The organism is Leifsonia aquatica, assembly GCF_014190775.1.
Lineage (GTDB): Bacteria > Actinomycetota > Actinomycetes > Actinomycetales > Microbacteriaceae > Leifsonia > Leifsonia aquatica.
In genome coordinates this window covers 224883-282201 of record NZ_JACHVP010000005.1, presented here as the reverse complement: position 1 = coordinate 282201, position 57319 = coordinate 224883, and the positions used below count along the sequence as shown (strand labels likewise).

Annotated in this window: 53 protein-coding genes (2 of these 53 only partly in view); 12 read left to right on the top strand and 41 right to left on the bottom strand. The window is 69.8% G+C overall.

Translation table 11 applies throughout. The features are described 5' to 3' along the window. Window positions 1-205: the beginning of a cysteine hydrolase family protein gene (locus FHX33_RS19585; RefSeq protein ID WP_021763981.1), read on the bottom strand. 344 nt of this gene lie to the left of the window's left edge; the window shows 205 of its 549 coding nt (coding positions 1-205); the start codon lies at window positions 203-205; the stop codon falls past the left edge of the window. Continuing rightward, window positions 202-1686, bottom strand: coding sequence for a purine-cytosine permease family protein (locus tag FHX33_RS19580; RefSeq protein WP_021763982.1), 1485 nt, complete (start codon window positions 1684-1686; stop codon window positions 202-204). Before FHX33_RS19580 ends, FHX33_RS19585 begins: the two co-directional genes overlap by 4 nt. Before the next feature lie 84 nt (window positions 1687-1770). Here FHX33_RS19580 and purU point away from each other — a divergent pair, with 84 nt between their 5' ends. From purU to nagA, 3 genes are read left to right on the top strand one after another with little or no spacing between them, the layout of a single operon-like run. Next, window positions 1771-2646, top strand: a complete 876-nt coding sequence (gene purU / locus FHX33_RS19575; protein ID WP_021763983.1) for a formyltetrahydrofolate deformylase — start codon at window positions 1771-1773, stop codon at window positions 2644-2646. 22 nt (window positions 2647-2668) lie between these two features. After that, the gene (locus tag FHX33_RS19570; RefSeq protein WP_248616277.1) at window positions 2669-3028 is read left to right on the top strand and encodes a YrdB family protein; all 360 of its coding nucleotides are present in this window, start codon (window positions 2669-2671) and stop codon (window positions 3026-3028) included. Next, window positions 3028-4182 carry an N-acetylglucosamine-6-phosphate deacetylase gene (gene nagA / locus FHX33_RS19565; RefSeq protein ID WP_183428879.1) on the top strand — a complete coding sequence of 385 codons (1155 nt, stop codon included), beginning with the start codon at window positions 3028-3030 and terminating at the stop codon, window positions 4180-4182. The genes FHX33_RS19570 and nagA overlap by 1 nt, the downstream gene beginning before the upstream one ends. Before the next feature lie 148 nt (window positions 4183-4330). On the opposite strand, the gene nagB is transcribed toward nagA, so the two are convergent. From nagB to FHX33_RS19505, 12 genes are all read right to left on the bottom strand, one after another. Further along, window positions 4331-5116 carry a glucosamine-6-phosphate deaminase gene (gene nagB / locus FHX33_RS19560; protein WP_021763988.1) on the bottom strand — a complete coding sequence of 262 codons (786 nt, stop codon included), beginning with the start codon at window positions 5114-5116 and terminating at the stop codon, window positions 4331-4333. Beyond that, window positions 5109-6011, bottom strand: coding sequence for an ROK family protein (locus FHX33_RS19555; protein WP_021763989.1), 903 nt, complete (start codon window positions 6009-6011; stop codon window positions 5109-5111). Before FHX33_RS19555 ends, nagB begins: the two co-directional genes overlap by 8 nt. Next, window positions 6008-7546 (bottom strand): glycoside hydrolase family 3 N-terminal domain-containing protein, encoded by a 1539-nt coding sequence (locus FHX33_RS19550; protein WP_183428878.1) that lies wholly within the window; start codon window positions 7544-7546, stop codon window positions 6008-6010. Before FHX33_RS19550 ends, FHX33_RS19555 begins: the two co-directional genes overlap by 4 nt. Next, window positions 7543-8442 carry a carbohydrate ABC transporter permease gene (locus tag FHX33_RS19545; protein ID WP_021762937.1) on the bottom strand — a complete coding sequence of 300 codons (900 nt, stop codon included), beginning with the start codon at window positions 8440-8442 and terminating at the stop codon, window positions 7543-7545. The genes FHX33_RS19550 and FHX33_RS19545 overlap by 4 nt, the downstream gene beginning before the upstream one ends. Next, the gene (locus FHX33_RS19540) at window positions 8439-9407 is read right to left on the bottom strand and encodes a carbohydrate ABC transporter permease (RefSeq protein WP_039922186.1); all 969 of its coding nucleotides are present in this window, start codon (window positions 9405-9407) and stop codon (window positions 8439-8441) included. The genes FHX33_RS19545 and FHX33_RS19540 overlap by 4 nt, the downstream gene beginning before the upstream one ends. Before the next feature lie 96 nt (window positions 9408-9503). Then, window positions 9504-10850 carry an extracellular solute-binding protein gene (locus FHX33_RS19535; protein ID WP_021762939.1) on the bottom strand — a complete coding sequence of 449 codons (1347 nt, stop codon included), beginning with the start codon at window positions 10848-10850 and terminating at the stop codon, window positions 9504-9506. Window positions 10851-10949: 99 nt separating this feature from the next. After that, complete coding sequence (locus FHX33_RS19530; RefSeq protein ID WP_246397578.1) at window positions 10950-12233, bottom strand: ROK family transcriptional regulator; 1284 nt, start codon at window positions 12231-12233, stop codon at window positions 10950-10952. 106 nt (window positions 12234-12339) lie between these two features. After that, window positions 12340-13314, bottom strand: coding sequence for a class 1b ribonucleoside-diphosphate reductase subunit beta (gene nrdF / locus FHX33_RS19525; protein WP_021765656.1), 975 nt, complete (start codon window positions 13312-13314; stop codon window positions 12340-12342). A gap of 62 nt (window positions 13315-13376) precedes the next feature. Further along, window positions 13377-15458, bottom strand: a complete 2082-nt coding sequence (nrdE, locus tag FHX33_RS19520; RefSeq protein WP_221209747.1) for a class 1b ribonucleoside-diphosphate reductase subunit alpha — start codon at window positions 15456-15458, stop codon at window positions 13377-13379. Window positions 15459-15529: 71 nt separating this feature from the next. Then, window positions 15530-15928: a class Ib ribonucleoside-diphosphate reductase assembly flavoprotein NrdI gene (gene nrdI / locus FHX33_RS19515; RefSeq protein WP_039924377.1), complete on the bottom strand. Its 399-nt coding sequence runs from the start codon at window positions 15926-15928 to the stop codon at window positions 15530-15532. A gap of 8 nt (window positions 15929-15936) precedes the next feature. Beyond that, window positions 15937-16173 (bottom strand): glutaredoxin-like protein NrdH, encoded by a 237-nt coding sequence (nrdH, locus tag FHX33_RS19510; RefSeq protein ID WP_021765659.1) that lies wholly within the window; start codon window positions 16171-16173, stop codon window positions 15937-15939. Between the two features lie 204 nt (window positions 16174-16377). Further along, on the bottom strand, window positions 16378-17595 hold the full coding sequence (locus FHX33_RS19505) for an NADP-dependent isocitrate dehydrogenase (RefSeq protein ID WP_021765660.1): 1218 nt from the start codon (window positions 17593-17595) through the stop codon (window positions 16378-16380). Window positions 17596-17741: 146 nt separating this feature from the next. Here FHX33_RS19505 and FHX33_RS19500 point away from each other — a divergent pair, with 146 nt between their 5' ends. The 3 genes from FHX33_RS19500 (at window position 17742) to FHX33_RS19490 (ending at window position 19029) form a co-directional block, all read left to right on the top strand. Next, entirely contained in the window at window positions 17742-18194 is a 453-nt protein-coding gene (locus FHX33_RS19500) for a GNAT family N-acetyltransferase (RefSeq protein WP_021765661.1), read from the top strand. After that, window positions 18178-18519 carry an MGMT family protein gene (locus FHX33_RS19495; protein WP_021765662.1) on the top strand — a complete coding sequence of 114 codons (342 nt, stop codon included), beginning with the start codon at window positions 18178-18180 and terminating at the stop codon, window positions 18517-18519. The genes FHX33_RS19500 and FHX33_RS19495 overlap by 17 nt, the downstream gene beginning before the upstream one ends. 84 nt (window positions 18520-18603) lie before the next feature. Continuing rightward, the gene (locus FHX33_RS19490) at window positions 18604-19029 is read left to right on the top strand and encodes a hypothetical protein (protein ID WP_039924378.1); all 426 of its coding nucleotides are present in this window, start codon (window positions 18604-18606) and stop codon (window positions 19027-19029) included. 9 nt (window positions 19030-19038) lie between these two features. Here FHX33_RS19490 and FHX33_RS22230 read toward each other — a convergent pair whose 3' ends face one another. Genes FHX33_RS22230 through FHX33_RS19475 form a run of 3 tightly spaced genes read right to left on the bottom strand, consistent with a single transcriptional unit; the run spans window position 19039 to window position 21871 of the window. Further along, complete coding sequence (locus tag FHX33_RS22230) at window positions 19039-20829, bottom strand: sensor histidine kinase (protein ID WP_021765664.1); 1791 nt, start codon at window positions 20827-20829, stop codon at window positions 19039-19041. A gap of 5 nt (window positions 20830-20834) precedes the next feature. After that, window positions 20835-21518, bottom strand: a complete 684-nt coding sequence (locus tag FHX33_RS19480; RefSeq protein WP_248616302.1) for a response regulator transcription factor — start codon at window positions 21516-21518, stop codon at window positions 20835-20837. Window positions 21519-21523: 5 nt separating this feature from the next. Beyond that, entirely contained in the window at window positions 21524-21871 is a 348-nt protein-coding gene (locus tag FHX33_RS19475; protein WP_021765666.1) for a response regulator, read from the bottom strand. A gap of 136 nt (window positions 21872-22007) precedes the next feature. On the opposite strand from FHX33_RS19475, the gene FHX33_RS19470 reads away from it, so the two are divergent. Beyond that, on the top strand, window positions 22008-23024 hold the full coding sequence (locus FHX33_RS19470) for a type III PLP-dependent enzyme domain-containing protein (protein ID WP_021765667.1): 1017 nt from the start codon (window positions 22008-22010) through the stop codon (window positions 23022-23024). 69 nt (window positions 23025-23093) lie between these two features. On the opposite strand, the gene FHX33_RS19465 is transcribed toward FHX33_RS19470, so the two are convergent. Together FHX33_RS19465 and FHX33_RS19460 are read right to left on the bottom strand one after the other, a co-directional pair. Beyond that, complete coding sequence (locus tag FHX33_RS19465; protein WP_021765668.1) at window positions 23094-24908, bottom strand: ABC transporter ATP-binding protein; 1815 nt, start codon at window positions 24906-24908, stop codon at window positions 23094-23096. Then, complete coding sequence (locus FHX33_RS19460) at window positions 24905-26746, bottom strand: ABC transporter ATP-binding protein (protein WP_039924379.1); 1842 nt, start codon at window positions 26744-26746, stop codon at window positions 24905-24907. The genes FHX33_RS19465 and FHX33_RS19460 overlap by 4 nt, the downstream gene beginning before the upstream one ends. 413 nt (window positions 26747-27159) lie before the next feature. On the opposite strand from FHX33_RS19460, the gene FHX33_RS19455 reads away from it, so the two are divergent. Beyond that, a complete protein-coding gene (locus FHX33_RS19455; protein ID WP_183428877.1) occupies window positions 27160-28509 on the top strand; it encodes an MFS transporter in 1350 nt (449 codons plus the stop codon). Window positions 28510-28616: 107 nt separating this feature from the next. On the opposite strand, the gene ddaH is transcribed toward FHX33_RS19455, so the two are convergent. From ddaH to FHX33_RS19400, 11 genes are all read right to left on the bottom strand, one after another. Beyond that, window positions 28617-29840, bottom strand: coding sequence for a dimethylargininase (gene ddaH / locus FHX33_RS19450; RefSeq protein ID WP_021759033.1), 1224 nt, complete (start codon window positions 29838-29840; stop codon window positions 28617-28619). A gap of 25 nt (window positions 29841-29865) precedes the next feature. Continuing rightward, window positions 29866-30945, bottom strand: coding sequence for a Glu/Leu/Phe/Val dehydrogenase family protein (locus tag FHX33_RS19445; protein WP_021759035.1), 1080 nt, complete (start codon window positions 30943-30945; stop codon window positions 29866-29868). 87 nt (window positions 30946-31032) lie between these two features. Then, entirely contained in the window at window positions 31033-32613 is a 1581-nt protein-coding gene (gene purH / locus FHX33_RS19440; RefSeq protein ID WP_021759037.1) for a bifunctional phosphoribosylaminoimidazolecarboxamide formyltransferase/IMP cyclohydrolase, read from the bottom strand. Beyond that, window positions 32610-33203 carry a phosphoribosylglycinamide formyltransferase gene (gene purN, locus FHX33_RS19435; protein WP_021759039.1) on the bottom strand — a complete coding sequence of 198 codons (594 nt, stop codon included), beginning with the start codon at window positions 33201-33203 and terminating at the stop codon, window positions 32610-32612. The genes purH and purN overlap by 4 nt, the downstream gene beginning before the upstream one ends. 49 nt (window positions 33204-33252) lie before the next feature. After that, on the bottom strand, window positions 33253-34575 hold the full coding sequence (locus tag FHX33_RS19430; RefSeq protein WP_021759041.1) for a threonine/serine exporter family protein: 1323 nt from the start codon (window positions 34573-34575) through the stop codon (window positions 33253-33255). After that, window positions 34572-35813, bottom strand: coding sequence for a cell division protein PerM (locus FHX33_RS19425; protein WP_021759043.1), 1242 nt, complete (start codon window positions 35811-35813; stop codon window positions 34572-34574). Before FHX33_RS19425 ends, FHX33_RS19430 begins: the two co-directional genes overlap by 4 nt. A 55-nt stretch (window positions 35814-35868) precedes the next feature. Then, the gene (locus FHX33_RS19420; RefSeq protein WP_021759045.1) at window positions 35869-37254 is read right to left on the bottom strand and encodes a hypothetical protein; all 1386 of its coding nucleotides are present in this window, start codon (window positions 37252-37254) and stop codon (window positions 35869-35871) included. 176 nt (window positions 37255-37430) lie between these two features. Next, window positions 37431-38318, bottom strand: a complete 888-nt coding sequence (gene sucD, locus FHX33_RS19415; protein ID WP_021759047.1) for a succinate--CoA ligase subunit alpha — start codon at window positions 38316-38318, stop codon at window positions 37431-37433. Window positions 38319-38332: 14 nt separating this feature from the next. Then, on the bottom strand, window positions 38333-39496 hold the full coding sequence (gene sucC / locus FHX33_RS19410; RefSeq protein WP_183428876.1) for an ADP-forming succinate--CoA ligase subunit beta: 1164 nt from the start codon (window positions 39494-39496) through the stop codon (window positions 38333-38335). Between the two features lie 644 nt (window positions 39497-40140). Beyond that, window positions 40141-40419 carry a hypothetical protein gene (locus tag FHX33_RS19405; protein ID WP_183428875.1) on the bottom strand — a complete coding sequence of 93 codons (279 nt, stop codon included), beginning with the start codon at window positions 40417-40419 and terminating at the stop codon, window positions 40141-40143. A 114-nt stretch (window positions 40420-40533) separates the two neighbouring features. After that, window positions 40534-40854 (bottom strand): hypothetical protein, encoded by a 321-nt coding sequence (locus tag FHX33_RS19400; protein ID WP_183428874.1) that lies wholly within the window; start codon window positions 40852-40854, stop codon window positions 40534-40536. 425 nt (window positions 40855-41279) lie between these two features. Here FHX33_RS19400 and FHX33_RS19395 point away from each other — a divergent pair, with 425 nt between their 5' ends. Next, a complete protein-coding gene (locus tag FHX33_RS19395; protein ID WP_183428873.1) occupies window positions 41280-42116 on the top strand; it encodes an oxygenase MpaB family protein in 837 nt (278 codons plus the stop codon). On the opposite strand, the gene FHX33_RS19390 is transcribed toward FHX33_RS19395, so the two are convergent. The 3 genes from FHX33_RS19390 to FHX33_RS19380 all read right to left on the bottom strand — a co-directional run bounded on the left by FHX33_RS19390 (window position 42113) and on the right by FHX33_RS19380 (window position 46792). After that, complete coding sequence (locus FHX33_RS19390) at window positions 42113-43144, bottom strand: FUSC family protein (protein WP_021762899.1); 1032 nt, start codon at window positions 43142-43144, stop codon at window positions 42113-42115. The two genes, FHX33_RS19395 and FHX33_RS19390, sit on opposite strands and share 4 nt — an antisense overlap. After that, entirely contained in the window at window positions 43141-45657 is a 2517-nt protein-coding gene (locus tag FHX33_RS19385; protein ID WP_021762898.1) for an ATP-dependent helicase, read from the bottom strand. The genes FHX33_RS19390 and FHX33_RS19385 overlap by 4 nt, the downstream gene beginning before the upstream one ends. A 64-nt stretch (window positions 45658-45721) precedes the next feature. Next, window positions 45722-46792: a glycerophosphodiester phosphodiesterase family protein gene (locus FHX33_RS19380; protein ID WP_039922129.1), complete on the bottom strand. Its 1071-nt coding sequence runs from the start codon at window positions 46790-46792 to the stop codon at window positions 45722-45724. Window positions 46793-46856: 64 nt separating this feature from the next. Here FHX33_RS19380 and FHX33_RS19375 point away from each other — a divergent pair, with 64 nt between their 5' ends. Together FHX33_RS19375 and FHX33_RS19370 are read left to right on the top strand one after the other, a co-directional pair. Next, window positions 46857-47402: a hypothetical protein gene (locus FHX33_RS19375; protein WP_051336960.1), complete on the top strand. Its 546-nt coding sequence runs from the start codon at window positions 46857-46859 to the stop codon at window positions 47400-47402. 50 nt (window positions 47403-47452) lie between these two features. Next, on the top strand, window positions 47453-48250 hold the full coding sequence (locus FHX33_RS19370) for a Bax inhibitor-1/YccA family protein (RefSeq protein WP_021762895.1): 798 nt from the start codon (window positions 47453-47455) through the stop codon (window positions 48248-48250). A gap of 67 nt (window positions 48251-48317) precedes the next feature. Here the strand turns inward: FHX33_RS19370 and guaA are convergent, their stop codons facing one another. The 6 genes from guaA to FHX33_RS19340 form a co-directional block, all read right to left on the bottom strand. After that, the gene (gene guaA, locus FHX33_RS19365; protein WP_039922131.1) at window positions 48318-49916 is read right to left on the bottom strand and encodes a glutamine-hydrolyzing GMP synthase; all 1599 of its coding nucleotides are present in this window, start codon (window positions 49914-49916) and stop codon (window positions 48318-48320) included. 25 nt (window positions 49917-49941) lie between these two features. Beyond that, window positions 49942-50391 (bottom strand): DUF3817 domain-containing protein, encoded by a 450-nt coding sequence (locus FHX33_RS19360; protein WP_021762893.1) that lies wholly within the window; start codon window positions 50389-50391, stop codon window positions 49942-49944. A gap of 4 nt (window positions 50392-50395) precedes the next feature. After that, window positions 50396-51208 (bottom strand): SURF1 family cytochrome oxidase biogenesis protein, encoded by an 813-nt coding sequence (locus FHX33_RS19355; RefSeq protein WP_021762892.1) that lies wholly within the window; start codon window positions 51206-51208, stop codon window positions 50396-50398. Window positions 51209-51265: 57 nt separating this feature from the next. After that, on the bottom strand, window positions 51266-52660 hold the full coding sequence (locus tag FHX33_RS19350) for a cation:proton antiporter (RefSeq protein WP_021762891.1): 1395 nt from the start codon (window positions 52658-52660) through the stop codon (window positions 51266-51268). A 4-nt stretch (window positions 52661-52664) separates the two neighbouring features. After that, the gene (locus FHX33_RS19345; protein WP_021762890.1) at window positions 52665-53195 is read right to left on the bottom strand and encodes a cation:proton antiporter regulatory subunit; all 531 of its coding nucleotides are present in this window, start codon (window positions 53193-53195) and stop codon (window positions 52665-52667) included. 89 nt (window positions 53196-53284) lie between these two features. Continuing rightward, a complete protein-coding gene (locus FHX33_RS19340) occupies window positions 53285-53746 on the bottom strand; it encodes an SRPBCC family protein (protein WP_021762889.1) in 462 nt (153 codons plus the stop codon). A 96-nt stretch (window positions 53747-53842) separates the two neighbouring features. On the opposite strand from FHX33_RS19340, the gene FHX33_RS19335 reads away from it, so the two are divergent. Next, on the top strand, window positions 53843-54652 hold the full coding sequence (locus FHX33_RS19335; protein ID WP_021762888.1) for a metalloregulator ArsR/SmtB family transcription factor: 810 nt from the start codon (window positions 53843-53845) through the stop codon (window positions 54650-54652). Here the strand turns inward: FHX33_RS19335 and FHX33_RS19330 are convergent. Both FHX33_RS19330 and FHX33_RS19325 read right to left on the bottom strand, forming a co-directional pair. Beyond that, window positions 54639-56471, bottom strand: a complete 1833-nt coding sequence (locus tag FHX33_RS19330; protein ID WP_183428872.1) for a glycerol-3-phosphate dehydrogenase/oxidase — start codon at window positions 56469-56471, stop codon at window positions 54639-54641. The two genes, FHX33_RS19335 and FHX33_RS19330, sit on opposite strands and share 14 nt — an antisense overlap. Before the next feature lie 38 nt (window positions 56472-56509). Further along, window positions 56510-57319, bottom strand: the 3' portion of a protein-coding gene (locus FHX33_RS19325) for a GuaB3 family IMP dehydrogenase-related protein (RefSeq protein WP_179702665.1). The gene runs 309 nt beyond the window's last position; only the last 810 of its 1119 coding nucleotides appear in the window; its start codon lies beyond the right edge, outside the window; its stop codon occupies window positions 56510-56512.

The window sequence follows — 57319 nt, the reverse complement described above, 5'->3', positions numbered from 1 at the left end:
ACGGCCAGTCCTCGTAGTAGCGCACCCAGGCGCCCTGCGGCTGCTCGGGAGCCGTGAAGCGGGTGAAGACCACGCGGTCGCCGAAGGCGGGCAGCAGCCGCGCGACTCCGAGCTCCGCGTCGGGGAAGCCGGGGGTCGACCAGCCGCTCGCGGGGCTCGCGAACACCTCCTGCATGTCGATGACCACCAGCACGGGAGCGGTCACCGCTCCTCCTGCCGCCGGATCGCGCCGCGCGAGAAGAGAGCGGTCCCGGCGAAGCCGATCACCAGGGCGACGAGCACGCCGAGGTTGGCGTACGCCCAGTCGCCCTGGGTTCCGCCCAGGCCGAGCGGACCGAGGAGATAGCCCTGCCAGCCCAGCCACGCCGCAGCGCTGTTCGTCACCAGCCCCCAGCCGATCGCCGTGCCCAGGACGATGAGCGTGATCGGCAGCCAGCGCACGGAACCGTACCGGCCGCGCGGGTCGTAGAGGTCGGCCTCCGCATAGTCGCGGCGGCGCAGCGCGATATCGGCCACGAAGATACCGCACCACGCCGCGATCGGCACGCCGAGCGTGATGAGGAAGCCCTGGAACGGGCCGAGGAAGTCGCCGGCGAAGAACACGACGTAGATCGCGCCGGCCGTCATGATCACGCCGTCGATCCCCGCGGCGACGTACCGGGGGACCCGCACGCCCACGCTGAGCAGCGCCAGCCCGGACGAGTAGATGTCGAGCACCGCGCCGCCGACGAGCCCGAGCACGGCGACGATCACGAACGGCACGAGGAACCAGGTGGGCAGGAGCGACGCGAGCGCACCGATCGGGTCGGCCGCGATGGCCTCGGAGAGGGAGGTCGACGAGCCGGCGAGCAGGATGCCGAAGACCAGGAGCAGGACCGGTGCCAGCGACGAGCCGAAGGTCGTCCATCCCACCACTCCCCCGCTGCGGGTCGAGCGCGGGAGGTACCGCGAGTAGTCGGCAGCGGCGTTCACCCAGCCGAGGCCGAACCCGGTGAGCATGAACACGAAGCCGCCGATCACGTGCGGCACATCGCCCGCGGGCAGCGCGCCGACCGCGGTGAGATCGATGTGGCCGAGCACCAGCGCGATGTAGAACAGCGTGAGCACCCCGGTGACGATGGTGATGACCATCTGCATGCGCATGATCAGGTGGAAGCCGATCACGCCGCCGACCACGACAAGGGCGACCACCACGATGAGCGCGACGAGTTTCGTGACGACGCCGCCCTCCCAGCCGAGCCGTTCGAAGACGGTCGCCGTCGCGAGCACCGCCAGCGCCGTGAGCACGGTCTCCCAGCCCACTGTGAGCAGCCAGGAGAGCAGGGACGGGACGCGGTTGCCCTGCACCCCGAAGACGGCTCGGCTGAGCACCATCGTGGGCGCCGAGCCGCGCTTGCCCGCGAGTGCGATCACGCCGCACAGTAGGAAGGAGGCGATGATCCCGACCACACCGACGATCGTCGCCTGCCAGAACGAGATCCCGAACCCGAGCAGGAACGAGCCGTAGCTCAGGCCGAAGACCGAGACGTTCGCGCCGAACCACGGCCAGAAGAGACCGCTCGCGCGCCCCTTCCGCTCGCTCTCGTCGATCGTGTTGAGCCCGTTGAGCTCGACGCCGAACGCCGATCCGGGCGCGGGGAGGGAGGCGGGCGCTCGGTCGGGCGCGTCCTCGCCGGTGCTGGTCATGCACCGATCCAAGTGCACGCGCCGCGGCGCGTCAACAGCCGGGGGCGGCGCGGGGCGGACCCCGCGGGACGATATCCTGAGCCGATGACCGCGACCTCCGACACCCCCGGCCAGGCCAACCACTGGGTGCTGACCTTCAGCTGCGCCGACCAGCCGGGGATCGTGCACGCCGTCAGCGGGGCGATCGTCTCCGCGCGCGGCAACATCACCGAGAGCCAGCAGTTCGCCAGCCTCGACACCGGCCGCTTCTTCATGCGGCTCCAGGTGGAGTCGGGCGCGAGCCGCGAGGAGTTCGAGAGCGCGCTCGCGCCGGTCGTGGAGCGGTTCGGGATGTCGCACAACGTCGACTACGTCGGTCGCCCACTGCGCACCCTGGTGCTGGCGTCGACCGCTGCGCACTGCCTCAACGACCTCCTCTTCCGCCAGCGCGCCGGGCAGCTCCCGATCGAGATCCCCCTGGTGCTCTCCAACCACGGCACCCTGCGCGACCTCGCCGGGTTCTACGGCGTGCCCTTCGAGTCCCAGGCGGTGACCGACGCGGAGTCGAAGGCCGCGTTCGAGGCGCGCGTGCTCGCCGCTGTGGAGGAGCACGACATCGAGCTCGTCGTGCTGGCGCGCTACATGCAGATCCTCTCCCCCGAGCTCTGCGAGAAGCTCGCCGGCCGTGCCATCAACATCCACCACTCGTTCCTCCCCGGCTTCAAGGGCGCCAATCCGTACCGCCAGGCGCACGCCCGCGGCGTGAAGCTGATCGGCGCGACGGCGCACTTCGTGACGAGCGACCTCGACGAGGGCCCGATCATCGAGCAGAACGTCGTGCGCGTCGACCATTCCCAGACGGTGCAGCAGCTCGTCGCGATCGGGCAGGACGAGGAGAGCCGCACGCTCACCCAGGCGGTCAAGTGGTTCGCGGAGGACCGTGTGCTGCTCGACGGTGCCCGGACCATCATCTTCCGCTGACCTCCGCCGGTAGAATGACGTGGTGACTTCCGCGCAAGACCAGCAGGCCCGCCTCCGGATCGGACCGAACGACATCCTCCGGTTCGTGCTCGAGCTGTTCGCCGTGGTCACGCTCGGCATCTGGGGCTTCGTGGCGTGGCCACTGCCCTGGAACATCGTCTTCGGCATCGCGACCCCGGTCGTCGCCATCCTGCTGTGGGCCCTCTTCCGCTCCCCGAAGGCCGTCCTGCACGTCGACGCGTTCGTGAAGGCGCTGGTCGAGGTGCTCGTGATGGGCGCCGCGGCGTTCGCCTGGTGGGATCTCGGTCAGCCGGTCGTCGCCGTCGTCTTCGCCGTCATCGCGACCGTGAGCGGCGTGATCAACGGCCGGCGCGAGTTCTGATGACCGCGCTCGTCGTCCACGACGCCCGCAAAGTGGATGCGGACGGGCTGGTCGACGAGTTCTGGCTGGTCACGGAAGGCGGCACGATCGTCGCCTCCGGTTCCGGCACGGGCTGGCACGAGGCCGCCCGTGCGCCCGGCGCGACCGTGATCGATGCCGGCGGCCACTGGCTCACCCCCGGTTTCATCGACCTGCACTGCCACGGCGGCGGCGGGCACCCGTACGACGACGGGCCGGAGGAGATGCTCGCCGCGCTCGCGACGCACCGCGCGCACGGCACGACCCGCTCCCTCGTCTCGCACGTCGCCAACCCCCTCGCCTCCCTGCGCGAGAGCCTCGCCATCGTCGCCGACCTGGCGGCTGCTGACCCCCTGGTGCTCGGCTCGCACCTCGAAGGCCCGTTCCTGGCCGTCGAGCGCCGCGGCGCGCACGACGCGGAGTTCCTCCGCGAGCCGGGTCCCGCAACCGTCGAGGAGCTGATCGGCGCGGCGCGCGGCACCCTCCGCACGGCCACGATCGCTCCCGAGCTGCCCAACGCCCTGGAGGCGATCGGCGTGCTGATCGAGGCGGGCGTCGTCGTCGGCGTCGGCCACACGGCCGCCGACTACGACCAGGCGGCGCGTGCGTTCGAGGTGGGCGCCCGCCTGCTCACGCACGCGTTCAACGCGATGAACGGCATCCACCACCGCGCCCCGGGCCCGGTCATGGCCGCGATCGACAACCCCGAGGTCACGCTCGAGCTCATCCTCGACGGCCTCCACGTGCACCCCTCGGTGGCGCGGCTGCTCTTCACCGCCGCCCCCGGCCGCGTCGCGCTGGTGACCGACGCGATGGCGGCGGCGGGCGCCACCGACGGCGACTACCGGCTCGGCGGGCTGAACGTCACCGTCAAGGAGGGCCTCGCCGTCCTCTCGGGGACCTCGACGATCGCGGGCTCGACGCTGACGCAGGACGCCGCCCTGCGCGTCGCCGTCGGTCAGGTCGGCCTCGACCCCGTCCACGCGGTCACCGCCCTGACGCACACGCCGGCGAAGGCCCTCGGCGAGGACCACCGCTTCGGCCGCCTGCAGCGCGGCTTCGCCGCCGATGCGGTCGTGCTCGACCACGAGTGGCACGTGCGCACCGTGGTCGCCGACGGCCGCATCCTGGGCTGACGCCGGCCCGCACCGGTTCTGCAACCCCGGCTCGAAACGCCGAAACTCCGGAGGTCGGCCACGACACGCCGGGCGATCCTCCGTCCGAACGGTGGATCGTCGCGTGCCGGGGCAGACCGCCGGAGTTCCGGTGGGAGCGCCCGCAGTCCTACAGCTTCTGCCAGGCCGGCTTGTTCGCGTAGGCGTAGCGGTAGTAGTCGAGGTTGCGGAGGCCGGAGGCCGCGGCCTCGTCGACCAGCACGGTCACGCGCGGGTGCAGCTGGATGGCCGAGCCCGGGTTGGAGGCCGAGATCGGCCCCTCGACGGCGCCGGCCAGCGCCTCCGCCTTGCCCTCGCCGAACGCGAGCAGCAGCAGGTGGCGGGCCTTGAGGATGGTGGAGAGGCCCTGCGTGATGCAGTGCATCGGCACGTCGTCCTCGGAGTCGAAGAAGCGGGCGTTGTCCTTGCGGGTCTGCTCGGTCAGCGTCTTCACGCGGGTGATCGAGGCGAAGGAGGAGCCGGGCTCGTTGAAGCCGATGTGGCCGTCGGTGCCGATGCCGAGGATCTGCACGTCGACTCCGCCCGACTCGGCGATGGCCTTCTCGTAGTCCGCGCCGGCGTGCTCGATGGTCTCCCGCGCCCCGTTGGGCACGTGGATGAGCGACGGCGTCAGGCCGAGCGGCTCGACGACCTCGCGGTGGATGACCGACCGGTACGACTCGGGGTGTCCGGCCGGCAGGCCCACGTACTCGTCGAGCGCGTAGCCGCGCACGTGCGAGACGTCGACGCCGCGCTCCGAGATCAGCGACGCCAGCGCCCGGTACACGGGCAGCGGGGTCGACCCGGTCGCGAGTCCGAGCACTGCGTCCGGCTTGCCGGAGATCAGGTCGACGATGCTCTCTGCGGCCAGGGCGCCCGCGGCGGCCTGATCCTTGACGACGACGACTTCAGCCATGCGTTCCTCCTACGATCGCGGCCCCGAGGGCGGCGACTGGTGATCCTGGTGGGACGAGGCGCACGCGCTGCGGCAGCGCGAGCGAGGCGAGAAACGGCGATGCGCGCTCCCAGTCCTCGAGCACCTCGTGGACGTCGCCGAGCAGCGGGTCGCCCAGATGGCTGAGGCCGCCACCGATCACCACGGTGTCGACGTCGACGGCCAGCACCAGGACGCGCACTGCGGCAGCGATGCCCTCGGCAAGCCTATCCTTGATCGCCTGCGCCTCGCCGTCCCCGGCTGCCGCCGCCGCGAAGAGCGAACGCGCCGGCAGCGGGTCGTCGGTGCGCCACTGACGGGCGATGCCCGAGCCGCTCGCGACGGTCTCGAGGCAGCCGCGCTGACCGCACGCGCACTCCGCCCCCAGGGGGTCGATCGGGATGTGCCCGATCTCGCCGGCGATGCCGGACGTTCCTCGCCACAGCCGCCCGTCCACCACGATCCCGGCGGCCATCCCGGTGCCGAGATTGAGGTACGCCATCGTGCCGGCCAGGCCGAGCACGTCGTAGGCGCCGAGCGCCGCGGCCTTCACGTCGTTCTCCACCCACACGCGGACGCCGAGCCGTTCGGCCAGTTCGCCGCCCAGCGGGAGGCGGTCCACACCGAGGTTGACGGCGTGCGCGACCTCGCCGGACGCGGTGTCGACCAGTCCGGGGATGCCGATGCCGATCGAGGAGAAGCCGGGCGCATCGATGCCGGTCAGTTCGCCGATGCGGGAGACGGCCGTGAGGGCGGTCTCCACCACGGCGGGGCTCCCGAATCCGGTGGCGAGGCGGATCCGGTGCGCGAGCGCGCCGCTCTCGTCGACGGCGACCGCGTCGGTCTTGGTGCCGCCGATGTCGATCCCGAGCCTCATGAGCCGGGGCCGAGGAGGTCGAGCAGGGCGCGGCCGAGCAGTCGGGAGGCGCCGAACGTCGCGATGTCGGCGTAGCGGCGGTCGTCGGCGGGCCAGCCCATGTCGACGACGAGCACGTCGTCACGCTCCGCGCGCAGCCGGTCGATCGTCTCGCGGGCGAACGTGTGCCGGTGGTTGTCCTTGCCGATCACGAGCACCGGGCCGTCGGGCAGCCCGAGCGGCGCAGCGGCGTCCTCGGTGACCACGGCGATGGGGAGCGCGGCGAACGCGGTGGCTGCGTCGTCGTCCGTGCCGGTCGCGGTCTCGGCGAACGGCCCCCACGGCGCCGTGCCCACCGCGATGTTGGCGACGGTCTCGAGCCGGACGACGGAGGAGGCCGTGCGGCCCTCCCCCAGCCAGGATCGGGCGGTGTCGGCCAGTTCGAAGGCGGGAACGACGGCGCGCGCCTCCTCGGCATCCACGGCGCTCGCGCCGGCGGTCGGCGCAGAGTCGGCCTGCGTGGGCGCCGGCTCGGCCCGGAGTTCTCCGGCGAGCCCGATCACCCGGGCGGCGGCCTCCTCCACCCGCCCGGTGGACAGCCGGCCGGTGGCGATCGCATCTGCGACCGCCGCGACGATCGCCGTCAGCTGCTCGTCGGTGTTCTCCGTGCCGAGGCACAGCAGGTCGCAGCCCGCGGCGAGCGCCAGCACGGCGGCCTCCGGGATGCCCCGCTCGCCACTGGCGCCGAGCATGTCGAGCGCGTCGGTGACGACGAGGCCGTCGAATCCGAGCTCGCCGCGCAGCAGCCCCTCGACGATCGGGTGGCTGAAGGTGGCGGGCAGCGCGGCGTCCAGCTGCGGCAGGAGGATGTGGGAGGTCATGACGGTACGGGTGCCGGCCTCCACCGCTGCACGGAACGGGACCAGCTCGCGTTCGCGCAGCTCGGCAGCCGACAGATCGACGACAGGGAGCGCGAGGTGCGAGTCCTGGGCGGTGTCCCCGTGACCCGGGAAGTGCTTCGCGCAGGCGGCGACGCCGGCCGATTGGAGGCCGCGCACCCATGCGGCGCCCTGCTCGGCCACCACCTCCGGGGAGACGCCGAAGCTGCGCACACCGATCACCGGGTTGTCCGGGTTGGAGTTGATGTCGACGTCCGGTGCGAAGTCGAGGTTCACGCCGACGGCGCGCAGTTCGGCCCCGACGCGTGCGGCCACGCGCTCGGTGCGCTCGGCGTCGCCGAGGCGTCCGAGCACCGCGTTGCCCGGGTAGGGCGAGCCGGTGGCGTAGTGGAGGCGGGTGACGTCGCCGCCCTCCTCGTCGATCGCCACGATCGCCTCGGGGTTCGCCGCGTAGATCGCGTCGGTCAGCGCGCGCAGCTGCTCGGCAGACACGATGTTCGGACCGAAGACGCACACGCCGCCGAGTCCGTCCCGCAGCCGCTGTTCCAGCCAGCCCGGCAGGGTCGTGCCGACGAATCCGGGGAGGAGGGTCGCGGCGATGCGGCGGGCGAGGCGGGGGTCGAGGAGGCGGGGTTCGGCGGCGGCCGTGCCGGTCACCCCTTCACCGCCCCGCTGACGAGCCCGCTGGTCATCCGGCCCTGCACGATGAGGAAGAAGATGATCACCGGCACGGCGACGAGGGTCGACGCGGCCATGACCTGGCCCCAGTCGGTCGCGCGGGAGGCGGACTGCTGGATGAAGCCGCGCAGCCAGAGCGGCAGCGTCTGGCTGCTGTTCTCCTGCAGGATGACGAGGGCGACCGTGAACTCGTTCCACGCCTGGAGGAACGCGTACACGCCGGAGGCGACGAGCCCCGGGGCGAGGAGCGGGAAGGTGATCCGCAGGAACGCCTGGGTGCGGCTGAGGCCGTCCACCATGGCGGCCTCCTCGAGGTCGGCCGGGATGCCGGCGACGAAGCCCCGCAGCATCCAGATCGTGAACGGCACGACGGCGGCGATGTAGAGGATGCTGACGCCGATGACGCTGTTCAGGAGTCCGAGGCTCCCCATCAGCTTGTACTGCGCGATGAACAAGCCCTCGGCCGGCAGCATCTGGATGAGCAGCACGGCGAGCACGAACGACGTGCGGCCGCGGAAGCGGAAGCGGCTGATGGCGAGCGCGGCGAGGAAGGCGAACGCGAGGCAGACGACGACCGTGATGAGCGCGATGGTGAGGCTCATCCCGAGCGCCGGGAAGAACGTGCCCCCGTCGATGACGGCGGTGAAGTTGTCGAACGAGCCGCCGAACGGCAGCCACGTGGGCGTGGAGTTCTGCAGCACGACGTTCGGCAGGAGAGACGAGTTGACCATCCAGTAGACCGGGAAGACCCAGATCAGGGCGAGGACGATCGCGACGACGCCGAGCACGATGCGGGAGGGGCGGACCTTCTGGCGCAGCTTGCGGGCGGGGGCCGCGGTGGCGGCGGTGGCGGATGCGGTGGATGCGGTGGTCACGACTCGTCCTCCTTGATCAGCGAGCGGACGTAGAACCAGCTCAGGGCGACGGTCAGGATGAGGACGAACACCGAGACGGCGCTGGCCATCGCGAAGTCGCTCGACCCGACGCCGAGCTGGTAGATGTAGGTGCCGAGCAGGTTGGTCTCGCTGGCGATGGAGCCCTTGTCCTGCAGCAGCTTGATCTGCGTGAAGACGCGCAGGTCCCAGATGATCTGCAGCAGCAGCACGATCCCGAGGACGGGTCGGATCATCGGCAGGATGATGTAGCGCAGCCGCTGGAAGCCCTTGGCGCCGTCCATCTGCGCGGCTTCGAGCACTTCACCGGAGACCTGGGTCAGGCCGGCGTAGACAGAGAAGGCCACGAACGGAACGCTCATCCACACCACGATGATCATGGCGACGAAGAAGAACGAGAGCGGGTTCTGCAGCCAGTTGTGGCCCTGGAAGTCGAGGCCCCAGGAGCTCAGGACGTTGTTGATGAGGCCGCGGCGCCAGTCGAACAGCCAGTTCCAGACGGTCATCGCGGCGACGACCGGCATGGCCCAGGCGAGCAGGAGGGCGATCTGGAGGATGACGCGCACGACGGCGTGCACGCCGGTCATCAGCAGGGCGAGGCCGACGCCGATGATCACGGTCACGGCGGCGGTGACGAGGCAGAAGGCGATCGACCGGCCGACGACGATCCACATGTAGGGATCGGAGAACAGGGTGATGTAGTTCTGGAACCACACGAACGGGGCGGGCTGGCCGAACTGCTGCGCGAGCCCGAAGTGCTGCATCGAGGTGATGACCTGCCACACGATCGGGTAACCGAGGGCGAGCAGCAGGATGGCGATGGCCGGCAGCAGCAGCATGTAGGGGGCGAGCTGGCGCTTGCGGGGGCGGGGGGCTCCCTGCTTCGGGGTGCGCGCCGGGCGGGCCGGGCGGCCGGTCGCCGCGGGGGTCTCCTGGGTGGTGGTCACGTCGGTCCTCCTTCCGAGAATCATGGGGGCAGGAGCGAGGGCGCGGAAGGGGTGCCTTCCGCGCCCTCACCTGCTAGGTGGTGCGAGAGTGAACGACTAGTTCTTCTCGTTGAGGAGAGCGTCGATCTTCGTGTCGTACTCCTGGGCGAGAGCCTTCAGGTCCGACGCGTCGCGGATCTTGGAGAAGAACTCCTCCATGACGTTCGCGGCCTCGACCTTGGCCCAGCCCGGCGCGGCCGGGGTGAGCTTGGAGTTGGACGCGGATTCGATGAGCGCCTTCGCGAACTGGTCGTCGCCGAGCGAGGACATGTAGTCCGAGTTCGCCGGGCCGAGGCCGTTCTTGCCGAGCATCTCCTGGTACTCCTTCGAGAAGATGATCTTCAGGAGGGTCTTGGACAGGCCCGGGTTCTTGGACTTGGCCGAGATGCCGATGTTCGAGCCGCCGGCGAAGACCGGGGCGGGCTTGCCGTCGTTGCCCGGCAGGACGAACGTGCCGAACGTCTGGTCGTTCCAGGTGCGGACCGGCTTGCCGTCCTTCTCGGACAGGTCGCCGATCGACCAGTGCGCCCATCCCGGCGCCATGATCGTCGCGGCGGCGAGCGACGTGTCACCGGTCTTGTTGCCGGTGGCGTCGACCGTCTGGTCGCTGTCGTTCAGGTAGATGTACTGGTTCGAGTCCTTGGCGTCGTTCGGGGCCTTGGACGCGTTCTTGTAGATGTCCTGCAGCTGCTGCAGACCCTTCAGCGAACCCTCGGAGTCGAGCGTGGCCTCCCACTTGTCGCCCTGCTTCTTGGCGATGTCCCCGCCGTTGGCGAAGATCCAGGAGATGCCGTCGCGCCAGTCCTGACCGCCGAGGAAGAAGCCGGAGAAGTTCGGGATTGCCTTCGGGTTCTTCGCGGTGATGTCGGCGACCGTGGTGTTGAACTGGTCGAGCGTGGTCGGCACCGTGGCGCCGGCCGCCGCGTAGACGTCCTTGCGGTAGAACATGTAGCGCGAGCCGAAGTAGTACGGCAGCGTGTAGTTCTTGCCGTCGACCTTTCCGGCGTCCACGAAGGACTGGAGCAGCTTGTCGCCGCCGAGGTCCTTGTATTCGTCGGAGATGTCGAGGAACGCGCCGACGTTGGTGAACGTCGGGGACTGGGTGTTGCCCATCTCGGTCACGTCCGGCGTGTTGTTCGCGTCGGGGAGGGCCGTGGTGAGCTTGGTGACGATGTCGCCCCAGTCCTGCTGCTCGATCTTGAGCGTCGCGCCGGTCTCCTTGTTGAACTCGGTCTTGAGGTAGTTGCGCAGCTCATCCGGGGTGTCGGAGCCGACCAGCCACAGGGTGACCGTCTTGCCCTTCCCGTCGGTGCTGGGCGCCGATGATCCGCCGGAGGCGCATCCCGCGAGCACGAGAGCGGAAGCTGTAGCCACAGCGGCGAGGCCGACGAGCTTTCTCTTCATTGCACTGTCCTTTCAAAAATGATCGGGCTTTGTTCAGGTGGTCAGTGTGTGCGGTTGCCACACCGTGGTGCAGGGGTCGGGTGGATCCGGATTGCTGTGTTACGAGACCCCGAGCCGTCCGGAGAGGACGAGTACGGCCGCGCCGCGCAAGACGATGTCCTGCCCCTGCGTGGTCATCCGGAGCGCGAGGTCGGCGTGGTTCTCGGCCATCGTCCGGCTCCGGAGCGTGTGGATGGTCGCCTCGGCGAGGGGACCATCGAGAAGGTCGGTCGGGCCGCTGAGCACGATCTCCGACAGGTTGAGGGCGCCCACGACGGGGGCGAGGGCGATGCCGAGGCGCTGGCCGGCCTCGCGGAGGGCGGGCGTGACGTCCGCACCGGAGGCCTGCGCCTGGGCCATCCCGCGCCGCAGCTGCGGGACGCTGAGCCAGTGCTCGAGCACCTGGTCGCGGCTGTAGGTGGCCTCGAGCCCGAGGTCCGTCCCGACCATGACCTGGCCGATCTCGCCCGCGGCGAAGTGGCTGCCGTACACGAGGGCACCGGCGACGATCAGTCCGGCGCCGATGCCGTGGCCGACCCGGATGAGCATGAGGTCGCCGGTCGCGCCCCCGTAGCTGTGCTCGGCGAGAACCGCAGCGTTGGCGTCATTGGCGACGATGACGGGCAGGCCGGTGGCGGCCTGGAGTTCCGCCTGGAGCGCGAGCCCGTGCCAGCCGAGGTTGGGGGCGGTGAGGATGGTGCCCGCGAGGTCGACGACGCCGGGCGAGCCGACGCCGATCCCCAGTACGGGCGCGGTCGCCAGCCGGACCAGGTCTTCGACGAGCGCGCGGACCTTCGCGGTGGCCGCATCGCCGGTCGCGTTCTCGAGCGGCACCTCGGCCGAGGCGAGGATGGCCCCGTCGAGGTCCATCACCGCGCCGCGGAAGCGGTCGTGGTCGCTGAGGTCGACGCCGATGATCTGGTGGGCGGTCCGGTTGATGTCGAGGAGCACGGCGGGCTTGCCGGGCCGGGCGGACTCGCGCTGCCCCAGCTCGACGACCAGCCCCTCGGCGATGAGCTCGGCGACCAGGTCGGAGACGGTGACCCGAGTGAGGCCCGTCTCGCGGGCGATGTCGGCGCGGCTGAGCTCCCCCGAGCGGAACAGCGTCTGCAGGACGAGCGAGCGGTTGTGGCTGCGGGCGTGCTCCGGGAGCACCTTGGCCCGCGGTCGCAGCGCGCGGCCCGGGACGAGCGCCGCGCCGGTGACGCCGGCACCGGTCGCGCCGGTCGCGGTGCCGGCGACGGTCGTGCCGTGCACGGCCACGACGCTCGGGACCACGGTCGCGTCTGCGGCGATGGGAGCGGCTGTCGCGGCTCCCATTCCCTGCGTCTTCGTCGTGGTCATGTTTGTTAGTAAAGCTTACGAACAAAAGAATTGCAAGCAGAATTTCGGACGGAATTCACGTGGCGTTCGCCGGGGCGGGCTGAGTGCACTCAGCCCGCCCCGCGGATCAGAACGCCCAGTCCTCGTCCTCTGTCTCCACCGCGGTCCCGATGACGTACGACGACCCCGATCCGGAGAAGAAGTCGTGGTTCTCATCGGCGTTGGGCGAGAGGGCGGACAAGATGGCGGGGTTCACGGCGGTCGCCGCGGCCGGGAAGAGCGCCTCGTAGCCGAGGTTCATCAAGGCCTTGTTCGCGTTGTAAGCGAGGAACGTGGTCACGTCGTCCGTGAGCCCGACGCCGTCGTAGAGGTCGGCCGTGTACTCCAGCTCGTTCTCGTAGAGGTCCTGGAGCAGCGCGTACGTGTAGTCCTTCAGCTCCTGCCGCTTGCGCTCCCCCACCCGCTCCAGCCCGCGCTGGTACTTGTAGCCGATGTAGTAGCCGTGCACGGCCTCGTCGCGGATGATCAGCCGGATGAGGTCGGCCGTGTTCGTGAGCGTCGCCCGGCTCGACCAGTACATCGGCAGGTAGAAGCCGGAGTAGAACAGGAACGATTCCAGCAGGGTCGACGCGACCTTGCGCTTCAGCGGGTCGTCGCCGGTGTAGTAGTCGAGCACGATCCGCGCCTTCTTCTGCAGCGCCCCGTTCTCGGTCGACCAGTCGAATGCCGCGTCGATCTCGGGAGTGGAGGCGAGCGTCGAGAAGATCGACGAGTAGCTCTTGGCGTGCACCGACTCCATGAACGCGATGTTCGTGTAGACGGCCTCCTCGTGCGGCGTGAGGGAATCCGGGATGAGCGAGACGGCGCCGACCGTCCCCTGGATCGTGTCGAGGAGGGTCAGCCCGGTGAACACCCGCATCGTCAGCGTCTGCTGCTCCGGGGTGAGCGTCGCCCAGGACTGCACGTCGCCCGAGAGCGGCACCTTCTCGGGAAGCCAGAAATTGGCGGTGAGGCGGTTCCACACCTCGACGTCCTTCTCGTCCTCCACCCTGTTCCAATTGATGGCGTCGACGCGCCGGATGAGCGCGACCTTCTCGGTCATGGTTCTCCTCGTTCGTTGGTGTGGTTCGTGTGATTCGTGCGGGTCGCGCACGGCGCGAGCGCTCAGAGCATGCAGCTGACGCAGCCCTCGACCTCCGTGCCCTCCAGGGCGAGCTGCCGGATGCGCACGTAGTAGATCGACTTCAGACCCGACCGCCAGGAATGGATCTGCGCCCGGTTGATGTCCCGGGTCGTGGCGGTATCGGGGAAGAACAGCGTGAGCGACAGTCCCTGGTCGACGTGCTGGGTCGCCGCGGCGTAGGTGTCGATGATCTTCTCCGGCCCGATCTCGTACGCGTCGCGGTAGTACTCGAGGTTGTCGTTCGTGAGGAACGGCGCCGGGTAGTAGACCCGGCCGAGCTTGCCCTCCTTGCGGATCTCGATCTTCGACGCGACCGGGTGGATGGAGGACGTCGCGTTGTTGATGTAGGAGATCGAGCCGGTGGGCGGCACGGCTTGCAGGTTCTGGTTATACAGCCCGTGTTCGCGAACGCTGTCGCGTAGCGCCTCCCACTCGGCGATCGTCGGGATGCTCACGCCCGCCTCCGCGAAGAGCGCGCGCACACGATCCGTCGCCGGCTCCCAGGCCCGGTCGGTGTACTTCTCGAAGAACGCGCCGGAGGCATAGGCCGACTCGGCGAAGCCGCCGAACGTCTCCCCCCGCTCGATGGCGATCCGGTTGGAGGCGCGGAGGGCATGGAACAGCACCGTGCAGAAGTAGATGTTCGTGAAGTCGATCCCCTCCGCGCTGCCGTAGTGGATGCGCTCCCGCGCCAGGTAGCCGTGCAGGTTCATCTGCCCGAGCCCGATGGCGTGGGCGCTGTCGTTGCCGCGTTCGACCGATGGCACGGCCGACAGGCGGCTCTGGTCCGAGACGGCCGAGAGCGCGCGGACCGCGGTCTCCACCGTCGACGCGAAGTCGGGCGAGTCCATCGCCATCGCGATGTTCAGCGAGCCGAGGTTGCACGAGATGTCCGTGCCGACGTGCTGGTAGGAGAGGTCGTCCGAGTAGGTGCTGGGGCTGTTCACCTGCAGGATCTCGGAGCACAGGTTCGACATGTTGATGCGCCCGGCGATCGGGTTCGCGCGATTCACCGTGTCCTCGAACACGATGTACGGATAGCCGGACTCGAACTGGATCTCGGCCAGCGTCTGGAAGAACGCGCGCGCGGCGATGGTGGTCTTCCGGATGCGCGGATCGGCGACCAGCTCGTCGTACTTCTCGCTCACCGCGATGTCGCCGAACGGCACCCCGTAGACGCGCTCGACGTCGTACGGGCTGAACAGGTGCATCGGCCGGTTGTCGCGCGCGAGCTCGAACGTGATGTCGGGCACCACGACGCCGAGCGACAGCGTCTTGATGCGGATCTTCTCGTCCGCGTTCTCGCGTTTGGTGTCGAGGAAGCGCAGGATGTCGGGATGGTGCGCGCTGAGGTACACGGCACCGGCGCCCTGCCGCGCACCGAGCTGGTTCGCGTAGCTGAACGAGTCCTCCAGCAGCTTCATCACGGGGATGACGCCCGAGGACTGGTTGCGCACCTGCTTGATCGGGGCGCCCGCCTCCCGGATGTTGGAGAGGAGCAGGGCGACGCCGCCACCGCGTTTGGAGAGCTGCAGGGCCGAGGTGATCCCGCGCCCGATGGACTCCATGTTGTCCTCCATACGCAGCAGGAAGCACGAGACCAGCTCGCCGCGCTGCGCCTTGCCCGCGTTGAGGAACGTCGGCGTTGCCGGCTGGAACCGGCCCGCCATCATCTCGTCCACGAGGCGGCCGGCGAACTCCTCGTCGCCGGCCGCGAGGGTGAGCGCGACCATCACGACACGGTCCTCGAAGCGCTCGAGGTAGGTGCCGCCGTCGAAGCTCTTGAGGGCGTAGGAGGTGTGGAACTTGAACGCGCCGAGGAACGTCGCGAACCGGAAGCGGTGCGACTCGGCGCGGGAGGTGAGGCGCTCGACAGCGGCCACGGGATACCGGCCAAGGACCTCGGGGTCGTAGTAGTCGTTGTCGACCAGGTAGGCGAGGCGCTGCGCGACGGAGTCGAAGCGGAGGCTGTTCGGCAGGATGTGCTGGCGGAAGTACTCCCGCGCCGCCTCGTGATCGCGCTCGAACTGGATGCGCCCCTCCTCGTCGTACAGGTTCAGCATCGCGTTGAGCGCGTGGTAGTCGGCTGCGGGAGCATCCGCGGTCAGGGTGTCGGCGTTCAGGGTGTCGGCGGTCAGTGTCGCCACAGTGTCTCCAATCCGTTCTGGACCGCGGCGACGTCCTCGGCGGTGCCGAAGAGCTCGAAGCGGTAGTGGTGGGGCACGCCGCACTTCGCCGCGACGATGTCGCCGGCGATGCCGTAGGCGGTCCCGAAGTTGGTGTTGCCGGCGCCGATCACGCCGCGCAGGAGGCGGCGGTTGCCGTCGTCGTTGAGGAAGCGGATGACCTGTTTGGGCACGGCCGCGCGATCCTCTCCCCCGCCGTAGGTGGGGAGCACGAGCACGAAGGGCTCGGTCACGTGCAGCCGCGGCTCGTGCGCCCGCAGCGGGATGCGCTGCGCCGGAACGCCGAGCTTCGTCACGAAACGGTGCGTGTTCTCCGATACGGACGAGAAGTAGACGAGGCGACTCACTGCCCGGGTCACTTCCCGAGCTTCGTCGCGACCCGTCCGATCAAGTCGGGCCGGAACCCCGACCAGTGCTCGTCGTCGGCCACGACGACGGGCGCCTGCGCGTAGCCCAGCGCGCGTACCGCGGCGAGTGCCGCGTCGTCCGTGGTGACGTCGACCACCTGGTAGTCGAGCCCCTTCCGATCGAGGGCCGTATACGTGGCCGTGCACTGCACGCACGCGGGCTTGCTGTAGACGACGATGCTCATGTCTGCGCCTTTCAGGTCACGGGGATGCCGGAGCGTTAACACTACATATAGTGGCGATGCGACACGCCGAGCACTAGATGATGTGTTTATTTCCGGCACTGACGTGTGCAGATCGGAGCACCATGAGGCACGATGCCTCCACCGGAGACAGGAAAAGGCCCGGCGGACCGAAGTCCGCCGGGCCTGTCCCGGTACGCGTGGAGGCTAGGCGCCCATGCGCGTCTTGAGGTTGTCGCTGATGGACTCGAGGAACTCCTCGGTGGTCTGGAACGCCTGCTCGGGACCGACCAGGAGGGCGAGGTCCTTGGTCATCTTGCCCTCCTCGACCGTCTTCACGACCACGTCCTCGAGGGTGTGGGTGAAGTCGATGAGCTCCTGGTTGCCGTCGAGCTTGCCGCGGTGCGCGAGGCCGCGCGTCCAGGCGAAGATCGAGGCGATCGGGTTGGTCGAGGTCGCCTTGCCCTGCTGGTACTGGCGGTAGTGGCGCGTGACGGTGCCGTGCGCGGCCTCCGCCTCGACGACCTTGCCGTCCGGCGTGGTCAGGACCGACGTCATGAGACCGAGCGAGCCGAAGCCCTGCGCCACGGTGTCGGACTGCACGTCGCCGTCGTAGTTCTTGCAGGCCCAGACGTAGCCGCCCTCCCACTTGAGGCTGGAGGCGACCATGTCGTCGATCAGACGGTGCTCGTAGGTGAGGCCGGCCGCGTCGAACTTCTCCTTGTACTCGGTGTCGAACACCTCCTGGAACAGGTCCTTGAAGCGGCCGTCGTAGGCCTTGAGGATGGTGTTCTTGGTGGAGAGGTACACCGGGTAGTTGCGGTCGAGACCGTAGTTGAACGACGCGCGGGCGAAGTCGCGGATCGACTCGTCCTGGTTGTACATCGCGAGCGCGACACCGGCACCCGGGGCCTGGTAGACCTCGAAGCTCTTGGCCTCGCCGCCGTCGGTCGGCTGGAAGCTGAGGGTCAGCGTGCCGGGGCCGTCGAACGTGAAGTCGGTGGCGCGGTACTGGTCACCGAAGGCGTGGCGGCCGATGATGATCGGCTTGTTCCAGCCCGGGACCAGGCGGGGGATGTTCGAGATGATGATCGGCTCGCGGAAGACCACGCCGCCGAGGATGTTGCGGATGGTGCCGTTCGGGCTCCGCCACATCTTCTTGAGGCCGAACTCCTCGACGCGGGCCTCGTCGGGGGTGATCGTGGCGCACTTGACGCCGACGCCGTGCTTCTGGATGGCGTGCGCCGCGTCGATCGTGATCTGGTCGTCGGTCTCGTCGCGCTTCTGGATGCCGAGGTCGTAGTACTCGAGGTCCACGTCGAGGTACGGGTGGATGAGCGAGTCCTTGATCGCCTTCCAGATGATGCGGGTCATCTCGTCGCCGTCGAGTTCGACGACCGTTCCTTCAACCTTGATCTTGTCCACTGGTTCTCCTGCTTCTCTGCCGTTTTCAGCCGGATACAGCTTACCTGAGCCGGATAACTATCTTGACATCGAGACACTTTGCCGTCGCAGACGCGTCCAGCGGAGGCGACTATGCCAGTGTCCCCCGCGCACGTTACCCTTTCGTCATGGCTGAGTTGAGACTGGAAGAGTTGAGCGCGCGTACCGTCGTCGCGGCGAACGCGCTCACGTTGAAGCCGGGGCAGGAGCAGTTCATCGCTCCGGTCTCCTACTCGGCCGCGGCCGCCGTCGCCGACCCCACCACCTCCTGGCAGCGCGTCGTGCTCGACGGCGACGAGGTCGTCGGCTTCATCATGGGCGACTTCAATCCCGAGGCCGAGCACGACGAGTTCAAGGCGATCCTCTGGCGCATCAACGTCGACGCCGACGATCAGGGCCGCGGAATCGGCACTTTCGCCGTGCGCAGCCTGGCTGACGAAGCACGCCGGCGCGGCCACGAGCAGCTCTTCGTGATCTGGGAGTCGGGCGAGCTCGGCCCGGAGCAGTTCTTCCTGCGAAGCGGCTTCCAGCCGGTCGGAGAGACTCAGTACGGCGAGACGATCGGTGCCCTCGCCCTCTGAGCCCGGCGCCGACTCCTTCGTCGAGCGCGTGCTCGACGTCGTCGACGCGATCCCTCCCGGCCGGGTGATGACCTACGGCGACGTGGCCGCGGTCCTCGGATCACGCGCGGCCCGGATGGTCGGGCAGATCATGGCGTACTACGGCTCGACGGTGCCATGGTGGCGGGTCGTGCGAGCCAGCGGCCACCCGCCGGCGGACCATGCGCAGATCGCACTGGAGCACTACCGCGAGGAGGGCACGCCCCTGCTCGGCGGCCCTCGCGCGGACGGCACGGCGACGACCTACCGCGTCGACCTCCGCGCCGCACGCCATGAGCCGCGCTAACATCATCCTTCCGGCCGATGAAGCGCCCAGCTTGATGGTGTTGACTGACCGGGATCGCATTCGCCACATCCACAGGAGCTACCCGTGCCTCGTCCCCGAACCGTCGGTCTGATCGCTGCGGCGTCCGCCGCGGCCCTCGTGCTGTCCGGATGCTCGGTCGTCGAGGCGTTCAGCCCGCACGTCGACGCCCAGATCTTCGACACCGCGAAGGAGTTCAAGGCCGCCAAGGTGTCCACGTTCGGCTCACCCACGTTCGTTCCGGACGACGCCACCATCATCCGCGTCGACTACGACACGCAGACCGGCGCCGCGATCCTGACCTACACGTCGCCCACGATCCTCGCCAAAGACGTCTGCTCGGGCGGGGGTCCGACGCCCAAGCCGGGGATCCAGGACAGCTGGTGGCCGGTCGACGGCATCCCCGAGAAGTCCACGACCTGTCCCGGCGGCTGGTCGGTCTTCTCTCTGGGCCAGCAGGTGTGGGCCTCGCTGCCCGCGAAGGGCAACTAGCCCCTCTGCTCACGCGGGCTCGGCGGTCACCATTTCGGAGTCCGACACCGGGATGGAGAGCTCGAGGATCGTCCCCAGCCCCTCCACCGAGCGCAGTTCGGCGCGCCCGTTGACGGCCTCGACGCGGTCACGGATGCCCTCCAGACCGCCGCCCGGCTCGAAGCGTGCGCCGCCCTTGCCGTCGTCCTTGACCACGACCGTCACCGTGTCATCTGTGCGGGTCACGAGCACCGCGCAATTACGGGCGCCGGCGTGCTTGCCCGCGTTCGCCAGGCATTCCGAGACCGAGTAGTAGATCGTCTCCTCGATCACGTTCGCGAACCGGTCCGTCGTCTCCACGCGCACCTCCACCGGTAGATGGCTGCGCTGGCCCAGCTCCTCCAGCGCCGACGTCAGATCACCGTCGGTGAGGACGGTGGGATGGATGCCGCGCGCCAGCTCGCGCAGTTCGCGCAACGCGTCCGCGAGCTGGGCGGACGCCCGCTGAAGATCTCCCGCGACCTCTGTGTTCCCCGCCGACTCCGCCTTGGCCGTCGCGATGCGCAGGCTGATCGCGAGAGACACGAGCTGCTGCTGCGATCCGTCGTGCAGGTCGCGCTCCAGTCTCCGCCGGGCGAGGTATCCCTCTTCCACGATGCGCAGGCGCGACTGGCGGAGCTCCTGGATCGTGCGCTCCAACCTGCGTCGCAGGCGGTCGTTGTCGACCGAGAGCAGTAGTGCCGACGAGACCGCGTCGAGCAGCCGGTCGTCCTGGCTGAGGGCGATGTCGTGCTCGATGAGCGCGATCGGCCCCTGGTCGGAATCGATGGCCAGCGTCGAGCGACCGGGGCGAGCGCTCTCCCCCTCGTCCGGGATGCGGTCGCCGTCGCTGGTGAGGAACGCCTTGCCCTGCTCGTCCCACCAGTACACGCGGAGAGAGCTGTCGTGCAGCGTCCGGGCCAGGCTCGACTCCCACAGCGCGCGGTCGACCTTGTCGCGAGCCACGATGACCAGGTCGGCGACACGGGAGCGCAGACCCCGCGCATAGAAGACCCCGCCGACGAAGGCGGGTGGGATGAGCGCGATCGCGAACGGCGGGATGAACTGCAGCCACCCGCCGTCCCAGCCGAGCGCGAAGCTCAGTGAATCCTGCACGGTGCCGTAGCACCACAGCACGATCGCCAGCGGCATGACGAACGAGACGCGGCGAGCAGGGAGGGAGCTGGTGAACCAGCGCACCGCCAGCCGGACGGCGATCGTGAGCATCAGAGCGAGCCCAATCCCGCGCCAGGCGACGCCGAACCAGAAGTCGGCGTCGTCGCTCGGGAGCACGGCGTAGGCGTTCTGCACACAGCCGCACTCGGTGGACGCGGGCGAGGTGAAGAGCAGCGTGCCGATGAAGCGGGCCGCGATGGCGGCGCTCCCCACGAGGAGGACGACCCGGTCGAACCGCGAGAAACGTCCGGTCGGATAGCACAGCACCAGCGCGCCGACGAAGATCGCCCACAGGTCGGTGACGCCCATCAGCAGGGGCCACAGCCAGCCGATGCCGCGCGCGAGGGGATACCACGCACCGGCCGACCAGAAGAGCGCGGCGCCGATCATCAGCCAGCCGGGCACGGGGCTCCGGACGGCCCGCCACGCGATGATCGCGCAGACCACGTACACCAACGCCACCGTGACGAACACGATGGCCCAGCCGAGCCCCTCCGGACGCGGTCCGTAGTCGCCGGTCAGGCCGCTGATGACCTGGGCCAGCACGTTCGACGCGATCGTGACGGTCACCGCGAGCGCGCGGAGCCACCTGCGCGCGACGTTCACCGCGCTCAGCCGTCCTTGCCGAGGAAGCGCAGCACCGCGAGGACCCGACGGTGGCCCTCTGCGGAGTCCTCGACGCCGAGCTTGGCCATGATGTGCCCGATGTGCGACTCGACGGTACGGAGGCTGAGGTGCAGCTCGGCGGCGATGCCGACGTTCGACTTGCCCTCGGCCATGCGGCTGAGCACGTCGAGTTCGCGGGCCGAGAGCGTCTCGACGGTGCGCTCGGACGAACGTGAGGAGACGAGCAGCTGCACGACCTCCGGGTCGACGACGGAGCCGCCTGCGGCAACGGTGCGCACCGCGTTGACGAGCGTCTCACCGTCGGCGACACGCTCCTTGAGCAGATAACCGGTGCCGCTTCCGGCGGTCATCGCGCGGATCGCGTACGCCGCTGTCGTGTACATCGAGAGCAGCAGGATTCCGACCGTCGACCCGTCGGCACGCAGCGATTCAAGGGCGCGCAACCCCTCGTCTGTGTGGGTCGGCGGCATCTTGATGTCGAGCACGACGGCGTCGATCCCATCGTCGGCCGCCACCAGGTCGAGCACTTCCTCGGCCGTGTCGACCGAGGCGACCACATCCACACCGCCCGCGCGCAGGATCTGTCCGATGCCTTCGCGGAGGAGAACCGCGTCGTCGGCGACCGCGACCCGAAGCGGGCGGGAATCAGAACTCTCTCCCGCTGCCACGGGCATTACCGTAGCAGACTGCGGATCGCCGGGCCGGTCAGGTCCCCTTTCGTGATGAACCCTTCTGCACCGCTGTCGGCCACCCGGCGACCGTAATCCCGGAAGGAGCGGCTGGAGGTGAGGACGACGGCCGCTCCGGTGGCGTGCATGTCGGCGACGAGGTCGAAGCCGCTGGCGTCGGGGAGGCCGACGTCGAGCAGCACGATGTCGGGAGCGAGCCGACGGCTCAGCTCCACCCCGCGGGCCCCGGTGTCGGCGTCGCCGACGACGGCGAACCGCTCCAATTGCAGCAGTTCGGCCGCCTGTGCACGGAAGCGCGCGTGGTCGTCGACGATCACAACGCGGAGGTACATGCATCCATCCTCCCCGGGTGTTGATCGATCCTCATCCGTGTCAGCACGCAATCGGTTCGGGTGGCCCCCCGGATGCGGGTCAATCCCGCTCACGAGGATGATCTGAGACAAGCTCACCAATCCCGAGGAGAACCCGATGCCCGCCGTCACCCGAACCGCCGACCCGACCGGCGCCCCCGCGGCGCCGGCGGCGGGGACGGCGGGCGACCCCGGCGACCTCCCCCTCGTCGTGATCGACGTGGAACGAGCGGTCGCGCGTTACCTCGACCTGCGGGCGGCATTTCCCTGGGTGGATGTCCACTACGACGTGAGCGCCCTCTCGCATCCCGCACTCCTGGACGCGATCGCCGCCGCCCAGGGCGCTTTCGAGGTGGCGCAGCCGGCCTCTCTGCAGACGGTCGTCACCTGCGAATCACGTCCGCGGCTGCTCCACACGGCTCCGATCACCGGTCTCCACGACGTCGAGACGGCGTATCGGGCCGGGGTGCGCCGATTCGTCGTCGACGGCGGCGCCGAGATGTTCGCCTTCGCGGGTGTGCCGGACGATGTGCGACTGCTGCTCCGGCTCCGGTCGCTCGCGGATTCCCGCTGCGCGCACCGCGCCCGACGCGGTCTCGAGCCCGACGAGATCGTCCGCGCAGTGCGCGCGGCGGCCGAGCAGGGGGTGTGCGTCGGCGGCCTCTCCCTCCAGCTTCCGGCGCACTCCTCCCCCGCGGACTACGTCGCCGAGATCGTCCACGCCGCTGCCGTCACGGCCGATGTGCACTCCGCCACAGGCACACGATTCGACGTGCTGGACCTCGGCGACGGCTTCCCGGGCCGCGCGGTGTTCCGCCCGGCCGAGCAGGTCGAGCTCGCGCGAGCGATCCGCGCCATCGTCGCACCGGCGACGTCTCATGTCTCGATCATCGCGTCGGCCTCCCTCGCGGTCACAGCGGGCTGTCTCAGCGCCGTCGCAGGCACCGCCGAGCGCGACATCGATCCGTCGTATGCGAGCGAGTGCATCGACGCCGGCGCCGACGTACTCGTACTCACACACGACCTGCGCTCCGGGGTTCTCGGGCGCTTCTCCTTCTTCCGCGGCGGCGCGGAGTGGGGACATCGTGTCCTCCGCCCGCGCCGGTCGCGCACGACCTGGTCGCCCGCGGGCTGACAACCCCTACCGCGGGGGATCATGGCGGAGGGGCGGTGCGTACCGATACGCACCGCCCCTCCGGAACCTCTAGACCAGCGAATCGCGCCAGGCTGCGTGCAGCTGGGCGAACCGGCCCGTTCCGGCGATCAGATCGTCGGGGGTGCCGTCCTCGACCACACGGCCGTGTTCCATCACGAGCACGCGGTCCGCGATCGCCACCGTCGACAGCCGGTGGGCGATGATCACCGCCGTGCGGTCGGCGAGCAGCGTCTGCAGCGCCTCCTGCACCAGGCGCTCGCTCGGGATGTCGAGCGAGCTGGTGGCCTCGTCCAGGATGAGCACGGCCGGGTCGGCCAGGAACGCCCGGGCGAACGAGATCAGCTGACGCTGACCCGCGGACACCCGGCCGCCGCGCTTGTTCACGTCCGTGTCGTACCCGCCGGGCAGACCCTCGATGAACTCGTGCGCGCCGACCGCGTTCGCCGCCCGCACGATCTCGTCGCGCGTCGCATCCGGTTTTCCGAGGGCGATGTTGTCCGCCACGGATCCGCTGAAGAGGTAGGCCTCCTGCGTCACCATGACGATGGCGCGGCGCAGATCCTTCGGGTGCAGATCGCGCAGGTCGACGCCGTCGATCGAGACCTCGCCGTCGCTCGGGTCGTAGAACCGCGAGATCAGCTTGGCGAGGGTCGACTTGCCTGCACCGGTCGAACCCACGAGGGCGATCGTCTGCCCTGCCGGGATGTCCAGACTGAACTCCGGCAGGATGACGCGGTCCTCCTTGTAGGCGAAGGTGACGTCGTCGAACCGGACGTGCCCTTCGGCCGTCCACAGGTCGACCGGCTTCACCGGGTCGGGGACGCTCGGCTCCTCCTCCAAGACGCCCGAGATCTTCTCGAGCGCGGCGGCGGCCGACTGGTAGGAGTTGTAGAACATCGCCATCTCCTCCATCGGGTCGAAGAAGCGCCGCGTGTAGAGCAGGGCTGCCAGCAGCACGCCGATCGCGAGCTGGCCCTCCGCGACGCGGAACCCGCCGACCAGGAGGACGACGCCGACCGTCAGGTTGCCGATCATCACGAGGCCGGGGTCGAAGATCCCGAACAGCTGGATGACGCGCGCGTTCACGTCGCGGTAGTCCTCGACGAGGCCGCCGAACTCCTTCTCGTTGCGCTTCTCCTTGCGGAACGCCTTGCCCGCGCGGATGCCCGTCATGGTCTCCACGAACTGCACGATGAGCTTCGCCGACGCCACCCGCGAGATGCGGAACAGCACCTGCGACCGCTTCTGGAACCAGCGCGTGAGCAGGTAGAGCGGCACGAGCGAGACCAGCAGGACGACGCCGCTCACCCAGTCCAGCGCGAACAGGGCGATCGCGATGAACAGCATGTACAGGAAGCCCTGCACGAGCTGATTGATGCCGGAGTCGAGCAGCTCGCGGATCGAGTCGAGGTCGCTCGTCTGGCGCGAGATGATGCGGCCCGACGTGTACGACTCGTGGAACTCGAGGGAGAGTCGCTGCGTGTGCAGGAACACCCGCTTGCGCAGGTCGATCAGGATCGCCTGGCTGATCCGCGCGCTCAGGATGGTGTACCAGGCGATCAGGACCGCGCCGATGACACCTGTCACGAGGTACGCGATCCCCGCGGCGGCGACGGGCATCCAGTTCTGCGACTGCAGGGCCGTGATGCCGTTGTCGATGCCGAAGGCGATGATCGCGGGGCCGGCCACCTGCCCGGCCGTGCTGACCACGACGACGATCGCCGTCAGGATCAGCCGGACGCGCAGGGGCTGCATGAGCGAGCCCAGCAGACGCAGCGAGCGTCTGCGGACCTGCCTGCTCTCCTCCTTGGTGAGGTCGTTGCGCTCTTCGCCTTCGACGCCCAGGACGGTTGCGGTGCTCACAGGTTCACCTCCTGCAGGATCTCTTCGTTTTCGTCGTCCTCCAGGCTGGAGATGACGAATCGGTAGTGCTCACTCGTGGCGAGCAGGTCGTGGTGCGTTCCGACGGCCGTGATGCGGCCCTCCTCCAGCAGCGCCACCCGGTCGGCGAGCGTCACCGTTGAGGGGCGATGCGCGACGATGAGGGCGGTGGTGGAGGCGAGGACGCGCCGCAGGGCGGCCTCGACGAGCGCCTCGGTGTCGACGTCGAGCGCCGACAGCGGGTCGTCCAGCACCAGCACGCTCGGCGCCGCAGCGACCGCACGCGCGAGCGCGAGGCGCTGACGCTGACCGCCGGAGAGGCTCAGCCCCTCCTCGCCGACCTTCGTGTCGAGCCCCTCGGGGAGGTCGTACACGAAGCCCGCCTGCGCGATCTCGAGCGCCTCGGTGAGCACGCGATCGGCCTCCGGGGAGGCCGGGTCGAGCTCGTCGCGGCCGAGCAGCACGTTGTCTCGCACGGAGGCCGAGAACAGGGTCGCGTCCTCGAACGCCATGGCGATGGCCTTGCGCAGGTCGTAGCGGGTCAGGTCGCGCACGTCCACGCCGTCGATGCGCACGGCGCCGCCGGTCACGTCGTACAGGCGCGTTGTGAGTGCGGTCAGGGTGGACTTGCCGCAACCGGTGAGGCCGACCAGCGCCATCGTCTCCCCCGGCTCCACCGTCAGGCGGATGCCGTCCAGGAGGTCCGGGAACCGCTCCGGCGAGTCCTGGTACCGGAAGTGCACGTCGTCGAAGACGAGCTCGCCCTTCGGGTCCACGATCCGCTTCGGTTCGGCGGGGTCGGTGATCGTGTTGACCTCGTCCATGACCTCGAAGAAGCGGTCGGCCGCGGTGCGCGTGTCGAACGTCATCGAGAGCAGGAAGCCGATCGATTCGATCGGGAAGCGCAGCACCGTCGCGGTCGCGAAGAACGCGACCAGCTCGCCCACCGACAGCTGCCCCTGCGAGGCGAGCCACACGCCAACGACGAGGCTGATGCCGAACGCCACGTCGGGGATGAGCAGCAGCCAGAGCCAGATGCCTGCGATGGCCTTCGCCTTCTCGATCTCCGTGCCGCGCAGCTGCTCGGCCTGCGACGCGAAGTTCTTGAGGGCGTGCTTGCCCCGGCCGAACGCCTTGAGGACGCGGATGCCGTGCACCGACTCCTCCACCGCGGTGGCGAGGTCGCCGGCCTGGTCCTGGCTGCGGCGGGCGATGATCGAGTACTTCGCCTCGAACACGAACCCGTAGATCCACAGGGGGATGGAGCAGACCAGGAAGATCAGCCCGAGGATCCAGTTCCAGCTGATCAGGATGCCGAACCCGACGACGATCGTGACGACGTTGACGACGAGCAGCACGATGCCGAACGACAGCCACCGGCGGATCAGGCCGAGGTCGCTCACCGCTCGCGAAAGCAGCTGACCACTCGGCCACCGGTCGTGGAACGCGACCGGGAGGTCCTGGAGCTTGGCGTACAGCCCGTTGCGCATGCGCGCCTCGACGTGCGTGCCCGGCGTGAGCACGAACCAGCGGCGCAGGGAGATGAACACGGCCTCCGCCGCGCCCAGTCCGACGACGAGCAGCGCCGCCGGCCAGACCGCCGAGGCGTCGCCGGTCGACAGCGGGCCATCGACCAGCCAGCGCAGCACCTGCGGGATGCTGAGCGCGACGAGGCTCGCCAGCAGCGCGGCGACCATGCCGAGCACGATGCGCGGCGCGGCCGACTTCGCGAACGGCAGGATGCGCAGCAGCGTGCGGACGGTGCCCGCGCGCTTCTTATTCTCTTCTCTTTGAGGTGGGTGCTGATGTGTTTCAGCCATGAGACTTCCGTTTTCTAGTGATTTTCCGACTTCTGCGGCGGGTCACCGAGGACCCGCGGGAACAGTGCTGAGAGGTCGCCGCCGGGGTCGACGAAGGCACGCCGAAGTGTGCTCGACCCTCGAGAACAGTGCTGTCAGTGGAGCGGCGGCGACAGTCAGCCGGAGACGCAGACCTTCCTGGGACCTACCAGGTGCGGGCCGGCTCCGAGGACGCGCGCGCGACAAGTCCGAACACCGTCACGATTCGTGCGTATCCAGTCTTTTTCATTGCGTCCTCCCGGCCTCGATGCGTTCACGTAATGCCGCGACAAGGCAGCCCTACAGCTTATTGCCAGGTTCCGCTCGATCGCAAGAACTTTTTCGGAGCCGATCACTCGGAGTGCGCAGACGGCCTCCGGCGTACCCTGGCCGCCATGCGTCGCGGATCCGTACCCCTCCTGTGCCTCGTGCAGTTCGTCGATGTCCTCGGGGTGACCAGCGCGACCACCGCGATCCCGTCGATCCTGCGGGGCGTGGACGCGGACGCTGCGCTCGCCGGGCCCCTCGCCACCGTCTACGCGATGTTCTTCGGCGGCCTGCTGATCCTGGGCGCCCGGCTCGGGGACCGCTTCGGTCACCGGCGCATCCTGCTGACGGGGATCGCGTTGTTCGGCGTCGTCTCCGTGCTCGGTGCCGCAGCCGGGGCGCTCGGTGGCGTCGCGATCGGAGCCGTGCTGCTGTCGCGCGCCCTGCAGGGAGCCGCCGCCGCGATCTCGGTCCCGTCCGCGCTGCGGCTGCTGCTCGAGGCCGCGCCGGCCGGCGATGCTCGTCGGCGCGCTGTCGCCGCGTGGAGCGCGACCGGCGCCGCAGCGGGGGCGTCCGGCTTCCTCGTCGGCGGCCTGCTGGTGCAGGCGCTCGGCTGGCCGGCCGTCTTCTGGATCAACCTCCCGCTCGCGGCAGCGCTGTTCGCCGGCGTCCTCCTCGTGGTGGCTCGCTCGTCGCACCCCCGCGATGAATCGCCCCTGGACGTCGCCGGCGCCGTCCTGCTGATCGCCGCCGTGATGGCGGTCATCGCCGGCGCCGCGCTGATGGAGTCCCCGTCGACGGTGCTCGCCGGCGTTCTGCTCGTCGTCGTCGGAGCGGGGATCGCCGCCCTGCTGGTGGTGCGGCTGCGGACAGCGCGTTACCCGCTCATTCCCCGCGCGGCCTTCGCGTCACGGCCGCTGCGGCAGGGCACGGCGATCTCGTTCGTGAACACCGCAACGACCAGCTCGTCCGCCGTGCTCGCCACACTCTTCCTGCAGCAGACGTTGAACATCGGTCCCGTCGCCACCGGTCTGACCCTCATGGCGTTCAGCATCGCGGTCATCCTCACGTCGTCGAGCACCGGCACGGTCTTCGGCAGGTGGGGAGCGCACGCCCTCGCGGCGACCGGCCTGGCGACGATCGCGATCGGACAGCTGGTGCTCGCGACGACGACGGGAACCTGGTGGGGCGTGCTGATCGGCGTCACCCTCGCGGGCGCGGGCCTCGGGCTCTCCTCGGTCGCCGGGACCTCGATCGGCACGTCCGTCCCGGAGCAGCTCGAAGGCAGCGCCAGCGGCATCCTCAACACCGGCGCCCAGCTCGGAACGGCGCTGGGGACCTCCGTGATCGTGCTGATCGCAGCATTCGGCGGCGTGACGGCGGGCTGGCTGACGGCTGCCGCAGCGGCCGCCGTCACCGCAGCGTGGTGCGCGCTCCCCCGGACACGCGCACGTGGATGCGGATCCACCGTCGACTGAGGCGGGCGCGAGACGGAACAGCCGAGGGGCACGTCGTGGCGCTCATTCCGGGCGGAATGGCGACCACGACGTGCCCCTCGGCAACGGTCAGGTCGGACGGACAGAGCTCAGCGGATCCGGATGGACAGGCAGGTGACGCAGCCCTCGAGCTTCTCGAACTCGGAGATGTCGACGGCGATCGTCTTGTAGCCGAGGTCCGCGAGCAGCTCAGCGGTCTGGGGTGCGGCGGACGAGATGAGGAGCGTCTCGTCGTCGAGCACGACGACGGCGGTGCCGTGCGCCTCGGGCACCGGCAGGAAGCGCTCGAAGATGCGCGGCTCGTCGACGAGGGGCTCGTAGCCGATGACGGTGCCGTCGGGCAGGGCGGTGACGGCGGTCTTGAGGTGCAGCGCCTTCGTGACCGGGACGCCCACGACCGTGTAGCCGAGCGGCGCCACGATCGCGCGCAGCTGGCGGATGCCCTCGCCGTTGGTGCGGCCACCGCGCCCGACGTAGACGGTCGAGCCGACCTTGAGGACGTCGCCGCCCTCCAGCGTTCCCGGCTCCTCGATACGCTCGAGGCGGAGGCCCTGGGCGCGCAGAGCGGCCTCGGTGCCGGTGACCTCCGGCTTGCGCGAGTCCGCTCCCGGACGGGTGATGACGGCGGTGTCGCCGAAGACGACCGCGGTGTCCTCGACGAAGACCGAGTCGGCCAGGTTGTCGGCCGAGGCGACCTCGACCGTCTGCCATCCCGCCTGCGAGAGGGCGCTGACGTAGCCGTCCCACTGGGTGTCGGCGAGCTCGGCATCCACGGCCGTGCGGTCGATGTGGGTGACGAGGCCGTCCTGGAGATTCTTGGCCGGGATTCGGACGAGCGCGACCTTGCGCTCCGTCTCGAAGCGGCTGCGCACGCCCTCGATGATGCGGAACAGCCAGCGACCGAAGGTCGGGGTCAGCACGGCGATGCTGACGCCGTAGAGCAGATTGATGCCCAGGAGGGTGCCGAGCACGGCGAGGATGAGCTCACCGCTAAACGGCGACCCGCCCGAGGTGGCCGTCACGAGCGTGCCGACGGCGGGCGACAGGAAGCCGACCAGGAGGCCGGCGATGAGCGCCGTCCACCAGCGGTCGAACGCCCCGACCACGCCCGCGACGAAGAGCAGCACGAACGCGAGCACGCTCGTCAGCGAGAAGTAGTTGCTGACGGCGACGATCAGCGCCCCCGAGGGGGCCGACGACCCGGCGAGACTCCCCACGTAGAACGCGGCGATCATCGCCGCGTGCACGACGAAGGCCACCACGAAGGCAACGACAAGGGATGCGATGAGCCGGCGGCCCCACGAAGACGTCATGGGAACCAACCCTAGCGGAGCGTTTCTATGCGTTGGCTGGTTCGCGCAGGCGGCCGAGCGCGAGCTCGTCGGCGGCCTCGAGCGTGGTGATCCCGCGCTCCTCCGCGACGTCGAACACCTCGGCGACGATGTCGCCGATCCGGTCCACGCGCTCGGCCGTGGCCTCGGCGGACGGCTGCTCCTCGTTCATCATGGCGAGGAAGATCACGCCGCCCGCGTTGACGACGAAATCGGGCGCCCACAGGATGCCGCGCTCCGCGAGCCTCCCCGCGCCCGACCGGCTGGCGAGCTGGTTGTTCGCCGGGCCGACGACCGCCTTCACGCGCAGCTCGTCGATGACCGTGTCGGTGAGCACGCCGCCCACACCTGCGGGGACGAACAGATCGCCCTCGACCCGGTGGGCCTCCCCCGGCTCCACCCAGGTCGCGCCGATCGCATCCGCGAGCGCGTGCTTGGCCGGGTTGACGTCGGTGACGGTGAGCACGGCGCCCTCGCTCGCGAGCCGCATCGCCAGCAGCGAGCCGACGTGGCCGAGACCGAGGACCGTGATGCGGCGACCGGCGACCGAGCGGGTGCCGACCGCGCGCTCCAGCGTCGCGAGCAGACCGGCGTAGACGCCCGCCGCGGTCGCATCGCTGGGTTCTCCGACACCGCCGTCGGCCGAGGGGAGGCCGCAGACGTGCGCCGTGCGGGTGGCGACGACGGCCATGTCCTCGGCGCTCGTGCCGACATCCTCCGCGGTCATGTAGCTGCCGCCGAGGCTCTCGATCGCGTCGCCGAGATCGAGCATCGCCTGGTAGCGCAGCGTGGGCGTCAGCTCGACGTCACGCGGCACGTAGACGACGGTCTTGCCCCCGCCGCGGTTGAGGCCCGCGGCGGCGTTCTTCAGCGTCATCCCCTCGGCGAGGCGCAGCGAGTCGGCGACCGCCTCGAGCCAGGAGTCGTACGTCCACACCCGGCAGCCGCCGAGGGCGGGGCCGAGCACGGTCGAGTGGACCGCGATGCTGATCGTGAGACCGCTCCGCCTCCCCTTGACCACGTGCAGTGTTTCGTGCGGCAGGTCGGTTCCGGTGGACTCGACCAGGGTTGCGGGCAGGACGGACATCGGTGTCTCCTCGTGGGATCGCGGTGGAATTAGTGCGGTCTTGTGGACCGCCCTCCATTCTCCCGTGACCCCACGAGGGACGCAATGTCAGTGGAAGAAGTGGCGCTCGCCCGTGAAGTACATCGTGACGTCGGCCGCCTTCGCCGCCGCGATCACGTCCTCGTCGCGGATGGAGCCGCCCGGCTGCACGATCGCGCGCACACCGGCGGCGATCAGGATCTCGGGGCCGTCCGCGAACGGGAAGAACGCGTCGGACGCGGCGACCGAGCCCGACGCCCGCTCCCCCGCCCGGCTGACGGCGAGGTGGCAGGAGTCGACGCGGTTGACCTGACCCATCCCGACGCCAACGGAGGCGCCGTCGTGCGCGAGCAGGATGGCGTTGGACTTCACCGCGCGGCAGGCCTTCCAGGCGAACTCGAGGTCGGCGCGGGTCGCCGCGTCGGCCTCGTCGCCCGAGACGAGCGTCCAGGACGACGAGTCGAACTCGTCGAACCGGTCGGCGTCCTGCACGAGCACGCCGCCGGAGATCTGGCGGAACTCGGTCGTCGCGCGCGCGTAGCCCTCCGGCAGCTGGAGGATGCGGAGGTTCTTCTTGGTCTGCAGCAGCTCGAGCGCCTCGGGCTCGAACCCGGGCGCGATCAGGACCTCGGTGAAGATGCCCTTGACCGTCTCGGCCATCGCGAGGGTCACGGTGCGGTTGGCGGCGATCACGCCGCCGTAGGCCGACACGGGGTCGCACTCGTGCGCCTTGCGGTGCGCGTCGGCGATGTCGTCGGCGACCGCGATGCCGCAGGGGTTGGCGTGCTTGATGATCGCGACGGCGGGCTCGGCGAAGTCGTACGCGCTGCGCAGGGCCGCGTCGGCGTCCACGTAGTTGTTGTAGGACATCTCCTTGCCGCCGAGCTGGGTCGCCTGCGCGATGCCGCGGCCGGTGGGGTCGGTGTAGATCGCGGCGGCCTGGTGCGAGTTCTCGCCGTAGCGCAGGGTGTGCGCGAGCTCGGCGCGCACCTCCAGGCGCTCCGGGAAGTCGTCCGTGCTCGGCGCCTCACCGGCGAACCACGCGGCCACGGCGCCGTCGTACGAGGCCGTGTGCGCGAAGGCGCGGGCCGCGAGCTCCCGGCGCTGGTCGAAGGTGGTGCCGCCCGCGGCGACCGCGTCGGCGATGGCCGCGTAGTCGGAGGGCGAGACGACGATCGCGACGTTGGCGTGGTTCTTCGCGGAGGCGCGGACCATCGCCGGGCCGCCGATGTCGATCTGCTCGACGACGTCGTTGCCGACGGCTCCCGACGCCACGGTCTCCACGAACGGGTAGAGGTTGACGACGACCAGCTCGAAGGGCTCGATGCCGAGGTCCTTCAGCTGCTCCTCGTGCGAGGCGAGGCGGAGGTCGGCGAGCAGACCCGAGTGGATGGCGGGGTGCAGCGTCTTCACCCGGCCATCGAGCGACTCGGGGAATCCGGTGACCGCGGCGACGTCGGTGACGGCGTGGCCGGCGTCACGGATGGTCTGGGCGGTGGAGCCCGTCGAGACGATCTCCACGCCCGCCTCGGCGAGCGTCTGCGCGAGGTCGAGGAGGCCGGTCTTGTCGCTGACCGAGATCAGCGCGCGGCGGATCGGGACGACATCCCGTTCGCGGTAGAGGCTGGAGTCGTGACGGGGTCCGCTCATGCTCGGGAAAGCTCCTTGAGGTCGATGTGTCCGTTGGCGATGTCGAGGACGGCGTCGATGAGAAGCCGTCGCTCCACGGGTTTGATGCGCTCGTGCAGGGCGGCCTCGGTGTCGCCCGGCAGGATCGGCACGCGCTCCTGGCTGATGATGGGGCCGGCGTCCACGCCGTCGTCGACCACGATGAGGCTCGCGCCGGTCTGCGTGGCGCCCGCGGCGAGCGCGTCGCGCACCCCGTGCGCCCCCGGGAACTCGGGGAGGTACGCGGGGTGGGTGTTGATGAGGTTGGGCGAGAAGGCCTCGACGACGCGCGGCGGCACGAGGCGCATGAAGCCGGAGAGGATCACCAGGTCGGGCTCCCACTGGCGGATCTGGGCGAGCAGCTCGTCGCCCCACTGCTCGCGGTCGTCGAACGACGAGAACGGCACGGTGAAGGACGGGATGCCGAACTCCTCCGCGTGAGCGAGGCCGTCGGCGTCGCGGTCGGCCCCGACGGCGACGACCCGGGCGGGGAACTCCGCGTCCTGGGACGCCTCGAGCAGTGCGCGGAGGTTCGAGCCTCCACCGGAGATCAGCACGACAATCGAGAGCACGCGACCAGCCTACCGGCGCTCGGATGAGCAGGCGGACCAGCCCGGGCGCTCAGACCAGCCGGAGCTTCCAGCGGGCGGGCGCGATCGTGTAGATCTGGCGGAACAGGGCCGTCCCGACCAGGACCCCCAGCGCGATCGAGACGATCGAGCCGAGGAGGTTCGGCACGCTGCTGGCATCGAAATCGACCCCCGTGGCGCTCTGGGTGAGACGGATGAGTCCGGTGGCCCCGGGAACGAGCAGCCAGAACGCGGGCAGGAAGCAGACGACGGCCGGCGGCGCCCCGGGCACGGACTGCACCAGGTAGGCGACGACGGTCAGCGCGAACGCGCCGAAGAAGCCGCTGAACACGTTGCCCATGAGCAGGGCGCCCACCACCTGCCCGCCGTAGGCGACGAGCAGCACGAACGTGAGGAAGTACAGCGATCGGCGCGGGCCGCAGTAGTAGAAGAAGATGCCCACCGAGAAGAGCAGGACGCCGACCCACGGCTGGAAGGCACCGAGCGGGGGCTGCGTGCTCAGCAGCGCGGCCGAGGCCGGTACACCGGTGATCGTCAGCGCCGCGAGGATGCCGATGGCCAGGAAGCCGAGCTGCGCGATCCCCGAGACGAGCCGGCTCGCCCCGGCGACCATGTCGCCGGCGGCGAGCTCCTGGATGCCCGTCGTCAGCAGGGCTCCCGGGAGCAGCGTCACCAGGGGCGGGATGAGCACCTGCAGCGGCTCCCCGATGACGACGGTCTTGCCCAGCGCGAAGACGAGGAGGGCCAGGAGGAAGGCGGTGGCCACGGGCAGGAGGATGGCCGCGTACGTGCCAGGCCGCACCAGCAGCTTGGCCGCGCCGACGAGCATCCCGAGCACCAGCGCGTACAGCATGCTGGTGGTCTCGGCCCCGAGCAGCACCAGCGCGACACCCGCCGCCGCGACGCCATGGCCGAGGACGCGCACGACGCGGTTGAAGCGCGGCTTCGTCGCGATGACGGCGCGCACGGCCGTCGATCCGTCGGCGGCCGAGATCTTTCCGGCGAGTGCGAGGTCGACGATGCTGTAGATCTGCGCGGCCCGATCGAACCGCACCTCCCCACCGGTGGGCATCGCGACTTCGAACCGCGTCTGCGACTCCCCCGGCATCCCGACGAAGATCAGGGTCGGGAAGACGATCAGACTGGCCTTGCGCGAGCCGAGGGCGATCGCGACGCGGGTGAGGGTCTGCTGGATGTCCGTCGCTGCGGTGCCGATGGCGAGCAACGCGCTGCCGAGCAGCACCAGGAACTCCTGCAACTGGGCGGACGGCGTCTCGACGATCTGCTCCGCCTCGATCGACCGCCGGCGGAGTGTGACCTTCGGGAGGTGGAACCGCGGCAGCCAGGAGCTCATCTGCGCGCCCGCCCTCCCGCCAGCAGCCCGATGACCGCCGCGACGGCGACCTCCACCGTCGCGATCGCACCGACCAGCCACGGGTTCGGCCCCACGTCGTGCAACCGGCCGGGGCCGAGCGCACCGGAGGACCACCAGGCCAGCAGTCCGAGCTCGATGCCCGCAACGATACCGATCCCGACCGCGGTCAGGAAGAGCGGGAGCGTCCCGTCGGGCAGTCGCAGCCAGGGGCGGGAGCGCAGCAGGACGGCGGCGAGGAACCCGGCGAGAAGCGGCACCACGACGCCGACGAGTCCGAAGGCGAAGCTGCCCGGAGGGATGACGCCGAAGAGCGGGAGGGCCGGCAGCGGGCCCAGCTCCGTGCCGAGGGGGCTCACCGACGAGCCCGTCCCGATCGCGAACCCGGGGCCGACGAGCCAGGACGCCATCCAGATCACCAGGTTGGGGAGGAACGCCAGCTGACCGAGTGTGAGGGCGAGCCCGCCGAGCGCCCCCGCCTGGAGCTGCTCGTACATGGTGATGATCGTGCCGTAGTTGCCGAAGATCAGGAGCGCGACGATCAGCGCCGCTCCGCCGATGACGATCGCCGTGGCCGCCGAACCGGCGCGCAGGGCGGCGAAGGCCCCCGACCGGATGCTCTCGGGGATGGTCGCCAGCCGGTCCCGCACGGCGACGAGCGCCCGAGGAGGGGCGACGGCCTCCGCCTCGCCGGCCACTGCGACCCGGGAGGAGCGCAGCGCTGCGAAACCGAAGCCCGCCGCGATCCCGACCGCGTAGACGAAGGGCGGAAGCACGATCCCCTGCCACACCGACGGGCGCGCCACGTCGCTTCCCGCCGTCAACGTCACCAGCGTTGCGATCGCGGCGAAGGCGGCCAGCGCGCTGAGCGCTCCGACGAGACGGAAAGGCGTCTCCGTGGCCCGCGACCCGGTGCGCACGCCGAGACCCGCGGTCAGCACGGCGAATCCGAGCAGCGCGATGGTCACCTGGAAGGGTGTGCCGGCGCCGGGCAGCCCGAGCGTCGCCACGGTCTGCGCATCGAGCGTCACCGTCAGGTTGGTGCCGTGACCGACGAGCCAGATGTCCGCGGCCGCCCGCCAGACCACGATCCAGTCGGCGCCGAGCTGGTACTGGACGGCCCAGAGGATCGTCAGCGGGACGAGGGCGATCGCGAGACCGATCGCGGCCACGATGACCGCCTCCAGCGCGGCGAGCAGGGAGACGGTTGTGCGAGTCATGACCGGATGGAGCCTACCGGCCGCAGGCCGCGCCCTGCCCGCGACACTTCGGCCGTCAGGAGACGGTCATGACCGGGGTGTCATCGCCCGCGTTCTCCGGCACCGTGATGACCGGGCGCTGCACGAGTTCGAGGATCGCGATCACGAGGGCGGCCAGCACGAGCGTCCAGATGATCAGCGGAGTGGTGAGCGGGCGCACGAACAGCACCAGGGCCGCAGCGATGAGGGCGACGACCGCACGCAGGAGCGCGCGCTGGGCGTAGATCCACTCACCGGTCCTCCCCGTGCTGATGCCGTGCCGCTCGGCCGCATCCCGCACCCAGGTCACGCCCGAGCCGAAGAATCCCCGCAACTTGCGCGGCACGGCGAACGGGCCGGAGTACCAGCCCACCACCGCGACCACGATGGCGAGGACGAGCACGGCGACCCCGGTGTCCTGCATCGCCGTCGTCACCGTGCGGAACACCGTGTCGGCCACCTTCGACGGAAGCAGGGAGGGCGACACCGAGCCGATGAAGACCAGGCGGCCGATGCCGATCCCGGCCACGACCACCACCATCGACAGTGCGAGGCCGACAGCGGCCCAGACGAGTGCGAGAGCCCGGCGACGCGCCACGACCACGCCGAGGACGAGGAAGGCCAGGGCGATCCACTGCAGCCAAGCACCGGCCGCGACCGCGACGCCGTAGAACAGCTGGATGGTCGGGATCGACGAGTTCTGCGCGACGGTGATCGTGCGGTCGATCGTCGGGATCTGCGACGCGAACGTGAGGCCCTGATCCACCAGCAGCTGCTTCACCCGGTCGATGATCGGGGCGAGCTGGATGCCCACCGAGCCATCGGCGCCGACCGCGACCGCCGCCTTCGGGTCGTTCTGCATCGTGGCGACCAGCTGCGTGTGCGTGGTGCGCAGGGCCTCCTGCCAGACCTGGGCGAACGCGTCGGAGGACACGAAGTTGCCCACCGTCGTCTGGATGAGCGAGACGATGCCCTGCGCGAGCGGACCCTTCAGCGCGTCGAGCGCCTTGGTCGCGACAGGGCCGGTGCCGAGATCGGTGATGCCGTCGACGACCTGGGAGGTGATCTGCGGGATGTCGACGTTCTCCTGGATGACCTTCACGGCCTCGTCGGTCACGTACGCCTGCACCGCGGGGTCATCGGCCAGCGGGGCGAACGTGTCCACGAAGCTCTGCGTGTCGGTCAGCTGGACCTTGGCCCAGGAGGCGACGACCGCCACCGGCGCGAGCAGCGACCCGATCACGATCAGCACCGTGGCGAGCAGGGTCCAGGCCCAGCTCCGGGTGTGTGTGCGCGGAACCGCGTCGACGGCATCCGGGAGGGGGACGGTCGGGTTCTCGCCGAGGTTGTCGCGGAGGGAGGCGTTCTCGGCCTCGAGGGCTGCGATGCGCTGCAGCAGCTCGGCGTTGGTCGTACGCGGCATGACGGCCCCTTCGTCCGGAGGGATGCGAGCTCCGATCGCCCTCACTGTAGCGCCGGGCCCACGCCGAGCGTCAGGGGCGTTTCGCGGCGCGTTCGCCCCTCCCGTGACGCGGGAAAGGCCGGAACCCGATGGGATCCGGCCTCTACCGTCGCTCGTTCGATCCGTGCACCGTGCGCTTACAGCGCGGCGTACACCTCGCGCAGGAGGTCGGCGGTCTCGGACGGGGTCTTGCCGACCTTCACGCCCGCGGCCTCCAGGGCCTCCTTCTTGGCCTGGGCCGTTCCGGCCGAGCCCGAGACGATCGCGCCGGCGTGGCCCATCGTCTTGCCCTCGGGCGCGGTGAAGCCCGCCACGTAGCCGACGACCGGCTTGGTGACGTTCGCCTTGATGAAGTCGGCCGCACGCTCCTCGGCGTCGCCGCCGATCTCGCCGATCATGACGATCGCCTTCGTCTCCGGGTCGGCCTCGAACGCGGCGAGCGCATCGATGTGCGTGGTGCCGATGATCGGGTCGCCGCCGATGCCGATGGCGGTCGAGAAGCCCAGGTCGCGCAGCTCGTACATCATCTGGTAGGTGAGCGTGCCGGACTTGGAGACCAGGCCGATCGGGCCCTTGCCGGTGATCGTCGCCGGCGTGATGCCGACGAGCGACTCGCCCGGGGTGATGATGCCGGGGCAGTTCGGGCCGATGATCCGGGTCTTGCCGCCCTTCTCCTTGGCGTAGGCCCACGCCTCGGCGGCGTCCTGCACCGGGATGCCCTCGGTGATGACGACCAGCAGCGGGATCTCGGCGTCGACGGCCTCGACCATGGCGTCCTTCGCGAACGCCGGCGGCACGAAGATGATCGACACGTCGGCGCCGGTCTTCTCGATCGCCTCGACGACGGTGCCGAAGACCGGCAGCTCGACATCGCCGTGGGTGACGGTGGTGCCCGCCTTGCGCGCGTTCACGCCGCCGACCACGTTGGTGCCCGCCTTCAGCATCAGCGCGGTGTGCTTGGTGCCCTCGCCGCCGGTGATGCCCTGGACGATGACCTTGGAGTCCTTGTTGAGGAAGATAGACATTCTGATTCGCGCCCTTACTTCGCAGCCAGCTCGGCGGCCTTGTCGGCGCCTTCGTCCATGGTGAGTGCGAGGGTGACCAGCGGGTGGTCCGCCTCGGTGAGGATGCGGCGGCCCTCGTCGACGTTGTTGCCGTCGAGACGCACGACCAGCGGCTTGTTGGCTTCGTCGCCCAGGATCTCCAGGGCCTTGACGATGCCGTTCGCGACCGCGTCGCAGGCGGTGATGCCACCGAAGACGTTCACGAACACGCTCTTGACCTGCGGGTCGTTCAGGATGACGTCCAGGCCGGCCGCCATGACCTCCGCGGACGCTCCGCCGCCGATGTCGAGGAAGTTGGCGGGCTTGACGCCCTTGTGCTTCTCGCCGGCGTACGCGACGACGTCGAGGGTCGACATGACCAGACCCGCGCCGTTGCCGATGATGCCGACCTCGCCGTCGAGCTTGACGTAGTTGAGGTCCGACGCCTTGGCCTTGGCCTCGAGCGGGTCGGCCGCGTCCTTGTCCTCGAGCGCCTCGTGCTCGGGGTGGCGGAAGGAGGCGTTCTCGTCGAGCGAGACCTTGCCGTCGAGAGCGATGATGTCACCCTCCTCGGTCAGGACCAGGGGGTTCACCTCGACGAGCGTGGCGTCCTCGCCGGTGTAGACCGCGTACAGCTTCACGAACACGTCGGCGACCTTCGCGACGAGCTCGTCCGGGAATCCGGCGGCCTTGGCGATCTCGGTGGCCTTCGCGGTGTCGAGACCGGCGCGCGGGTCGACCTCGATGCGGGCGAGCGCCTCCGGCTTCTCGACGGCGAGCTGCTCGATCTCCATACCGCCCTCGACGCTGGTGAGCGACAGGTAGGAGCGGTTGGCCCGGTCGAGGAGCACCGAGAAGTAGAACTCGCGCGCGATGCGGGCGCCACCGGCGACCATCACGCGGCGGACCACGTGGCCCTTGATGTCCAGGCCCAGAATGGCCTGGGCAGCGGCCTCGGCCTCGTCGGGGGTCTTCGCGACCTTGACGCCGCCGGCCTTGCCGCGACCGCCGACCTTCACCTGTGCCTTCACGACGGTCACCCCGCCGAGCTTCTCCGAGGCTGCGCGCACCTCCTCCGGGGTGTCCGCGACGATGCCCGGAAGGACCGGGACCCCGTACTTCTCAAACAGGTCTCTGGCCTGGTACTCGTATAGATCCACGGTTATCCAATCCGCTGCTGGTCCGGGCTCGCTGTAGCGATTCCGGTTGTCATCTGCCGGGCGGTCGGCGCGAGAGAATAGCTCGACGCCGAGATAAATTCGCCAGTGAGAACCTTAGCGCGTCCGACTGTGCGTCCCGTAAACGGGAGGCGTCGGGTTCTCCCCAGCTCGGTCTCGGGAGGCTCTTTCCACCGGTTCGGCGGATCCACGATCGCGGGCGCACCGCCCGGCGAGGGTGGGGTCATGACACACCGGATATCGCACCTCCTGACCGCCACGGCCCTGACCGGCCTCGCCGTCTTCCTCGGCGTCCTGCAGGCCCTGGTTCCTGCGTCCAGCGCCCACTCGCTCAGCGGGGCCGGGCATGGGCCGGGCTATCTGTCGTCCGACGGGTGGTGGCTCGGCACGTACCGTCTCGACGACGGGGCGCAGGGCTTCTGCCTCAACGCGGGCAAGACCAGTCCGACCGGGTACGCGCTCGAATACGTCGACGGGGACACCCTCGGCTGGTTCTCCCCGGAGCAGGCTGCGCGCCTGGCCTACATCTCCCGCACCTGGGCCGGCACGGACGACCGACGGACGGCTGCCGCGGGGCAGATCGCCACCTGGATGGTCTCCGGCCTGAACGGCCACTCCCCCGAGAGCTACGCCGCGCGCGCCGGGGCGGACGCCGGTGCCGTGCTGGCGCTGGCGCACTCGATGGCGGAGGAGTCGGCCCGGCTGGCGACGATCGCGGTCCGGGCCGAGGCGGTCGTTGAGCTCGCCGAGACCGGGCCAGGGCGCCTGCGGGTCGAGCTCACCGCCGAGCGCCTCTCGGGCAGCGAGCTGCTTCCTGCCGCGGCCCACGCGGCCGTGGTCTCCCTCGACGGAGCCCGCTTCTCCGACGGCAGCAGCACCGCGACCGTCGAGACGGGGCGCGACATCCCCATCGTGCCCGACGGGCAGGAGGCGAGCGTCGCCGTGATGGCGACGGCATCCCTCGACCAGCTCCCCTACGGAGCGGGGCTGCGTGTCGCCGTCCCCGACGGAGAACACGTTCAGTCCCTCCTGATGGCCGTACCCGCGAGCACGACGGCAAGCGCGGGAGCCAGCACCTCCGGGCCGTCTCCCCTCCCCTTCCGGCCGACCGTCGAGACCACCACCAGCGCGCCGGAGGCGACCGTCGGCGACCGGATCACCGATCGACTGCGGGTCTCGGTCGACAGCGCCGACGGGCTCCTCCCGACGTGGGGCGTGCACGCGTCGGAGGAGGGCTTCGTGCCCGTCGCGGCCGTGGTGGAGAGCAGCCTGCTGGGGCCGTTCCCGCAACCGATCCAGGTCGCGGAGTCCGCACCTGAGGGCGCACCGGTCGTCTGCACGGTCGAAACCGTCGTCGACGGTGTCGGCGATTATGAGACGCCCTCCTGCGAGCTGCCGGCGCCGGGATACTACGTCTGGATCGAACGGATCGACCCGGAACGGGTCGCACCGGAACTCGGCGGCCTCCGGATGCTCCCGTGGAGTTCCCCGTTCGGAGTCGCCTCGGAGATCACCCGCGCCCAGCCCCTCCCCGCTCCCGCATCCCTCTCCTCCCCCGTCCTCGCAGCGACCGGCGCCGACTCCGAGGGTGCTCTCGGGTGGGGCGCCGCAGGGATCGCCGCCGTCGGATTGGGACTCGTCGCGCTCATCGGGGCGGGGCGCGTGCGGCAGACCTCCCGTTCGCACCGGGCCGTTCGGCGGGGGGCACGGCGCATGAACGGCAGTCGTTGCGCTCGCTCGCAGGCGGGCCGGGCAGGATGGCTGCGTGCTCAGACGGACTCGAGAGCGGCGCACGACGCGTCCACCGATCGATCTGCGGACGGTCGCCGCCGAGGCGCTGCCGCTGGTCGGCGGCGGGCGGGCACTGCTGCTCCAGGTGGCGGAGCCGGCCGTGGGACAGGGCGTCGCCGACCACAGCGACTTCGCCGAGCGGGCGATGGATCGCCTGCACGCCACCATGACCTTTATGTGCGCTGCCGTGTTCGCGACGCCGGAGGAGTTCGCCGTCGTGCGACGCCGGGTGAACCGGGCGCACGCCCCGGTGCGGGCGCGCGCGGCCGGCAGCGCACCGGCGTACAACGCCTACGACCCGCAGCTGCAGCTCTGGGTGGCGGCGACGCTCTACCGCACGATGATGGACCTCCACGAGCGCGTCTTCGGCCCGCTCTCCCCCGCCGAGCAGGAGGGCGTCTACCAGGAGTACACCCGGCTGGGCGCCAACATGCAGGTGCCTCCGTCGAGTTGGCCGCCCACGCGCGAAGCGTTCGACGGGTACTGGGAGGAGATGCTCGGCCGGGTCTCGGTGAGCGACCGCACCCGGGAGCTGGCGGGCCAGATCCTCTACCCGCGGAACGTCCCGCTCTGGGTGCGCCTGCTGCTCCCCGACGCCCGGCTGGTGACGGCCGGCCTGCTGCCGGAGCCCGTGCGCGAGCTGTACCGGCTCCCGTGGAGCGAGCAGCACCGGCAGCGGTACGAGCGCTGGATGCGCCGGCTCGCGTGGTGGTACCCACGGATGCCCCGGGCTCTGCGCCACGCTCCACGGGACGCCTACCTGCGACGGGTACGGCGGATGGTGCGGGAGGACAGAGCCCGGGCGCGCTAGGCCGCGAGCCCGCGCGCTCGTTCGATCCCGCGCGCGAGCAGCACCAGGACGATGCCGATCCCGGCTCCGACCACCGTCTCGAGCACACGGTCGCCGACCAGGGTCCCGAGGGGAGCCGGCGTCGCGAGGTGCGAGACCGCCAGGGCCATCGGCGTGATGAAGACCAGGGCCGAGCCGTAGTGACGGCCGACGAGCATCTCCGCGAAGAACTGGCAGACGACGATCACCAGGATCACGACGAGCGCGGGAGGAGACCAGAACAGCAGCGCCGCCGTGACTCCGACGCCGGCGATCGTCCCGAAGATCCGGTGCAGCGATCGCGAGATCGAGTGCGCAGCCCGCGCGGGCGGGATGACCGCCACGAGGCTGACGACCGCCCAGTACGCGTGGCCGAAGCCGAACGACAACGCGATGCCGCCCGCGATCACGACACCGACGACGTTCTGCGCGACAGTCAACCAGACGCGGGGGTCGCGCAGAACGGTCCCGTCGACCACGGGGCGCCTGCGCAGCTCCTTGAGCAGCACGGATTCGCGACCGCCGGCCACGCGGCGCACGAGCCACCCCGACATCGTCAGCAGCCACGAGAAGACGGCCACCAAAGCCGCGAGACCGATCCGCGGCCAGGCCTCGGCGGCCGTGGTCGGGACGTTCGCGCACACGAGGAGGGAGAACACGAAGAAGAGCGGCTGGGAGGGCAGCAGCTGGAGTGTGGTCACGAGCAGCGTGCCGCCGGCCACGATCACGACGAGCGCGACGGCCAGGAGGGCGAGCGGCTCGCCGAGCACTGCCAGCCACACACCGAGGGCGATGCTCGCGAGCAGAGCGAGGCCGGCCACCGACACGCTCCGGATGCGCAGCCTGTACGGCTCGTTGCGGCCGTACAGGGCCGTGAACGCGCCGAACGTCGCGTAAGCGGCGAGATCCAGCCGCCCCACCGACCACAGGATGAACAGCGGAACCGCGACGGCGGCCGCCGCCCGGAAACCGACCTCGACGCTCATCGAGGCGAGCCCGGCGGGCTTCACAGCTTGTCGATCGGCGCGATCTTGATGAGGAGCTTCTTCGCGCCCACCTTCTCGAACTGGACGTGCGCGACGCGCTTGGCGCCCTCGCCGGTGACGGCCGTGACCCGCCCCTCGCCGAAGTCGGCGTGGGTGATCCGGTCGCCGGGAGCGAGCTCGAGATCGCCGTTGTCGCGGACCTTCCCCGTGACACGGTTCGGCCATTCGGCCTTCGGGCGCTCGGGAGCCGAGAACCCGCCGGAGGTGAAACTCTCGTTCCAGCGGCCGCCGCCCGATCCGGAGCCCAGCCCGGGCTTGCGCGCGTTGAGCGCCCGCGACTGGCTCCCGCCGCGTCCGTTCGCAGAGCCGGGCGACTGGCGCCACTCGACGAGGTCGGAGGGGATCTCTTGCAGGTAGCGGCTCGGCATGGCGACCGCGGTCTCGCCGAACTGCGCCCGTGTCATCGCCAGGGAGAGGAACAGGCGCTTCTTGGCCCGGGTGATGCCCACGTAGAACAGGCGGCGCTCCTCCGCCGGACCACCGGGCTCGTTGGCCGACATGCGGTGCGGGAGGAGGTCCTCCTCCACGCCCGTCAAGAACACGGCGTCGTACTCGAGGCCCTTCGCCGTGTGCAGCGTCATGAGCGAGACCGACCCGCTCGAGTCGTCGATGTCGTCCGCCGCAGCCACCAGGGACACCTCGGTGAGGAAGTCGATGAGGGTGCCGTCCGGGTTGTTGCGCGCGAACTCGCGCGTCACCGCCACGAGCTCCTCGACATTCTCGGCGCGGGCCTCGTCCTGCGGGTCGCGGCTGTTGCGGAGCACGTCCAGCAGGCCGCTGCCGTCCAGCAGGAAGGTGAGCACGTCCGCGACCGGGGAGACGCCGGCCGGGTTCTCCGGGTCGGTCTTCGCGGACGCCTCGTCGAGCAGCGTCGAGAGCTGGAGGATGGCCGCGGTCACCTTGGGGCCGAGACCCAGCGAGCCGGCATCGCGCATCGCCTCGCGGAATGTCATCCCGTTGTCGTCGGCGTAGCTCGCGAGCTGCGTCTCGGTCGCCGGGCCGATGCCCCGCTTCGGCGTGTTCAGGATGCGGCGCAGAGCGAGCGTGTCCTGCGGGTTGGCCACGGTCACGAGGTACGCCATCGCGTCCTTGATCTCCGCGCGCTCGTAGAACTTGGTCCCGCCCATCACCTTGTACGGCAGGGCCGACCGGATGAAGATCTCCTCGAGCGCACGCGTCTGCGCGTTGGTGCGATAGAAGACGGCGATGTCCTTGTAGTCCATGCCGGCGCCGTGCAGCTTCTCGATCTCGTCCGCGACGAACTGCGCCTCGTCGTGCCCCGAGTAACCGGTGTAGCCGACGATCTTCTCGCCGTCGCCGACGGCGGTCCAGAGGTTCTTGTCCTTGCGGTCGAAGTTGTTGGCGATCACGGCGTTCGCCGCGCTCAGGATGTTCTGGGTCGAGCGGTAGTTCTGCTCGAGCAGCACCACCTTCGCGCCCGGGAAGTCGCGCTCGAACTCCACGATGTTGCGGATGTCCGCACCGCGGAAGGCGTAGATCGACTGGTCGGAGTCGCCGACGACCGTCAGCGAGGCGCCGGGGATCACGCCGACGGCGTCGCGCATGCGCTCGACGTGGTGCCCCTGCGCCTCCAGCTCGTCCGCGATGTCCGGTGCGATCGGCATCGTCAGCTCGCGGATGAGCGAGTACTGCGCGTGGTTCGTGTCCTGGTACTCGTCGACCAGGATGTGGCGGAAGCGTCGCTGGTACAACGCGGCGACCTTCGGGAACGCGCGAAACAGGAACACCGTCTCGGCGATGAGGTCGTCGAAGTCGAAGGCGTTCGCCGTGCGCAGAGCGCGCGTGTACTGCCGGAAGATCTCGAGGAACATCACCTCCTGCGGGTCGCTCAGGTTGGCCGAGCGGGCGAAGGCCTCGATGTCGGTGAGCTCGTTCTTGAGCTTGGAGATGCGGGCCGCCGCCCCCGCCACCGTGAAGCCGAGCGTGTCGGCGGACAGCTCCTTGATGATCCGCTTCAGCAGCGCCCGGGAGTCGCCGGAGTCGTAGATGGTGAAGCTCTGCGTCTTGCCGATGGTCTCGGCCTCCCGGCGCAGGATGCGCACGCAGGCGGAGTGGAACGTCGAGATCCACATCCCCTGCGCCTTACCGCCGAGCAGCCCCTCGACGCGCTCCCGCATCTCGTTCGCCGCCTTGTTGGTGAACGTGATGGCGAGGATCTGGCTCGGCCACGCCTCGCGGCTCTCGATCAGCCCGGCGATGCGGCGGGTGAGCACGCTCGTCTTGCCCGAGCCGGCACCGGCCAGGATGAGCAGCGCGGAGCCGCGGTACTCGGCGGCCTCCCGCTGCTGCGGGTTGAGACCGGCGAACAGCCGTTCGTTCGGCGACGACGCGCCACCGAACGGGCCTCCGGAGCCGCCGTCGCGAGAGCCGCCGGAGCGGTCGTCGCCCTCCCAGCCGTCGAGGATGATCGGCACGGAAGAGGTGATACCGGTGGGGGCGTCGGGAAGGCTCGTCATGTCTCCAACGATTTTAGCCGCCCCCACTGTCATCCGGCTCCGACCATCGAGCCGGACGCGGGGGTCAGCGTCCGTCGCGCACGGCGACGGCCAGATCGGGGTGGTCGGCGAACACGCCGTCCACGCCCGAGTGGAGCAGGATCGAGAACAGCCGGCGCCAGTCACCCCACTCGTCGTCCCGGCCGCCCGTGCGGAACTCGGGCTGCAGCATCGCGTTCTCGGGCCGGAGGGTCCAGGTGTAGACCGAGAGCCCCGCCGAGTGCGCGAGGTCGACGAGATCCGAGGTCACCGCGCCGATGTCGATGCTCCCGTCGTCGTCGTCGAAGAGCGAGACGGCCACCGAGCCCGAGGCGAGCACGAGCGAGGTCTCCACGCTGATCCCGTCGACCCGCGCCGCTGCCGAGGGCGCGCCGAAGCCGAGCGCGTAGAGGCCGCGAAGCGTGAGATCGGTGTCGTAACCCGCAGCGGCCGAGCCGGACGACGCGACGCGATCGGCGGGCGCGCCCGCATCCTCGAGCAGGTACACCCGCTTGCCCGGGAAGCCCCGGTCGTGCAGCTCCCTGAGCACGGTCGGCTCGAAGCTCTCGACGACCAGGCCGGTCCGGTCCGTCCAGCCCGCGTCGGACAAGTCGCGCATCACGAGCTCATCGAGGGGCAGACCGGCCGCCGCGAAATGCGTCGCATGCTTGATCTCGGCGACGACCCCGAGCCGCCTGCCGGTGTCGTCGGAGGCGCGATCGACGAGGTCGAGGAGGTCGCGGAAGCGGAGGATGGGGTAGCGGTCGTCGAAGGTGGCACTCGCCTGCCTCAGCTGCGGCAGGCGCTCCCGCGCGTGCAGTGTCGCCAATTCGGCCCAGGTGAAGTCCTCCGTGAACCAGCCGGTGAGCGCTTCCCCATCGACCTCCCGCGTCGTGCGGCGATCGGCGAACTCCGGACGGTCGGCCACATCGGTCGTCCCCGAGATCTCGTTCTCGTGACGAACCACCAGCACGCCGTCCTTGGTGGCGACGAGATCGGGCTCCACCGCGTCGGCTCCGAGGGCGAAGGCGAGCTCGTAGGCCGCCGCCGTGTGCTCGGGACGATACCCGGGCGCACCCCGGTGACCGATCACGAGGGGGGCGGGACGAGCACGCATGGAGCGATCCTAGCCCGCGCTCGGGGGCTGCCCGTGACCCCACTGCGGATGACAGAATCGACGGGTGCCCGCCGTCGAGAGCGCTCCCCGAACCGCCCGGTGGCGCGAGCCCGCCTCCCTGCTGCCGCTGCGCTGGGGCGCCTACCGACCGCGTCTCGCCGCAGGACTCGCGATGCTCGTGATCGGCACCGGCTGCATCCTCGTGACCACCACGTACAGCCTCCCGTTCCTGCTGGTCGGCTCGTTGATGCAACCGACCGCCTGGGCCGTCATCCCCTCGACGATCGGCCGGCGCGTCGCCGTCGCGGTCCCCGTCCTCGGCTTCACCTGGCTGATGCTCGGCGGCTCGGGATTCGCGTGGTGCTACGCCGTGACCCTGGCCGCGTGGCTGCTCGTGCGGCTGCGCCCCCTCATCGCCTTCGCCGCGCTCCTGCTCCCGATCGCGTCGAGCATCGTGCTGCCGACCTTCGTGACCACCTACGAACAGGGATGGATCACCGTCCTCGTCAGCACCCTCACCGTCGTCGCGGGTGCCTGGGCGGCCCGCGCGATCGCCATCCGATGGGATTCATGGCAATCTGTCAGAACTCTCAGAAAATCGACCGACTAGATTAGAGGGACGGCGATCTTCGCCACAGTCCCCGATCAAGCGAGGAACCCATGGCAACGTCCAACCCGGCCTTCTCTCAGAGCCCCGCGTTCCAGAACGGCAGCAAGACGAACCTGAGTGCCGAGAGCCTGCAGGAGATGTACGAATCTCCGTCCGCGACCTCGGTCGACACCGACCGGATGACCGTCGAGGACACCATCCGCAAGACCGCGATCGGCTTCGGAGTCCTCGTCGCCTTCGCGGTGGTGGGATGGGTCGTCCCGTTCCTCTGGATCGTCGGCGGAATCGCGGGCCTCGTGCTCGCGTTCGTCAACATCTTCCGCAACCGCAAGAAGCTCCCGTCCGCAGGACTCACGCTGGCCTACGCGGCCGCCGAGGGCGTCTTCATCGGCGGCATCTCCGCCTTCTACGAGGCGTTGGCGGACGGCGTGGTGATCCAGGCGGTCATCGGCACGATCGTCGTCGTCGGTGTCACGCTCGCTCTCTTCGCCAGCGGCAAGATCCGCGCGTCGGCCAAGGCCACCAAGGTCTTCCTGATCGCGATGGTCGGCTACCTGCTGTTCTCGATCGTGAACCTCGTCCTGATGGCCACCGGAGCGGTCGACGACCCGTGGGGCCTGCGCGGTTCCTTCCACATCTTCGGCATTCCTCTCGGTCTCGTGATCGGCGTCCTCGTCGTCATCATGTGCGCCTACTCGCTCGTGCTCGACTTCGACGCGATCCAGCAGGGCGTCAAGAACCGTGCACCGCGGGCCTACGGCTGGGCCGGCACCTTCGGCATCATGGTCACCGTCGTGTGGCTCTACCTGGAGCTGCTGCGCATCTTCGCGCTGTCGTCGCGCAACTAGCACACACCGACCAACGGGAAGAGCCCGGGATGCATTCGCATCCCGGGCTCTTCTCATGTCGCGGGGATCACTCCCACTCGATGGTTCCCGGCGGCTTCGACGTGACGTCGAGCACGACGCGGTTGACGCCGTCCACCTCGTTGGTGATCCGGTTCGAGATCTTGGAGAGCAGGTCGTACGGCAGGCGGGTCCAGTCGGCCGTCATGGCATCCTCGCTGGAGACCGGGCGCAGCACGATCGGGTGGCCGTAGGTGCGGCCGTCGCCCTGCACGCCGACCGAGCGCACGTCGGCCAGCAGCACGACAGGGCACTGCCAGATCTCGCCGTCGAGTCCCGCCGCGGTCAGCTCGGCGCGCACGATGGCGTCGGCGTCGCGGAGCAGGTCGAGGCGCTCCTGGGTGACCTCTCCGACGATACGGATGCCGAGACCGGGGCCGGGGAACGGCTGGCGGCCGACGATGACCTCCGGGAGGCCGAGCTCGCGACCGATGGCGCGCACCTCGTCCTTGAAGAGGGTCCGCAGCGGCTCGACGAGCTCGAACTGCAGGTCCTCCGGGAGGCCGCCGACGTTGTGGTGGCTCTTGATGTTCGCGGTGCCCGAGCCGCCGCCCGACTCCACCACGTCCGGGTAGAGGGTGCCCTGCACGAGGAAGCGGATGGGGTCGCCCTCGCCCGCGGCCTCGGCGATCAGGTCGGCCTGCGCCTGCTCGAACACGCGGATGAACTCGCGGCCGATGATCTTGCGCTTGGTCTCCGGGTCGCTGACGCCGGAGAGCGCGTCGAGGAACTGCTTCTGGGCGTTCACGGTCACGAGACGCACGCCGGTGGAGGCGACGTAGTCGACCTCGACCTGCTTCGCCTCGTCCTTGCGGAGGAGGCCGTGGTCGACGAAGACGCAGACGAGCTGGTCGCCGACGGCCTTGTGGACGAGCGCAGCGGCGACAGCGGAGTCCACACCGCCCGAGAGGGCGCAGAGCACACGGCCGGTGCCGACCTGGGCGCGGATCGCCGCCACCTGGTCGGCGATCACGTTGCCGCTGTTCCAGTCGGCGGGGATGCCCGCCGCGCGGTGCAGGAAGTTCTCGAGCACGGCCTGGCCGTACTGGGAGTGCTTGACCTCCGGGTGCCACTGCACGCCGTAGAGCTTGCGCTCCTCGTTCGCGAAGGCGGCGACCGGGGTGTCCTCGGTGGACGCGAGGACCTCGAAGCCCTCGGGAGCGCGGGCGACCGAGTCGCCGTGGCTCATCCACGCCGTCTGCTCGTCGGGCTGACCGGAGAGCAGGCCGTTCTCCTGCCCGGAGACGCCGTCGACGACGCGGACGGCGGTCGAGCCGTACTCGCGGCGGCCGGTCTTCGCGACCTCGCCACCGAGCGCGGTCGCCATCACCTGGAAGCCGTAGCAGATGCCGAGCACGGGGACGCCGAGGTCGAAGATCTCCTCGTCGAGGCGCGGGGCGCCCTCCTCGTACACGCTCGACGGGCCGCCCGAGAGGACGATCCCGGCGGGACGCTTCGCGGCGATCTCGGCGGCCGTCACGGTGTGCGGCACGATCTCCGAGTAGACGTTCGCCTCGCGCACGCGGCGCGCGATCAGCTGCGCGTACTGCGCGCCGAAGTCGACGACGAGGACGGGACCCGTCGGGTTCGCGGCATCGGCCGCCCCCAGCAGATCGGAGAAAGTTGCGTCGGTGCTAATTTGTCGCCTCCACGAGGTTCGCGGCCTCGGCCTCGCGGCCGGCCAGATAGGTCTTGACCTGCTTGGTGATGCGGGCCTCCACGAAGAACGAGAGGAACGGCACGACGCCACCGAGGGCGATCATGACGAACTTCGTGAAGGACCAGCGCATCAGACTCCACAGGCGGAAGTCGGAGAAGAGGTACACCACGTACAGCCAGCCGTGCGCGATGAGGATGCCGGTGCTCAAGTCGACGCCGGTCGGGGCGACGGCCGTCGTGACCGGGACGAAGGTGAGCACGCCGTAGTTGCTGAAGGCGAAGAGCTCGTAGCCCATGCCGTACTTGACGATCATCTCGGCGCAGAGCAGCAGGAGCATGATGCCCGTGACGTACGCGAACACCTGGTAGAACCGCAGGGCCCCCCGGATCTTCGGGAAGTCTTCGAGTTTGGGAGCGAGGGGCATGGCGCTATTCTACTTTGCCCGCGACGGCCGACGACCCGGCCTCCGGGGAGGCGGCCTCCTCCTCGGCGAGCGCGCGGAGCTCGTCCTCGCGTTCCTTGGCGTCCTTCACGAGCCGGTACCAGAGGAAGATCGCGAAGCCGGCGAAGACGACCCACTCGGCGGCGTAGAAGATGTTGAGCCAGTTGAGCTCGGTCTGCGCGATCGGCGGCGGCGAGTAGATGGCGTCGAGGCCGTCGACCCCGCCGCGCTGCACGACGTACGCCGAGTAGACGTCCATCCCGTCCACGCCGGTCCAGAGGTTGTACAGGGCGCCGATGCCGACGGTGCGCATCTGCGTGGGGTTGCTCTTGTCCTGCGGGACCTCGGGCTGCTCGTCCGGGAGGATGCGACCGACGATCTGCACGGGAGCCTCGGGCTCGGCGGCCAGGCGCGCCAGGGCGGACTCGGCGGCGGCCTTGTCGGGCGCCCAGCCGCGCGCGACGGCCATCGCGACCTCGGTGCCGTCCTGCTGCGTCAGGTTCACATGACCGATGACCCACCAGCCGCTTTTGCCCGCGTTGAGGCGTCCGTCGAGGAGCTGGTAGTCGCCGGGGACGTAGGTCCCGGTGAACTCCACGAGCTGTCCGACCGCCTTGTCCGTGATGGGTCCACCCGGCTTGGCGATCTGGGCGAGCGGGAGGACCGTCTCGCTGGGCGCCTCCACGGCCTTGCCCGATTCGAGCGCGCGCTCGAGCTGCCACTGGCCGAGCGCGGCGAAGCCGGCCGCCAGTGCGAGCGCGAAGATGAGCGCCCCGATCCAGCGGGGTCGGCGCATCATCTGGAACAGCGTGGTCTCGCCCGTCGTCGACGGGCGGCCGGGGGTCGTGTCTATGGCTCAGTCCCGCTTTCGGTCGCCGCTGATGTCTTCTTGTCCCATGGCCTGCTGCTGCATGGCCTGCTCGACGACCCGGTCGATCGCGGCGCGCGTGTTGTCGGCGCTCGTGTCGTCGCGGCGCGTGTCGGAGTCGAGGTCGGCCGTGGCGGCCTCCACGAGCGCGATCTCCTCGTCGAGCATGGGATCGCGCAGCTTCTTCCGGTTCTTCCGGTCGCGTCGCTTCGACTTCTTCCCGGTCCGTAGGATCATCGCACCGATCCGCTCGGAGTTCGCTGCGAGGATCGGGCCGAGGATCGCCATGATGAGCACGTAGAGCCCGGCGAACGGTTGGATGCGCGCGTCGAGACCGGCGCTCAGCGAGAGCGTCGCGAGGATCAGCGCGAACTCGCCGCGGTTCTGGAGGATGACCGTCGTGTTGATGCCGGCCTGAGCGCCCATCCCGTTGATGCGGGCGACGAACTGCCCCGCGAGGATGTTGAGCACGATGGTCATCGCGACCGCGATCAGCACGGGGCCGACCACGGACGGGAACTTGGCCGGATCGAGCTCGAGACCGAAGTTCAGGAAGAAGAACGCGGCGAAGACATCCCGGAGCGGGATCGCGATGTGCTCGATCTTGTTGCGGTACTTCGTGGCACCGAGCACCAGACCGATGAGGAACGCGCCGATCGCGTCGGTCACGCCGAGGATCTCGCCGACACCGGCGAAGAGCACCGCGAGGCCGAAGAAGAGGATGGTGAAGAGCTCGTCGTCCTTGGTGCGGAATAGCCGGGAGACGAACTTCCCTCCCCACCGCGCGAGCGTGAACATCACCACGAGGAAGGTGAACGCGATCGCGAGCTTCGCGACCACCGGCCAGAAGTCGGTCTCGCCGCTCAGCACCACCGAGACGATGGCGAGGTAGATCGCGATGAAGATGTCCTCGACGACCGTGACGCCGAGGATCATCGGGGTCTCGGTGTTGGGCAGCCGTCGCAACTCGATCAGCAGCTTGGTCACGATCGCCGACGACGACGTGGCCGTGATGCCAGCGATGATCAGGGCCTCCCGGGTGCCCCAGCCGACCCAGAAGCCGAAGGCGAGCCCGACCCCCATGTTGATGAGGATGTACGAGCCGCCGGAGATGATCAGCTTGCCGAAGTTGCCGAAGAACTCGTCCTGGTCGAACTCCAGGCCCAGGTTGAACAGCAGCAGGATGAGCCCGAAGACGGCGATGAGCTCGATGTAATGGCTCTCGAAGTCGAGGGGGAACCATCCGGTGTGCGGGCTGGCCAGCAGCCCGACGATCATGTAGATGGGTATCGCGGGGAGACCCACCAGCTTGCCGAGTCGGCCCAGCACGTACGCGACGAGCAGGAGGAGGCCGAGAACGATCAGGTCTTCGCCGAGATGCATCGGATCATCCTCCCGGCGGAGCGTCGGCGGTCACACGTGCGGGCATCTCACCGGCGCGGAAGAACGCGAACGCCTTCGCCACCTTCTCGGGAGTCCCCGCGACGACGAGGGTGTCGCCGGGGAAGACCTTGAAGTCGGGGGCGGGTGCCGGGTTGGCGGAGTCCCCGCGCACGACGGCGACGACCGTGAGGCCGACGAAGCCGCGGTCGGCGGGGGCGCCGAGCTGCTGACCCGCGATGTGGTCGTCGTAGTCGACGGTGAACCAGTCGATGCTGAGGCCCGGGATCTGGTCGAGCGCGGTCAGCGACTCGGTGATCTGGGTGCCTCCCAGAAGCTCTGCGAGCGTGTGCGCTTCGTCCTCGTTGAGGCGGAGCGACACCTTGGTGACGTCCGCGCCGTCCTCGTCGTCGGAGAACGTGATGAGGTCGCTGTGGCCGGAGCGGTGCGCGATGACGCCGACCTTGCCGCCGTCGTCTGTCACGAAGGTGTGGAGCACCCCGACCCCGGGTAGCTTGACCCGTCGAACGTCTACCATCGTCCGTCTCCATCCGCTTGAGGCGATGGTTCCAGCCTACCGGAGGCCGTCCCGGCGCCGGCCCGCGGTCGCGGAGAGCGAACGCCGGATCAGCGGGTGACGAGGGCCTGCAGATTGTCCAGCTCGTTGGCGCGACCGGCGAGCAGGCGCTCGGTCCAGACGGCGTCGTGCATCGGCTCCACCTGCATGATCACGCGGGTGCCTCCGTCGACCGGCTCGAGGTCGACGACCGTGAGCTGCTCGTACGGACCGCGGTCGGGCACGAAGTCGACGAGCGACCGGTAGGCGATGCGCCGCGGCCCGTCGAGCTCGGTGAACACTTTGCGGGACTCGGTCGACAGCGGCATCCCGTACTGCTCCATGAAGGCGATCTGCTCGGGCGCGACGGCGGTCATCGTGTAGACGAGGTCCCCGCCCGGCCGGAGGTCGAGCTGTGTGACGTCCGTCCGGAACCCCTCCGGCGCCCACCATGACGAGATCCCCTCGGCGGTGGTCCAGAGCTCCCAGACGCGGGTCGGGTCGGCGCCGATGGTTCGTTCGATTGTCTCCACGATCGTCTCCTTCGAATCTGTCGCTACACCTTGCTGGTGCGGATGACCACACGTTATATTCGTCTAGACGAATGTGTCAAGCACTATTCTGGAGGCATGACGATGGATGCGCAGCAGGCCCTCGCGGTCATCGGCGAGCCCACCCGCTACCGCATCGTCCAGCTGCTCGCCGAGGCGCCGCGGACGGTCGGGGAGGTCGCCGACAGCCTCGGCGCACTCCAGCCGCAGACGACCAAGCACCTCCAGGCGCTCGAAGCCGCCGGCCTCATCCGCATCCACCGGCTCGGCCGCCGCCGCGTGGCCAGCCTCGATCGGGCTGCGCTCGCTCGACTCGCCGACCACCTGCAGGAGCTCGCCGCGGAGATGGCGGACACCGCGACCGACGACGATGCCCTCGCCGCGTACGAGCGGGCGATCGCGGAGGAGTCGGGCCGCAGCACGGCGAACGACGATCGGGCGGTCCGACTGGAGCGCCTCCTCCCCGCCGCTGTCGCCGACGTCTGGGCGGCCTGGACCGACCCCGCTCTCGCAGCGCAGTGGTGGGCACCCCGTCACTTCACCGTTGCGGCGTGCGAGATCGCCCCGACGCCGGGCGCACCGGTGCGGCTCGTGCTGCGGGAGGGAGACGATGCGGAGTACACCTCGGCCGGACGCGTCGTCGAGGTCTCCCCCGCCACCCGGCTCGTCTACGAGCTCGCGCCGGTCGGCCCCGCGGGTGCACCGCTGTTCCGGGCCGTGCACACGGTGGAGTTCACACCTGTTCCGCGCGATGGCGCGACCACGCGCGTGACGCTCGACATCGACGTCTCCGCCGTCGCAGAAGGAGCTGCCCCCGCCGTCGCCGGCATCCGGCTCGGCTGGGAGCAGCTCCTCGACGCGTTGGCCGCGCTGGTCAGCCGTCGGTAGGCGTCGCCTTCGGCGCACGCGTGCGCGGTGCCGCCTTGGTGGTCGGCGCCGCCGCGTTCGCCGCGGCCGCGGCCTTGTCGACGTCGACGATGTCCGGCGCCTCCAGGCGCACCCGGTCGGCCGACTGGTCGTCGGGCTGCAGCTGGCTCTCGCGCTCGGCGATGACCCGCTTGAGGTAGGTCTGCACCTCGCGGTCCTCGCGAGCGGCGTCCCAGCCGAGCACGCCGGCCATGAGGGAGGCAGCGACCGGCGCGGCCGAGACCCCGCGGTCCCACGCTTCGATGGAGATGCGCGTTCGGCGGGCGAGCACGTCCTCCAGGTGCAGCGCGCCCTCGTGGCTGGCCGCGTACACGACCTCGGCGCCGACGTAGTCGTCCGCGCCCGGCAGCGGCTCGGCGAGGGAGCGGTCCTGCCGGATGAGCGCGAGGATGTCCTCGGTCATCGTGCCGTACCGGTTGAGGAAGTGTTCGACGCGGGCGATGTGGAGGTCGTTGTCGGCGGCGATGCGCGCGCGGCGGTTCCAGGCGGCCTGATACCCCTCGGCGCCGACGAGCGCGATCTCGTCCGTCGTGCTCTCGGGGATCTTGCCGTCGAGGGCGTCGACCGCGGCATCGATGGCGTCCTTGGCCATGATCCGATAGGTCGTCCACTTGCCGCCGGCGATGACGACGAGACCGGGCACCGAGTGCGCGACCAGGTGCTCGCGTGAGAGCTTCGACGTCTGCTCGGACTCGCCCGCGAGCAGCGGACGGAGCCCTGCGTAGACGCCCTCCACGTCCTCCCGCGACAGCGGGACGTTGAGCACCTCGTTGACGTGCGCGAGGAGGTAGTCGATGTCGGCCGCCGTCGCGGCGGGGTGCGCCTTGTCGAGGTGCCAATCGGTGTCCGTCGTGCCGATCAGCCAGTGCCGGCCCCACGGGATGACGAAGAGCACGCTCTTCTCGGTGCGCAGCAGCAGGCCCATCTTCGACTGGAAGCGGTCCCGCGGGACGACGAGGTGGATGCCCTTGGACGCGCGCACTTTGAACTGGCCGCGCTCTCCCACCATCGACTGCGTGTCGTCGGTCCAGACGCCCGTGGCGTTGACGACCTGCTTGGCGTGGATCTCGAACCGTTCGTCGGTCTCCAGATCGCGCGCCTGCACGCCGACGACGCGCTCGCCGACCTTGAGGAAGCCCTCGACGCGGACCCGCGGCGCGACGTGCGCGCCGTAGTGCGCGGCCGTGCGGGCGAGGTTCGCCACATAGCGGGCGTCGTCGACCTGCGCGTCGTAGTACGTGATGCCACCGACCAGCGCGTTCGGGGCGATGCTCGGGATGGCCTTGAGCACCTGTCGCCGGCTGAGGTGACGGTGGTGCGGGACCCCCGGTGGGCGCAGGCCCGTGTAGGAGAAGATGTCGTACAGCATCATCCCGGCGCCGATGTAGACGCGCTCGAAGACCCGCTTGTGCAGCGGGTAGAGGAAGCGGACCGGCTTCACCAGGTGGGGCGCGACGCGCTGCAGCAGCAGGCCGCGCTCGATGAGCGCCTCCCGCACCAGCCGGAAGTCGAGCTGCTCGAGGTACCGGATGCCGCCGTGCACCAGCTTGGAGGAGCGACTGGAGGTTCCGGAGGCGAAGTCGCGCGCCTCCACCAGCCCGACGGAGAGGCCGCGGGTGACCGCGTCGACCGCGCTCCCCGTGCCGACGATGCCGCCGCCGACCACGAGGATGTCGAGCTCGGTCTCCTTCAGTGCCGCGATCGCGGCGGCTCGCTCAGCCGGGCCGAGCCGTGACGGATAGGTCACAGCCGGGTCGGACGTGGATCGTGATTCAACCATCGTTGCCTCCCTCTCCTCGGCCGCCTTCGGCCGCGGGTCTAGTGCGCTTGGTACGGTGCGACGACGACCTCGACGCGCTGGAACTCCTTCAGGTCCGAGTATCCCGTCGTCGCCATGCTGCGGCGCAAGGCTCCCACCAGATTCGCAGTCCCCTCGGCGACGGGCGCCGGGCCGTACAGGATCTCCTCCAGCGGGGCGACCTGCCCGACCTGCACGCGGTTGCCGCGCGGGAGGTGCGGGTGGTGCGCCTCGGCACCCCAGTGCCAGCCGCCGCCGGGCGCGTCGGTCGCGCGGGCGAGCGTGGAGCCGAGCATGACGGCGTCGGCACCGCAGGCGATCGCCTTCACGATGTCGCCCGAGCTGCCGAGTCCGCCGTCGGCGATGACGTGCACGTAGCGGCCGCCCGACTCGTCCATGTAGTCGCGACGCGCGCCGGCGACGTCCGCGACGGCGGTCGCCATCGGGGCGTGGATGCCGAGCGTCGAGCGGGTCGTGGAGGCCGCGCCTCCACCGAAGCCGACCAGCACGCCGGCCGCGCCGGTGCGCATGAGGTGCAGGGCCGCGGTGTACGTGGCGGCGCCGCCGACGATGACGGGCACGTCGAGCTCGTAGATGAACTTCTTGAGGTTGAGGGGCTCGACGCCCTTCGACACGTGCTCGGCCGAGACGGTGGTGCCGCGGATGACGAAGAGGTCGACGCCGGCGGCGACGACCGTCTCGTAGAGGTCCTGGGTGCGCTGCGGCGACAGGGCGCCCGCGACGGTGACGCCCGCCTCCCGGATCTCGGCGAGGCGGCGGGTGACCAGCTCGGGCTTGATCGGCTCGGCGTAGATCTCCTGCATGCGCGC

Bases quoted from the DNA above. Each gene is read 5' to 3' on its own strand.
- FHX33_RS19535 (WP_021762939.1), bottom strand. From the start codon at position 10,850: ATGAAGAGAAAGCTCGTCGGCCTCGCCGCTGTGGCTACAGCTTCCGCT.
- FHX33_RS19335 (WP_021762888.1), top strand. From the start codon at position 53,843: ATGACGATGGATGCGCAGCAGGCCCTCGCGGTCATCGGCGAGCCCACC.
- FHX33_RS19405 (WP_183428875.1), bottom strand. From the start codon at position 40,419: ATGTCGCGCCCCGTCTCGACGGTCGCGGTGCTGCTGCCGTCGGAGAAG.
- FHX33_RS19475 (WP_021765666.1), bottom strand. From the start codon at position 21,871: ATGTACCTCCGCGTTGTGATCGTCGACGACCACGCGCGCTTCCGTGCA.
- nrdF (WP_021765656.1), bottom strand. From the start codon at position 13,314: ATGACCGAGAAGGTCGCGCTCATCCGGCGCGTCGACGCCATCAATTGG.
- FHX33_RS19470 (WP_021765667.1), top strand. From the start codon at position 22,008: ATGCCCGCCGTCACCCGAACCGCCGACCCGACCGGCGCCCCCGCGGCG.
- FHX33_RS19555 (WP_021763989.1), bottom strand. From the start codon at position 6,011: ATGAGGCTCGGGATCGACATCGGCGGCACCAAGACCGACGCGGTCGCC.
- purU (WP_021763983.1), top strand. From the start codon at position 1,771: ATGACCGCGACCTCCGACACCCCCGGCCAGGCCAACCACTGGGTGCTG.
- FHX33_RS19355 (WP_021762892.1), bottom strand. From the start codon at position 51,208: ATGATGCGCCGACCCCGCTGGATCGGGGCGCTCATCTTCGCGCTCGCA.
- FHX33_RS19460 (WP_039924379.1), bottom strand. From the start codon at position 26,746: ATGGCTGAAACACATCAGCACCCACCTCAAAGAGAAGAGAATAAGAAG.
- nrdH (WP_021765659.1), bottom strand. From the start codon at position 16,173: ATGAGCATCGTCGTCTACAGCAAGCCCGCGTGCGTGCAGTGCACGGCC.
- purH (WP_021759037.1), bottom strand. From the start codon at position 32,613: ATGAGCGGACCCCGTCACGACTCCAGCCTCTACCGCGAACGGGATGTC.
- FHX33_RS19345 (WP_021762890.1), bottom strand. From the start codon at position 53,195: ATGGTAGACGTTCGACGGGTCAAGCTACCCGGGGTCGGGGTGCTCCAC.
- FHX33_RS19425 (WP_021759043.1), bottom strand. From the start codon at position 35,813: ATGACTCGCACAACCGTCTCCCTGCTCGCCGCGCTGGAGGCGGTCATC.
- nrdE (WP_221209747.1), bottom strand. From the start codon at position 15,458: ATGCTGAACCTGTACGACGAGGAGGGGCGCATCCAGTTCGAGCGCGAT.
- FHX33_RS19530 (WP_246397578.1), bottom strand. From the start codon at position 12,233: ATGACCACGACGAAGACGCAGGGAATGGGAGCCGCGACAGCCGCTCCC.
- FHX33_RS19580 (WP_021763982.1), bottom strand. From the start codon at position 1,686: ATGACCAGCACCGGCGAGGACGCGCCCGACCGAGCGCCCGCCTCCCTC.
- FHX33_RS19350 (WP_021762891.1), bottom strand. From the start codon at position 52,660: ATGCATCTCGGCGAAGACCTGATCGTTCTCGGCCTCCTCCTGCTCGTC.
- FHX33_RS19445 (WP_021759035.1), bottom strand. From the start codon at position 30,945: ATGTCCGTCCTGCCCGCAACCCTGGTCGAGTCCACCGGAACCGACCTG.
- FHX33_RS19455 (WP_183428877.1), top strand. From the start codon at position 27,160: ATGCGTCGCGGATCCGTACCCCTCCTGTGCCTCGTGCAGTTCGTCGAT.
- FHX33_RS19430 (WP_021759041.1), bottom strand. From the start codon at position 34,575: ATGAGCTCCTGGCTGCCGCGGTTCCACCTCCCGAAGGTCACACTCCGC.
- FHX33_RS19385 (WP_021762898.1), bottom strand. From the start codon at position 45,657: ATGACGAGCCTTCCCGACGCCCCCACCGGTATCACCTCTTCCGTGCCG.
- sucD (WP_021759047.1), bottom strand. From the start codon at position 38,318: ATGTCTATCTTCCTCAACAAGGACTCCAAGGTCATCGTCCAGGGCATC.
- FHX33_RS19330 (WP_183428872.1), bottom strand. From the start codon at position 56,471: ATGGTTGAATCACGATCCACGTCCGACCCGGCTGTGACCTATCCGTCA.
- nagA (WP_183428879.1), top strand. From the start codon at position 3,028: ATGACCGCGCTCGTCGTCCACGACGCCCGCAAAGTGGATGCGGACGGG.
- FHX33_RS19380 (WP_039922129.1), bottom strand. From the start codon at position 46,792: ATGCGTGCTCGTCCCGCCCCCCTCGTGATCGGTCACCGGGGTGCGCCC.
- nagB (WP_021763988.1), bottom strand. From the start codon at position 5,116: ATGGCTGAAGTCGTCGTCGTCAAGGATCAGGCCGCCGCGGGCGCCCTG.
- FHX33_RS19370 (WP_021762895.1), top strand. From the start codon at position 47,453: ATGGCAACGTCCAACCCGGCCTTCTCTCAGAGCCCCGCGTTCCAGAAC.
- FHX33_RS19360 (WP_021762893.1), bottom strand. From the start codon at position 50,391: ATGCCCCTCGCTCCCAAACTCGAAGACTTCCCGAAGATCCGGGGGGCC.
- FHX33_RS19420 (WP_021759045.1), bottom strand. From the start codon at position 37,254: ATGCCGCGTACGACCAACGCCGAGCTGCTGCAGCGCATCGCAGCCCTC.
- ddaH (WP_021759033.1), bottom strand. From the start codon at position 29,840: ATGACGTCTTCGTGGGGCCGCCGGCTCATCGCATCCCTTGTCGTTGCC.
- FHX33_RS19500 (WP_021765661.1), top strand. From the start codon at position 17,742: ATGGCTGAGTTGAGACTGGAAGAGTTGAGCGCGCGTACCGTCGTCGCG.